Origin of the sequence: Saccharopolyspora oryzae (assembly GCF_027853915.1) — a bacterium.
Classification (GTDB): Bacteria; Actinomycetota; Actinomycetes; order Mycobacteriales; family Pseudonocardiaceae; genus Saccharopolyspora; species Saccharopolyspora oryzae.
On sequence record NZ_JAQGLA010000007.1, the window covers coordinates 114,438 to 170,778 of the forward strand.

Here is a 56,341-nt window from a genome sequence, read left to right on the forward strand (position 1 = left end):
GCCGCGGACGCATCCACGCCAGGATCGGAGAGCGGAGATCGATCCGCCCGTCGCACAGCCGGACCCAGCAGGACGTCACGCGGCAATGACGCGCGAAAGACGGCGCAGCAACGAATTGAAATGCGAGTGTGAAGATGCAGCCGACGGAGCGGAAACGCGCTCTCCAGGTACCAGAGATGCGGGCTCGCCCGGCATGAGGCCAGCCTCAACGATGACTTGCAGCCCTTCTCCGGCCCGCTGCCCGCGCCTGAGCCGAGCGCCCGTCAGCTCTTCCGCTCGCCCTGCGGGACGGTGGTTTCGGTGCGTTCCGCGCGGCGCATGCGCACGAGCTTCCACAGCACCGCGGCGAGCGCGAGCGCTGCCAGGACGACCAGCACGGCGGCGTTCGAGACCGCTGCGGAGACGTCGCTCAACCACGCTTGCACGGAGAACTGGGTGTCCACATCGGACACGCTGCCGAGGTTCGCGGCGCCTTCGGTGAGCACGAACAGGATTCCGATCGCCACGAACACCAGACCGGAGATGATGTTCGTGGTGTGCAGGCGCAGTCGTCCGATGGAGACCTCGCGGCCGCGCACCCACGACCGCTCTCCGATCCGGAAGCGCTCCCAGAGCAGCGCCAGCAGGAACAGCGGGAAGGCCATGCCGAGGGCGAACACGGCGAGCAGGACCGCCCCGTAGAGCACCTCTCCCCCGGCCGCCGACACGGTCAGCACGCCGCCCAGCAGCGGACCTGCGCAGAAGCCGGCCAGCCCGTAGACCAGGCCGAGCGCGTACACCGACAGCCCGGAGGAGAGCCGGATGCGCCCGGTCATCCGCTGCGCCGCGGAGATCCCGAAGCCCTTGCCGGAGATCTGCAGCAGCCCCAACGCGATCAGCAGCAGCCCGCCGACCAGGGTCACCTCGCTGCGGTACTCGGTCAGCAGCGAGCCGAACAGTCCGGCGGCGGCGCCGAGCGGGACCAGCGTGGTCACCAGCCCCAGGTAGAAGGCGGTGGTCCGGGCGACCAGCTTGCCGAACCCGTCGAAGGCGTAGGCGAAGAACGACGGCAGGAGCAGCGCCGAGCACGGGCTGACCAGCGTGAGCAGCCCGCCGAGGAAGGCGCCCAGGAGCCCGATCTCGGTCATCGAGCGGCCGTCCTGGCCTTCTCGATGGTGTCGATGAACCGGTCCAGGGGTTGGGCGCCGAGCACGGGGTTGCCGTTGATCAGGAACGCTGGAGTGGTCGGCACGCCGAGCCGGGACCCTTCCGCGGCGTCCGCCTGGACGGCGCCCAGCGTGGCGGGGTTGTCCATGTCCGATTCGAACCGCGGGATGTCGGCGATCCCGGCCTGCCCGGCGTAGCCGACGAGCTTCTCGCGCGGCAGCTCCGGGTGCCCGCTCTGCGGGGCGTCGCGGTGGACCACGTCCATGTACTGCCAGAACTTGCCCTGGGCAGCCGCGGCGCGCCCGGCCCTGGCGGTGTCGAACGACTCCGCCCCGAAGATCGGGAAGTCCCGCCACTCGATGCGCAGGACACCGGTGTCGACGTAGCGCTTGACCAGTTCGGGCTTGAGGTCCCGGGTGAACTTCGCGCAGAACGGGCACCGGTAGTCGGAGTAGTCGATCATGACGACCGGCGCGTCCTGCCTGCCGAGCGCCATCGGATCACCGGGCGTCCGCCGCGCCATCGTGGCGAACGGGTTGTCCTGCGCCTTCCCCTGCTGCTCCGGCGCACCTTCGTTCGAACGGCCCATCGGAACGAGCAGGTAGACCAGGCCTCCCACCACCGCGGCGGCGAGCACGCCCGCGATCACGCTCAGCCGTTTCCGCTGCGCACTTGCTCTGCCCACCGATGACCACTCCTTCGCACGCCTGGGCAAGCGCCTCTACCGCGTCGCGCAGTAGATCGAGGCTGGGTCAGCGCACACCAACGACGCCCCCCGTGTTCCCCCCTTGGGACCAGGGTGCCCGCACAACGCCGGTTCAAATCGGCGCACCTCGGGTCGTGAGTGCTTTGGGGCGCTAGGACACCCCGAAACACTCACGACCGGGCAGCGGCTCAGGCGGTGATGAGGATCTTGACCTCGGTGTCGCGTCCGGACCGAGGAGGCGTTCGATTCCGCTGTCGACCACTTCGCGGAGGCGGATGCGGCTCGTGACCAGCGGCGACGGGTCGATCCGACCGTCCGCGACCGCCTCGATGACCGCCTGGAAGTCGTCCCGCGTGTAGGCGAAGCTGCCCGTGCACATCTTCTCGGTCGTCATGAGCCCGCCCGGATCGATGCGGGTCTTCTCCTTCAGCGGTTCGGTGGTTCCGGGACGACCGGGCGCACGGGATCGGTGCCGTCCCAGGTGCGGGCTTGCTCGATGCCGTGGGCGACCATCTCCCGGAGCCCCTCGCCCTGGATGTGCTCGAAGACGACACCGGGCTGCTCCGGGGACTCCAGGTAGGCGATCCGCGTGCCCGATCCCTCCGCTGCGAACAGCACCTCCAGTCCCCGTTCGCGCGCCTGCGCGACCGACGCGTCGAGGTCGTCGGTGATCCAGGCGAGGTGGTGCGGGCCGAGCTTCGGGGCGCCGGATTCGTGCGCGTACGGCGACGGCGTCGAGGACGTGATCTGCATGAGCTCGATCTGGAGCTCGCCCGAGTAGCCCATCGCCACGTCCATGGTGACGGTGACCTGCTGCCCCTGGTAGCGGCCGTCGAGCTCCACCCCGCGGAACACCGTCCACGGACCGATTCCGGTGTGCTGCAGCCAATACCGGATGCTGGCGTCGAGATCAGCGACCACGTATCCGACCTGCATCGCAGGTTCTGGCTGGTGCATCACAGGCTCCGCGCTCTCTCCGCCGCGTGCCGGCCGGCGCGCCGGCCGAAGAACGATCCCCCGCCGAGCTGCGAGCCGCTGGCGTAGCCCTTGCTGTCCTGCGCGATGGTGGAGGCGCACGCACCCGCCGCGTACAACCCGGGCACCTCGCTGCCGTCGGCCCGCAGCACCTGGCCGTCGACCGAGGTGGCCAGACCGCCCAGCGTGAATCCGGCGTACATCGCCTTGCCCAGCGACAGGTCGAACGCACCCCACGGCCCGGTGTCCTGCGGGGCCAGGAACTCCGGCTGCTTGTGGAAGTCCGGATCCTCTCCCGCGGCGGCGTTCTCGTTGTACCGGTCCAGGGTCGCCACGAGCGCACCTGCCGGAATGCCCAGCGCCGCTTCCATCTCCTCGACCGTCTCCCAGCCGTCGATGAACGGCACCAGCGGGTCGCCGCCCGCACCGTCGGGCGCGGTCTCGGGAGGCCGCAGGTGCGCTTCGTCGACGATCAGGAACGCCGCGCTGTCCGGCTGGTCCATCACGAACCCGGAAGTGCGCGAGTGGTAGGAGTCCTCGGCGACGAAGCGCTGGCCGAGCTTGTTCACGATGATCCCGGTCAGCAGGATCGACGGCGGGTACGCGGGAGCGGTGATGAACGCCTGGTCCATGTGCTTGGTGGCCCCGCCGACCGACCGGCCGAGCCGGATGCCGAGCCCGTCGTCGTAGGTATTTCCCAGCACATAAGGTTTTTCGGCCAGCTTCGGCACGTGCTCGGCCACCATGTCGCTGTTCATCACGAAGCCGCCGGCAGCCAGCACGACCGTCTTGGCCCGGATGGTCCCGGTCTCGTCGAAGCGCCGCCAGCGCACGCCGACCACCGCTCCACCGTCGACGACCAGCGCCGTGGCGCCGGTTTCGCAGCGGATCTGCACGCCCAGCTCGTCGGCCCGCTTCACCAGCAGCTCGGTCACCAGGCCTGCCCCACCGGTGTCACCCGGCACCGGCACCTTGTGGCCTCGTGGCGCGGGCACCGCCTGGTCCTTGAACGGCCACACCTTCTCGTTGCCCGTGTACATCAGCCCCTCGGTGCCGGGCTGGATGACCGCCTTCTCCGGGTAGTAGCTGCGCTCGAACTGAAAGCCCAAGCCCTCCAACCAGTTGAAGTGCTCGACGCTGCCGTCGCAGTAGGCCCGGATCTTGTCGTGCTCGGGCTCCCGCGACACCGCGACCAGGTACTTGTACATCTCATCCGGGCTGTCCCAGTGCCCCGTGGCTTCCTGCACGGCGGTGCCGCCGCCGAGGTAGAAGTGCCCGCCCGCCATCGCCGTGGTGCCACCCGGCGCTGCTGCTCGTTCCAGGACCACCACCCGCGCCCCGGCGGCCGCGGCGCTGACCGCGGCGCAGCCGCCCGCGATGCCGAAGCCGACGACCAGCACGTCGACCTCGTCGGACCATTCCGCTACGTCACCGGCATCGACGGTGTCGGGGATCTGTGCAGTCACCGCAACTCCTGGTTCGCATCGCGTCAACGAAGCCGTCGACGCATTGTGCGACCTCTCGGACGGGTCGACAGGCGGCCAGTTCCGCTCATCGGGACCGCAGATTGAGATGAGCCCCGGCCGCCCGGCACTCGCCCCTCTCGGAGTCGCGGACCGTCAGCGCACCGTCGCGGGGCGTGCCCGCAACCGCGTGCCGGGCCGATTGGCCTGGTCAGAACGTTGCGAACTTAATGTTGCTTAACGTTCAGCTGGCGACTTAGGTTCACTGCGGTTTGGAGATCCGGATCACGTCAAGGGAGACTCGGCTGTGGAGATCGCGACCCGTCGCTCCGCACGCCGGCCGGGCACCGTCTCGGCGGCGGCGGTGGCCCGCGCCGCCGGGGTGTCCACGGCAGCGGTGTCCTACGTGATGAACGGAAAGGGCGGGGTAGCGCCGGAAACCCGCCGGCACGTCCTCGCCGTCGCCGAAGAGCTCGGTTTCCGCCCGCCGAACCGGGGAGAACCGGCCGATCCGAACCGCACCCGAGTCATCGGGCTGGTGCAGCCCAACATCATCAACCCGACCTACCCCCGGTTCGCGCAGAGCATCGTCTCCGCAGCCGCCGACGCCGGGTACGAGGTGTTCGTCGCGACCACCCAGGACGACCTCGAGACGCTGGGCAAGGTCTCCAACAGCCTGGTGCACCGCAACGTCGACGGGGTCGTCCTGAGCGCAGCGTTCCGGGAGGACGCCACCGCGTTGCGGACGCTGCGCGCCGCCCGGATCCCCTACGTCTACCTGTCGCGGCGATCCCAGTTCCTGGAGGGCGATTTCGTCGGCATCGACGACGCCGCCGCCGCGACGTCGCTGATGGAGCACGTGCTCGGGCACGGGCACACCGAGATCGCCGTCGTGATCGGACCGCGGTTCTCCTCGGCATCGCTGGCCCGCGAACAGGCCTTCGTGGCGACAGCCCGCGCGCACGGCGTCGACATCACCGGCGACCGCAAGATCAGCACCGAGCTCAACAGCGACGGCGGCCGTCGTGCGGCGGAACGCCTGTTCGGCGGCGACAACCCGCCGAGCGCCATCGTGTGCGGCAGCGACGAGCTCGCGATCGGGATCCTGGAGCACGCCGTGGAGCACGGCATCAGGGTGCCCGAGGACGTCGCGGTGACCGGGAACGACGGCATCCCGCACAGCATGTCCGGGCTGATCGGGCTCACCACCGTGATGCAACCGCACGAGGAGATGGGCCGCGAGGCCTTCGGCATGCTCCTCAAACGCATCGAGAACCCGTCGAACAGCTACCAATCGCTGGTGTGCGCGCACCGCCTGCACATCGGCCGCACCTGCGGTTGCGAACCGACCGCGCAATCCCGCCGCTGAAGCGGATTCCCGAACGACCAACCCGATCCTCCGAGTCACCGGAGCACAACCGAAGGTCACGCCATGCCCGAAAACGCGCCGGAATCGGTGATGCGCTCGCCCGCCGAGCTCAACAGAGTCATCTTCCGCAAGCTGCTCCCGCTGCTCATCGGGGCCTACGTCATCAGCTTCCTGGACCGGACCAACATCGGCATCGCCAAGGAACACCTGCAGGTGGACCTGGGGATCTCGGCCACCGCCTACGGGATCGGCGCCGGGCTGTTCTTCATCACCTACGCGCTGGCGGAGATCCCGTCGAACCTGATCCTGCACCGGGTCGGGGCGCGGTTCTGGATCACCCGGATCATGGTCACCTGGGGGCTGATCTCGGCCGGGATGGCCTTCGTGCAGGGCGAGTGGTCGTTCTACGTGATGCGGCTGCTGCTCGGCGCGGCCGAGGCCGGCCTGTTCCCGGGCGTCATGTACCTGCTGACGCAGTGGTTCACCCGCGCCGACCGCGCCAGGGCCAACGGCCTGTTCCTGCTCGGGGTGTCCGCGGCCAGCATCCTCGGCCCGCCGCTGGGCGGCCTGCTGCTCCAGCTCGGCGGGGTCGGCGGCATGCACGGCTGGCAGTGGATGTTCCTGATCGAGGGCCTGCCGGCCTGCTTCTTCGCCATCGTGGTGTGGAAGAAGCTGCCCGACCGGCCGGAGAAGGCGAAGTTCCTGACCGCGGCCGAGGCCGAGGACCTGCAGCGCCGCATCGCCGCCGAGGACGAGGCGGGCGCTGAGGCCTCCGGCACGCACAGCATGCGCCAGGTGTGGCGGGACAAGCAGATCCTGCTGGTGGTCGCGGTCTACCTGTCGCAGCAGATCGCGGTGTACGCGCTGTCGTACTTCCTGCCGTCGATCATCGGCACCTACGGCCAGCTGTCCTCGCTGCAGATCGGGTTGCTGACCTCGGTCCCGTGGATCTTCGCCGGGCTGGGCGCGTTCCTGGTGCCGCGGCTGGCCACCGACGGCCGCAGCTCCCGCAAGCTGGTCAACATCACGATGGGCGGGATCTGCGTCGGCTTCGCGCTGGGCGCGGTCGCCGGTCCGGTCGTGGGGCTCATCGGGTTCTGCCTCGGCGCGTTCTCGTTCTTCGCGATGCAGCCGATCCTGTTCACCTTCCCCGCGTCGCGGTTGAGCGGGGCGACGCTGGCCGGCGGTATCGCGTTCGTGAACACCATCGGGCTGTTCGGCGGTTTCCTCGGCCCGTACGTGATGGGGGCGATGGAGGATCTGACCGGCAGCAAGCTGTCCGGGCTGTGGTTCGTGGTCGGCGTGTGCGCCATCGGCACCGCGCTGTCGTTCTTCCTCAAGCACGGCGACGCCGAAAAGCGTTCGTGACAACGGAGTTCCAGGAAGGGTGCGAGAAGTGGATTTCTCGGGAAAGCGGGTGCTCGTCACCGCCGGTGCGAACGGCATCGGGCTGGCGATCGCCGGCCGGTTCGCCGGGCTGGGGGCCCGGGTGCTCGTCACCGACATCGACGAGGACTCGGTCCGGGCGGCCGAAGCGCGGGGGCTGGCCGCGCGGGTCTCGGACGCATCGAGCGAAGCGCAGGTCGAGGAGCTGATGGGCGCCGTGCGCGCTGAGCTCGGCGGCCTGGACGTGCTGGTCAACAACGCGGGCATCGCCGGTCCGACCGGGCCGGTGGAGACCCTGGACAGCGCGGCGTGGGCGCAGACCTTCGAGGTCAACGTGCACAGCCAGTTCTACTGCGTCAAGCACGGACTGCCGCTGCTGCGCGAGTCGTCCGAGGCGTCCATCGTGAACCTGTCCTCGGCCGCCGGCCGGCTCGGCATGGCCGGGCGCAGCGCGTACTCGGCGTCGAAGTGGGCGGTGGTCGGCTTCACCAAGACCCTGGCCATCGAACTCGGCCCGGAGGGGATCCGGGCGAACGCGATCTGCCCCGGCGCGGTCGACGGCCCCCGCATCCGCGCGGTCATCGAGGCCAAGGCCGAGATGCTGGGCAAGCCGGTCGAGGAGATCGCAGCCACCTACCAGGACCAGTCGTCCATGCGCCGGCTGGTCACCGCCGACGACATCGCGGACATGGCCGCTTTCCTGGCCGGCCCGATGGCCCGCAACGTCAACGGCCAGGCGATGGCCGTCGACGGCAACACCGAGAAGCTCTACTGACGATCCACTGTGGAGGTTTGACCCGGATGGCTACCACTCGCAAGGTCATCATCACGTGCGCGGTGACGGGCGCGATCCACACCCCGTCGATGTCGGAACACCTGCCGGTCTCCCCCACCGAGATCGCCGAAGCGGCGCTGGGCGCGGCCGAAGCGGGCGCGGCGATCGTGCACATGCACGCCCGCGATCCCGAGGACGGCAGGCCGTCGCAGGATCCGGCCCACTTCGAACCGATCCTGGCGCAGTTGAAGGCCCACACGGACGCGGTCGTCAACATCACCACCGGCGGCTCGCCGCACATGACGGTGCAGGAGCGGATGCGGCCCGCCGCGGAGTTCAAACCCGAGCTGGCGTCGCTGAACATGGGCTCGATGAACTTCGGCCTGTACCCGATGCTGGACCGCTTCAAGGAGTTCCGCCACGACTGGGAGCGCGAGGCCCTGGAGAAGAGCCGCGACCTGGTCTTCAAGAACACCTTCGCCGACATCGAAGCGATCCTGGCCATCGGCGCGGACAACGACACCCGCTTCGAGTTCGAGTGCTACGACATCTCGCACCTCAACAACCTCGCCCACTTCGCCTCGCGGGGCCTGGTCCGGGGCCCGCTGTTCGTGCAGTCGGTGTTCGGCCTGCTGGGCGGCATCGGCGGACACCCCGAGGACCTGATGCACATGCGCCGCACGGCCGACCGCCTCCTCGGCGACGCCTACCAGTGGTCGATCCTGGGCGCGGGCCGCAACCAGATCCCGCTGGCCACCATCGGCGCGGCCCAGGGCTCCCACGTCCGCGTCGGCCTGGAGGACTCGCTCTGGATCGGCCCGGGAGAACTGGCCAAGACCAATGCCGACCAGGTGACCCGCATCCGAACGGTCCTGGAAGCCCTCAACCTCGAGGTCGCCACCCCCGACGAAGCCCGCGAAATCCTCCACCTCAAGGGCAAGGACAAAGTCGGCTTCTGAGTCGTGCTGCGGGCCGGAGCCGGGCGCAGGCTCCGGCCCGCGGCGACCGCGCGGGGATCAGCTGCGTCGAGCTACTGCGCTTCGGCGGGCTTGACGACCAGGTAACCGTGGCTGCGCGATGCGGGCAGGACGTCGCTGTTGGCCTGGACCAGGTATTCCACCAGCGGCGTTGAGACGTGGTAGCAGGCCGACGACGACCGCACGTCGAAGAGGTTGGGGCTGTCCAGGAAGAACGGGAGTTCGGCCAAGAGGTAGTCCATGCCCGCTCGCACCCCCTCCGGCGTGCAGCGGCCGTCAGCGCACTTCCCCGCCAGGTAGCGGCGGACCATGTCTTCGCAGACCGAGGCGAACTGCGGGTTCCGGGCCAGCTCCTCCTCGGTCCGGCGCCGGACCGCTTGGTAGGCGTCCTCCTGGAGGAACTCGGACAGGGGGCGCACTCGCACGCGGTCAGCGGTGGAGCCGAGGCTCTCCACGACGCGCCGGAGCTTGCGCCGCATGTCCCGCAGCCTGGACTTGACCAGCCGCGACGCCTCGTGGGCGGTCAAACCGCTGCTGATCAGCGTTCCCTCGATGCAGGTGTCGACGTACATCACGTCGATCTGGTCGAAGAAGTGGCCCGCCCACCGGGCCAGGGAGGTCAGGCGTTCCTGGGAGAAGTAGCTGTTGCCGGTGCTGACCCCGATCAGGACGTGCTCGCCCCGCTCCCAGATCTCGCGGCACCGGGCGCTGATGGGCTCGACTTCGAAACCGTGCACAGGGCCCGTCTGCAGGTTGGTCTTCATCGCCTCTCCGTCCTGTCGTGTCACCGCGCACGAGTCCTCACGGGGCGTGCTCGACGGGCGGTGCAGCTGCCTGGAGCGCTTCAACCACCTCTTGGCACAGGTCATCCAGCAGCGCTGCGAAGTCGTGCTGCGCAGGAGGACCGTCGAAGAGCGCGGCCAGCCGGGCGCGCACGGAAGCCAGCGAGGGGCCGTCCCCGCCGCAGCAGTCCAGCAGCTCCAGGGAGCGCCGCGCTCCTTCGAGGAGGCGGTACACGGCGTACTCGGGCGTCTCCTCGACCTGGCGCCGACCGCTGCTCAGCAAGTAGGCCGCGAGCAGCACCACTTCCTCACGCAGGTGCACCGGTTCCGGACGCTGTTCGGCCCCAGGTTTCATCTCTCACGACCTCTCCTCTGTTCCGGCGTTGCGAGCGCCGCGGTTCCTGAGCCGGGTGCCCCACCGGGACCACCAGGACGGGAGCCAGGTGGTCCGGCAGGTGCAGCAGAGCACGGACGGGTTTCGCCAGGAAGCTGCTGACCGGGCACCCGCCGAGCCCGAGCGCGTGCGCGGCGAGCAGGAAGTTCTCGACCGCCATCGCGACGCAGAGCACTCCGACGTCCGGCATGCGGGCGTCGTCCGGCGCCCGTCCGGAGTCGAAGCACGCGACCAGGATCAGCGGGGGAACGCCGATGATCCCCGGAGCGAACGCCCGGATGCGGCGCACCAGCACCGGGTTCCGGACCACGACGAAGCCCCACGCCTGCTTGTTGGACGCGGTGGGGGCCGCGAGCATCGCGTCGACCATCCGGTCCACCGACTCGTCGTCGATCGTTTCAGCGGTGTAGGCGCGAACTGCGCGGCGGGTCCGGATGGTCTCGAAGACGTCCAGCCGCCCCTGCGACGGGATTGCGCGGTGTGGCAGGACGTCCGACATGTGGCCGGCGCTCACGGGCCGCCCCTCCTTCACGTGTTGATGGGGAGTTCGGACTGGTGGCTGGGCACGTCCTCGGCACGCGGCCGACTCCGCCGCACGATCGGAGTTCGGCGCGCGCTCGAGGTCCTGAGGTGGACGAGTGGAAGTGGTCGTTGCGCTCCCGGTGTTCGACCGGGTTCCCGGGCACCGCTACCGCGGGTGCGAGTTCCGTTGGCACGCTGCGGAAACCGCCGGGTCAGACGTGAAACTACCTGGAGCGTGAGGGACGACGTTGCACCATTCGAAGGTGGCACACGCGGGATGGCGCTGCGCGGCGAAGGCTTCAGCGTCACCCGATTGACTCCGCAAACAGATAGAACCTTTCAAGTTTCCCACCATTCCCGGACCAGCCAAGCCGATCTGGTCCACATTGGATGGTCAAGACCGGGACCGTCCGACCGAGTTCGGCTCTCACCCGTACCGGTCGTCCTGCACGCGCACCGGAGCGGAATGGGGCCCCGCGACTGCTAGCCTCCGGTCGATCCCGCCCTCTTCCGCGAAACCCCGTTCGCCCGGCAGGCGAGAAGGAGAACCACCATGTCGACGAACGCGGATATCGTCCGGTTCTCGTACTCGGCATTCCGCCACGGGGACATCGATGCGGCGTTCAACGCGTTCGCCCCGGACATCGAATGGACCTCCCCTACCGGAATGTCCGATTTCGGCCTCGGTGGCACCGTCCGCGGCCACGACGACGTCCGGACGTTCCTGGCCCGCGCTAACAGCACCTTCAGCGAGGTGCACGTCGAGCCGCACGAGTTCGTCGAATCCGATGACCGGATCGCGGTGTTCGGCGAGCACCGCCTGCGGGGAACTCGCGGCGGCCGGTCCTGCACCGTCCCGTTCGCCCATTCCTGGCGCCTCGACGACGGCAAGGCCACCCACTTCCAAGACCTGCACGACGTTTCCGAGGTTCGCCGGATCCTGCGCCACGACGACGAACCGCCGAACTCGCCGGAAGGGATCATCCAGCTCGGCCTCGGCTTCTGGCGCTCCAAGGCGGTGCTCGCCGCGGTGCGGCTCGGCGTGTTCACCGCGCTGGCCGGTCGGCCCCTCGAACTCGCCGAACTGCGTGCCGGCACCGGCGTCCACGAGCGCGGCGCACGCGACTTCTTCGACTCGCTGGTAGCGCTCGGCTTGCTCCACCGGGACGGCTCGGTGTACCGCAACGCCCCGGCCGCTGAGGAGTTCCTCGACTCCGGCAAGCCCCACCAGTACGTCGGCGGGGTGCTCGAAGAAGCGGAGTCCCAGTGGTACCCGGCGTGGGCGCACCTCGTCGAAGCACTCACCGACGGCGTTCCGCAGTGGGTCGTGACCGGTGAGCAGGAGAACGCCTTCGACGAGATCTACCTGGAGCCGGACCAGCTGCGCAGGTTCGAACGAGCGATGATCGGGGGCCTCGTGCCGGTCATGCGCACGCTCCCCGAAAGGTTTCCCTGGCAGCAGCACCGCACGGTTGCCGACATCGGCTGCTGCGGCGGAGCACTGCTGGCCAGTGTGCTCGTGCGCCATCCCCACCTGACCGCCACCGGCTTCGACCTCCCCGCGCTGGCGCCGCTGTTCGCCGATACCGCCGCGCGCCACGGGCTGGAAGACCGGATGCGGTTCACCGCGGGGAGCTTCCTCACCGATCCGCTCCCGGCAGCGGACGTCCACGTGTTCGGCCACGTCCTGCACAACTGGGACCTCGACACCAAGCGGATGCTGCTGCGCAAGTCCTTCGAAGCGCTACCTCCTGGCGGAACCGCGGTGATCTACGAGACGCTGATCGACGACGAGCGGCGCCACCACGTCTTCGGCCTGATGATGAGCCTGCACATGCACGTCCTCAGCCCGGGCGGCTACGACTACACCGGTGCGGACTGCCAGGAATGGCTCGGCGGAGCCGGGTTCCGGACGTCTCGCGTCGAGCACCTCACCGGACACGAGTTCGTGGTCATCGGCGTCAAGTGACCGGCTCCCCGGGGCGGCGGGACCGTCACGGGTGGTCCGCGTGGTCGTCCGGTGCCGCGGTGCCGAGGACGTAGGTCATCCAGAACAGGGGCCCCGGGCTGAAGCCGAACCGGCGCACGGATCCGAGCGCGAACCCGGCCCCCTCGATCTCGCTCGCGGTGTCGCGGTGGAGCTCGCAGCCGCCGCACAACCGCCGCCAGATCGGCGCGATCCCCTCCTGGAACGCTCCGACCAGCCGGCGACTCGACCGGACGTGTTCGAGGAAGTGCACCTTCCCCTGCGGTCGCAGCACCCGCCGGATCTCGCGCAGAGCACTCGCCGGGTCGGGGACCGAGCACAGCACCTGGCACAGGACGACACCGTCGAAGCTGCTGCTCTCACCCGGCAGGGCATCGGCGTGCCCGGGAACGACTCGAACGGGGACCGGCGCCGAGGCCGCGTTGCGCTCCGAGTGCACGCGGAGCTCGTCATTGGGTTCCACCGCGACCACTTCGGTGACCGACGCCGGGTAGTGCTGGAAGTTGCGCCCGTTTCCCGAACCTATCTCGAGGACCCTTCCGGTGGTCCCGGAAACCAGCCTCCGCCGGTGTTCCACAGCACCGCGGCGATCCGCGATCTCGCTGACGCGGACCCAGAAGCGACCGAAGCGGGGGTGCTGGAACCGACGCAGTTCCGGGGGCCGATCACCGCTTGCCGAGGATGCGCTCATTCTTTTGTTGTACTGCCTCGACATCGCACCTGCGCCCCCAGCAGGGCAGAAGCCAACCTGGCCGTGGCCCCGATTCACACGACTGCGTGCACCCAGCACCTGGCGGTGGTCAGAGGGACATCAGGTCTTGGCCGACGATGACTTTTCCGGTGTAGTCGCGCTGGGCTTCTTCTCGCCAGATGTCGTCGGGGACTTCGGGGTGGCTCGGCACGAAGTGGCTCAGCACCAGGGTCGGGACTCCGGCGCTCTCGGCGATGGCGCCGACTTCGGAGACCGAGGTGTGCGAGTCGAGCAGGTGCCGGCGCAGCCGCGCCCCGTTGGTGCGGGCGAGCAGCGGTTCGATGCTCGGGACGTGCATGACTTCGTGGACGAGGACGTCGGCACCGGTGGCGAGGTCGACGAGCTGCTGGCAGGGGGCCGTGTCGCCGGAGATGACGATCGAGCGGTCCTCGGTGTCGATCCGGTAGGCCAGCGCGTCCATCGGCGGGTGGTGCACCCGCGTCGCCGAGATGCGCACGCGGTCGTCCTCGTACACCGGGCCCGGGCCGTGCACGTCTTCGGGGACGATCAGCTCGGCGAAGTCCGGGCGTCCTTCGTCGGCGATCCTGGTGGTGACGTCGGTGTCGGCGTAGCGGGCGAAGGCGGCCATCATCTCGGTCAGCGGCGGCGGACCGTACAGGCGGACCGGTTGGCGCAGGTCCGCGCACCAGGCCAGGTGCACGACCGTGCCCAGGTCGACGTTGTGGTCGGAGTGGTGGTGCGTCACGCACGCGGCGGTCAGCGAGCGCAGCGGGATGTCGGCGGCCACGAGCTGGCGGGCGACTCCGTTCCCCGCGTCGATCAGGTACGTGCGGTCGCCGACCACGATCGCCTGGGCCGGTGCGCTGCGGTTGCGCTTGGGCGTCGGACCGCCGGCCGTTCCCAGCAGGACGAGCTCGGTGCTGTGCAAGGTGTGAACCCCTGATTCCGTTGCTAGCGAACGTGTTTGAGGAATTCCTTCACCCGCGGGTGACCAGGTGATTCCAGGACCCGCTCCGACGGTCCGGTTTCGACGACCTCACCGCCGTCGAGCACCGCGGTCAGGTGCGCGACGTCCCGCGCGAAGCCGATCTCGTGGGTGACCACGACCATGGTCATGCCATCGGCAGCGAGATCGCGCATCACGGCGAGCACTTCGCCCACCAGCGCGGGGTCGAGCGCTGAGGTGGGTTCGTCGAAGAGCATCAGCTTCGGGTCGGTGGCCAGGGCGCGGGCGATCGCCACCCGCTGCTGCTGCCCGCCGGACAACGCGCTCGGGTAGACGTCGATCTTGTCCCGCAAGCCGACGCGGTCGAGCAGTTCGAGCGCCCGCTGCCGGGCCGCGGACTTGCTGAGCTTGCGCAGCGTCGTCGGGGCGAGCGCGATGTTCTGCGCGACGGTCAGGTGCGGGAACAGGTTGAACTGCTGGAAGACCATGCCGATGCGTTGACGTTGGTGGACGATCCGCCGCCCCGGCAGCTCGTGCAGCACGCCGTTGCGCTCGACGTGGCCGATCAGTTCGCCGTCGAGCCGGATCCGGCCGCCGTCCACGCGTTCCAAGTGGTTGATGCAGCGCAGGAAGGTGCTCTTGCCGGAGCCGGAAGGCCCCAGCAGGCACATGACCTTGCCCCGCGGCACCGAGAGCGACACTCCATTGAGGACGTTCAGCTCGCCGAACCGCTTGTGCAGGTCGACCGCTTCGAGCATGGGAGATTCCGAGCTCATGAGTGCACCTTCCGCGCGCTGCGCGCCAGCCGTCGTTCCAGGACCGTCTGCGCGATGGTCGCCAGTCCGGTGATCAGCAGGTACCACAGCGAGGCGATGACCAGCAGTTCCAGGATGCGCAGGTTCGAGGCGGCGATGTTCTGCGCCTCGGTGAGCAGGTCTCCCCCGGCGATGACCGAGACCAGCGAGGTCATCTTCAGCATCGTCACGAACTGGCTGCCGGTCGGTGGCACCACCACCTTGAGCGCTTGGGGCGCGATGACCTTGCGGAAGGTCTGGAAACCGTTGAGCCCCAACGCGGTCGAGGCCTCGGTCTGCCCCCTGTCGATCGAGCCGACACCCGCGCGCACGATCTCGGCCATGTAGGCCGCTTCGTTCAGCGACAGGGCGAGCACCGACGCGACGAACGGTGTGATCAGGGCGTTGGTCTCCCAGCTGGTGAGGACTTCACCGGTGAACGGCCACACCAGGTCCACCCGGTCGTAGAACAGCGCGATGTTGCCCCAGAAGAGGATCTGCACCAGCAACGGCACCCCGCGCACCACGGTGACGTACCCGACGGAGATGGCCCGCAGCACCGGGTTCCGCGACAGCCGCATGAGCGCCAGGGCGGTGCCGAGCACGACCCCGATCGCCATCGACACGATCGCCAGCAGGACGGTGCTGCGCAGCCCGGCCAGGATGGTGTCGGCGGTCAGGAACCGCGCGATGGTGGCGTGGTCCAGCGCCGGGTTCTGGTACAGCGACACCAGCACGAACCCGACCGCGACCGCCACCGCGATGCCGGACAGCCACCGGCCCGGGTGCCGCTTGCGCGCGACCGGGTCGGCGATCGCCCGATCGCCCCGGTGCTTCGCGGTCAACGTCGCCGTTCCGCCGCTCATCGGATGACCTCCTGGCCGTTGACCACGGGTTTCTGCAGCGCGAGATCGCCGAGGCCGTACTGGTCGACCAGGCGCGCGAGGGAACCGTCGGAGAACATCCCGCCGAGGGCCGCGATGAGCGCATCGCGGAGTTCGGTCTTGTCCTTCGCGGTGATGATGCCGATGGGCTGGCGCTGGTGCTGGCCCGAACCGGCGGTGTCGAAGAGCTGCCCGCCTTCCGCGGTGTCGGCGATGTAGCGCAGCACCGGGGTGTTGCCCAGGAACGCGGCCACCCGCCCGCTCTGCACCTGCAGCCGCGCGTCGGCCGGGTTGTTGAGCTGCTGCACGTCCAGCGGTGGCTTCCCGGATGCGGCGCACTTGCCCGAAGTCTCCTCGGCCAGCGCGAGTTGCACCCCGCCGCGCACGACCGCGACCGCACGACCGCACAAATCACCGACGTCGCCGAGCCCCAGCGGGTTTCCCTGCGGGACCAGCATCGTGGTGGCCTGGTCGAGGTAGTCGACGAAGTCGACGAGCCGGCGGCGTTCTTCGGTGTCACCGATGAGGTCCATCGCCACGTCGGCCTTGCCGGACTGCACCGCCGGGATCAGCCCGGCGAACGGGTACTGCTCGAACCGGACCTGCACGCCCAGCCTGCGGCCGAGCTCCTCGGCTATGTCCTTGTTCAGCCCGCGGACCGTCCTGCCGTCGCTGTCGAGGTAGCCGAGCGGCGGACTGGCCAGCTGACCGGCCACGACGATCACACCGCGCTGGCGGATCTCGTCCGGCAACCGAGCAGGTCCGCTCGGCACCGACACGCCCTGCTGGTCCTTGCCTCCCGCTGCGCGCGGCACGAGACACCCGCTGAGCAGCGCGGCGCACGCTGCGAGCACGGCGAGGACCACGACCGGGCGGGTCGATCGGTGGCGGGAATTCGGCGACCAAGCGCCCATGTGGGTCCCCTCGTCCGCTGAGATTTTCGGAGAGCGAAAAGGCTTGCGCTGGACGAATTCACCCTGCGTGCTGCACAGTGCACTGTCAAGGCGGTGCCCGCGAGATGGGACGGTCTTGCCCCGGAACACGGAGCGGAGCACGAGATGAGCCAACGAGGAACGAACCACGACGCCGGCGACGGGCTTTTCGTGCGTTCGCTGGAACGCGGCCTCGCGGTCCTCCGCGCCTTCGACGGGCGACCTCCCCAGCTGTCGCTGTCCGAGGTCGCCGCCCGCGCAGGCATGTCACCCGCTGCGGCGCGGCGCTACCTGCACACCTTCGTCGAGCTCGGCTACCTGGCCGTGCGCGGACGGTCCTTCGTCGCGCAGCCCAAGCTGGTCGAACTCGCCTACCCGTACTACGCGACGGCAGCGTTCACCCGCCCCGTGGAGACCGAGCTGGAGAAGCTCGCGGCCGAGCTCCATGAATCGTGCGCGTTGACCGTCCGCAATGGACACCACGTCACGAACGTGCTGTCCGCCAACGCGCACCGGGAACTGGCCGTGCAGGTCCAGCTCGGCCGAAGCCTGCCCGCGTACTGCACCGCCATGGGTCGAGTGCTGCTTTCCGCTCTCCCACCGGAGGAGGTCCGCACGATCCTGGAGGCGACCGACCGCGTCCACCACACGGCGAACACCGTGACCGACCTGGACGAACTCCTCGCCACCGTCGAACGTGCCCGCAACGACGGCTATGCGCTGGGCGACGAGGAGTTCCAGGTCGGGATCAGATCGGTCGCCGTCGGCGTTCGCGACGCCTCCGGGACGGTGGCCGCGGCGCTCAGCGTCAGCGCAGTCGCCTCGCGGGTTTCCACGGCCACCCTCGTCGACACCCTGCTCCCGAAGCTGCGGGACGCCGCGTCCAGCGTGGAAGTCCACCTCGCCACCGGAACCGACCGGTGAGCGGCTACCTGGTCTCCCCGGCGAGGTCGACGGTTCGGCCTTCGCGGGTGGCCAGCACGCAGGCCGCGGAGATCAGGAACGACAGCGCCCACACCAGGGCGATCAGCCACAGGTCGCCACCAGCCGCGAGCACCAGGCCGGAGGCGATCACCGGGGTGAACCCGGCGCCGAGGGTCGAGGCGGTCTGGTAGGCCAACGACGCACCGGTGTAGCGCATCCGGGTCGGGAACAGCTCGGCGACGAACGCGCCGAACGGTCCGAAGATCACGCCCTGGACGATGCCGTTGGCCAAGAAGAGGCCGATCGCGAACCCCCACAGCGTGCCCGTCTGCAGCAGCAAGACGATCGGGTAGGCCAGCACCGCACCGGCGAGCATGCCGACCAGCATCACCGGCTTGCGGCCGAACCGGTCGGACAGGCGCGCGGCGAACCAGATCCCGACGACGGTCAGCGCAGCCCCGACCGCCTTGACGTTGAGCACGCCGGTCCGGTCGACCCCCAGGTCGATCGCGTAGGCCACCGCCCACACCGTCATCAGCCCTTGCACGGTGTAAGAGCTCATGCCGGCGACGACGCCGAGCACCAGGTTGCGCGGGTACTGCGTGACGACCTCCAGCAGCGGGATCTTCCGGCGTTCGGCCTTGGACTCCAGCTCCAGGAACAGCGGCGTCTCGGACACCTTCAACCGGATCAGCAGGCCGATGGCGATCAGCGCGGTGCTGAGCAGGAACGGCACCCGCCAGCCCCAGCTGAGGAACTCCGCGTCCGGCAGCGTCGAGTACGCCGTCTCCACCAGGGTCGCGAGCACGGCACCGGCGGGACCGCCCATGTTGGCGAAGCTCGCCGCGAACCCCCGTCGCGTCGACGGGGCGTGTTCGAGCGCCACCAGCATCGCGCCACCCCATTCGCCACCGACGGCCAAGCCCTGCACCAGCCGCAGCACGACCAGCAGGGTGGGAGCCGCGACGCCGATCTGGGCGCCGGTCGGCAGCACGCCGATCGCGGTGGTGGCCGCACCCATCAGCACCATCGACACGATCAGCACGCCCTTGCGGCCGAGGCGGTCGCCGAAGTGGCCGAAGATCGCACCGCCGAGCGGCCGCGCGAGGTAGCCGACCGCCAGCGTGCTGAACGAGGCGAACAGGCCCACCGCGGGCGGCATCCCGGCGAAGAACAGCTTGCCGAACACCAGGCTGGCGGCGGTCGCGTACAGGATGAAGTCGTAGAACTCGATGGCGCTGCCGATGAAGCTCGACGCCAGGATGCGCCGCATCTCCCGGGTGCCGAGGCTGTCCGATGTGGACTCCCGGCCGGTCGGGGCGGCGGTCTGCGGATTCACGATGCGGACACCTTCCTGTGCGGGGCGACGGTGGCCGGCGCGCCGAACGGGAGCACGTCGAGGTCGTCGGGGACGATGAAGGTGCCGTGGCACCGCGCGGCCGCGGAATCCCACACCGACCGCGGGGCGGTGCCGGGCACCAGGTGGTGCAGGGCCAATGCCCCGGCGCCTGCGGCGTTGGCGATGTCCACCGCCTGCTCCGGGCTGGTGTGCGACTTGGTGTGGTGGTCGATCGAGGCCTGCGCGGTCGGGCCACCTCCCGCGTAGGTGCGGTGCACCCAGTCGAAGTCGATCGCCTCGTGCAGCAGCAGATCGGTGCCGCGGGCGAGGCGGACCAGGTTCTCGCACGGCGCGGTGTCGCCGGAGATGGTGGCGGAGCCGTGCGCGGTGTCGAAGCGGAATGCGAACGCCGGCGCGATCGGCGGGTGGCGCACGAGGGTGGCCGTGACGGTGACCAGGTCGTCCGCGTAGATCTCGAACGGCTGCATGCCGTCCGGCGTCGGGTTGTCGTTCGGGTGGTAACCGGCGCTCTCCGGAATGCGGATGTCCTCGGCCAGGAAGTGGTCGAGCGGACTGGGCCGCAGCGCGTCGAGCACGCGGTCGTTCAGGTCGGTGGCGTGGGCGGCCATCAGGCGGTGGAACATCGCCGCCGTGCCCGGCGTCGGCTGCTCGGGGAACACCGGGGACGGCGGCACCACCGCTCGGGGCGCGACGGGCGGCAGCGCGGCGCGGTCGCCCGGTCCGATGATCCGGATCGGGTCCTGCCCCTCGGCCAGCGCGAACATGCCGAAGATGGCCAGGCTCGCCAGGTCGACGGTGTGGTCGGAGTGCAGGTGCGTGAGGAACACCGCGCGCAGCGAGCTGATCGGGATGCCGGCGAGGTTCAGCTGCCGCCCGACGCCGTGGCCGGCGTCGACGAGGTAGGCGCGGTCACCGACGAGGACTGCCGTGGCGATGCCGGAGCGCTTGCCCGCGTCCACGCCCGACCACCAGCGCGGACCTCCTGCGGTGCCGAGGGTGACGACCCTCGGGCGCGGATCGGAGGAGCTGCGGAGGTCGCGGATTGTGGTGTCGGTCATGCCGAAGATTGGAAGCCACGCCACCGATCGGCACAAATACCGAATTTCGCGCCTGACGATAGAAGGAGTCTATGGCTCTTGGTCGAGCAGGAGCTCCTGGAACGCTTTCGCGGCCGGGGACAGCTTGCCCGGACGGCGGAAGAGGTCGATCCGGCGGTTCAGCACCGGATCCATCGAGCACAGCACTGCCCCTTCGAGCTCGGCCAGTCGCGCGAGGGGACGCGGCAGCGCGGCGCATCCGGCGCCGGCGACCACCAGGTGCAGGGCGGACTCGCGGTGGCCGACTTCCACCACGATGTTGGGCTCGACGCCTCGGCGTTCGCCTTCGACCCGCAGGAGGTCCCGCACCAGGGTGCCCGCCAGCCCGGTCACGACATCCCTGGTGAGCAGGTCGTCGACGGTGATGCGCCCGTCCGGCGGCGGGGTGCTGCCCGGCGGCAGGGCGACGACGAGTTCCTGCTCGGCGATCGGGACGCTCTCCAGGTCCTCGCTCGGACCCGGCACCGCGTCGGCGAAGCCGAGTTCGGCTTCCCCGGTGCGCACGGCCGCGCGCACGTCCTCTTCGGACTCCGGCTGGTACAGCCGCACCTGGACCTTCGGATGGCGGGCGCGGAACCGGCCGATCGCGGCGGCCAGCGGATCCAGCGCGAGCGTGGGCAGCGTGACCAGGTCCAACCTGCCCGCCATCAGCCCGGTCACCTCGCGCACCGCGGCCCGCCCGGTCTCCATCTCCCGCAACGCGCGGCGGGCGAAGTCGATCAGCGCGGCACCGGCGGCGGTGAGCCGCACGCGGCGGGGCAGCCGGTGGAAGAGTTCCGCACCCAGTTCCCGTTCGAGGACCTTGATCGAGTGGGAGAGGGAGGGTTGGGCCACGTGCAGCGCCGCGGCGGCTGCGGTGAACCCGCCGTGGTCCACCACTGCGAGGAAGTACTCGAGCTGACGTCGTTCCACGCCCCCACGCTAGTCATCGCCCGCTGGACGTTCGCGGTCACGGCTGGTCAGTACGCGGGATCCGTGAGGCTCGGGCGTCCGCTGCAGATCGGTGTCGGGTCAGCGGTGGCGCACGGGAGGAGAACCGCCGCTGCCGCGACGAGCGCGATCACCGGGAGGGCCAGAGCCGCGGCGATTCGCCAGGAGGCCGAGCGAGCTGCTGCGCGGGGTTGGACGAGGCGCCTGACCCGCTCCGGGACGCCGGAACCGACCGCGGCGAGCGCGGCTTTCGGCACGCGGGTGGTCGAATTCCGGTTGCTCGTGGCCATCACCGCCAACGCTCGGGCCACCGCTCGGTTCCCGTGCCGACGGCCCGCCTGGTCGTCGGCGATCCACTCGACGAGGCGGGCGGTCTCCTGCGAAGCCGCCTTCAGCAGCGGCACGAAGGGGAACGCGCGCGCGAGGATCGCCGTCCAGCCCAGCACGAAGTGGTGCTTGCCGCGCAGGTGGGCGATCTCGTGCGCGAGGACGGCGGCGCGCTCCGCCGGTACCAGCCGACGCAGGGCGCCCGTGGTGAGCACGACGGTCGGGTCCTGCCCGGGAACGCAATAAGCGGCGGCCTGTTCGGCTTCCACGACGGCGACCGGAACTCCGTCGTGGACCGCCGAGTCCGAAGTGGACCGCAGGGTCTGCCGGTGCAGCTTGCGGTGCTGGCGGGTCTGCCGGGCGTGGCGCGCGGCGACGGTGAACAGCCTCGCCAGCACAACGGCCGAGCCGAGCAGCGCGATCGCCGCGGGCGCGTCGGCGAGGCTGTGCACTCCGACGATCGTCAGCAGTGCGCGCAAGCAGGCGTGCAGCAGTCCGGCGAGGCCGAGACCTCCGGAGAGCTGCGCCATCGCGGCGAGGCCGGCGCTGACGACCGACACGATCCAGGAGGTGGCCAGCGCCGTCCAGAGGACGAGTCCGAGCCGGGGCGCCGAGGACTGCCAGCGCCGACAGGACCGCATCAGGCGGGGTCCCCACGCGGCCAGCGCCGCGGTGTAGGCGAACAGGCCGATGAGCAGCGGCGTCATCGTTCCTCCGGGGTTTCGCCGAGCAGTTCCCGCAGCATCTCGGCTTCCTCGTCGGTGATCTCGTCGACGAACTTGAGGAACGTCGCGCGCGGGCTGTTGCTGGCCGCGAGCGCTTCCCTCATCAGCAGCGCGGCGTGCTCGCTGGCCTGCAGGCGGGGGCGGTAGAACCAGACCCGGCCGATCCGGTCGCGGTCGACCCACTGCTTGCGGTGGAGGTTCTCCAGCACGGTGGCCACCGTGGTGTAGGCGAGACCGCGGTCGCGGAGGCCGTCGAGCACCTCCCGCACGCTCATCGGATCCGCCGCTTCCCACAGCAGGTTCATCACGGCCGACTCCAGCGGCCCCAGGCTGCGCATCGGAATTCTCCCTTCCGATCGGGCAGGGTAGGTCATGGTCTTCCCGCCGCGGGTACTCGGCAGCCCCGCGCCGAACGGAGCCTGGCGCGCAAAGCGAAACCCAGCAGTACGAGCGAGCCGATCGCCAGCACCGGTTGCAGCGGACCGAACCAGGTGACCGCCCCGCTGGTGCCCAAGGCGAGCACGACCAGCTTGTTGCAGGTCGGACAGCCGACGGCGAGGAACGACAGCACCGCACCGACGACGGTGCGGCGTTGGTCCCGGGAGCGCTCCGCCGCGAGCTGCGCGCTGGGCGCGAGGTAGCTCGCGACGAGCAGCCCGGACAGCACCGCGGAGGCGATCCACACCGGATAGCTCCACCACGGCGCCTCGATCATCCGCGTGAACAGCGGATTCGGGATGAGGCCGGTCACCGCGCCGGCCACCAGCACAATGCCCGCCGCGACGAGAGCGGCGACCAGCCACTGCCGCGCCGTCCAGTCCCGCATCAGGTCCTCCGTCCGACTCGCCCGGGGTGCCCGGAACGCCCCGATGCACCGACTCTACTATGCGGGATAAGAACACTACTAAGTTCGATAGAAAAGGTGCGTGATGACCTCCAAGGGCTCGCCGGCGTTCCGGTGGGGGATCGTGGCGGTGGTCGTGGCCGCCGTCGCCGCGTTGGCGTGGGGCGCGTTCAGCGGCGGCGGGCCATCCCCCGAATCGGCCCAGCAACCCGGTGCGACGCAGCAGAACGACATGTCCGCGGCACTCAAGGTCCTGCAGCGCCGCCAGCCCGACGACCCGTTCGCGATGGGCCGGGTCGACGCACCGGTGGTGATGATCAAGTACGAGGACTTCCGCTGCCCGTTCTGCTCGAAGTTCGCCGCCGACGTCGAACCGGAGCTGATCAAGCGGTACGTCGAGACCGGCGTGCTGCGCATCGAGTGGCGCGACTTCCCCATCTTCGGCGACGAATCCGTGGAGGTCGCCAAAGCCGCCCGGGCCGCGGGACGCCAGGGCATGTTCTGGCAGTTCCACTACGCCGCGTACGAGCGCGGCAACGGCGGGGAGAGGCCGTCCTTCCCGGAGGAGACCATCCAGCAGGTGGCCCGCGAAGCAGGCGTGCCGGACCTGGCGAAGTTCAACGCCGACCGCAACGACCCGGCGATCCTGGAGGCGATCCAGCTCGACGCCGCCGAAGGACAAGCGCTCGGCGCGTCCAGCACCCCGACCTTCATCATCAACGGCCAAGCCGTCCTCGGCGCCCAACCGCTGGACCAGTTCGTCGCGGTGATCGAGGAAGAACGGGCCAAGGCATGACGATCGGCTACTTCGGCGCGTTCCTCGGCGGCGTGCTGTCGCTGCTGAGCCCCTGTTCCGCGCTGCTCGTCCCCGCGTTCTTCGCCTACGCCTTCGCCGACCGGGTGCGCCTGCTGCTGCGCACCGGCATCTTCTACCTCGGCCTGGCCACCACCCTGGTACCGATGGGCGTGGCCGCCGGCTCGATCGGCGCGGTGCTCAACCAGCACCGCGACCTCGTCGTGCTGATCGGCGGCTGGCTCATGATCCTGCTGGGCGCGGCCCAGATCTTCGGGTTCGGCTTCGGTTCCACGGCGGCGCAACGGCTCAGCGGGCGGATCAAGATCTCCTCCGCGCTGTCGGTGTACCTGCTGGGAACCGTGTACGGGCTGGCCGGGTTCTGCGCCGGTCCCCTGCTCGGCAGCGTGCTGACGATGGCGATGACCGGCTCCAGCCCCGCCTACGGCGGGATCCTGCTGGCCATCTACGCGCTGGGCATGGCGCTGCCGCTGTTCGTCATCGCCGCCCTGTGGGACCGCTTCGACCTCGGCCGGCGCCGGTGGCTGCGCGGCCGGGAGCTGCGGCTCGGCCCCCTCCGCGTGCACAGCACGACGCTGATCTCCGGGCTGGTCTTCATCGCGCTCGGCGCGCTGTTCCTCACCACCGACGGCACCGGATCGCTCGGCGGCATCGTCGGCATCGACGCGCAGTTCGCCGTGCAGGCCTGGGTCCAGCACGCGGCGGCGCTGGTCTCCGACCAGCTGATCCTGGTGGTGCTCATCGTGCTGCTGCTGGCGGGCCTGACCTGGTACCTGCTCGCCACCCGCCGCAAACCCGAGCCGGACCCGACCCCGGAGACCTCCGACAGCCCGAAGGAATAGCGCGAGGCAGCTCTTCGGAACGCGGGGTAGCGTTCCACTGTGCAGAACAAACCGACCTACAGCATCGAGTCGGTCGACCACGCGCTCCGGTTGGCGGTCCTGTTGCAGCAGGAAGGACCGCTGGGGGTCAGCGATGCCGCGGCGCGGCTGGGTGTCGCCCGGTCGACGGCGCACCGGCTGCTGGCGATGCTCGTGTACCGCTCCTTCGCCGAGCAGCGCGATGACCGCCGGTACGCAGCCGGGCCCGTCCTGCGGTCGTGGAGCGGCGGGGACTCCGTCACCCACCTCCGGGAGATCGCCCTGCCGCACTTGCGGGCGCTGGTCCGGCGGACCGGGGAGACGGCCAACCTGATGGTGCTGCGCGGCACGCAGGTCCAGATGGTCGCGACCGCGGAATGCGATCAGGCCCTGCGCGTCGGGGACCGGGAGGGGCGGATGCTCCCCGCTCACCTCGCCTCCGGCGGGCGCGCCCTCCTCGCCCGGCTGGACCGGGCCGAGATCGACGCCCGGTACGGCGACGAGGACCGGACCGGCGTTGCCCGCGAGGTCGTCGAGCGCACGATCCGCCAGACGCGCCGGCGCGGGTTCGCGATCAACGACCAGTCGACCGAAGCCGGACTCACGGCGATCGGCCAGGCGGTGGGCGATCCCGCGCAGGGCCTCCCGGCTGCGCTCTCGGTGGCGATGCCCACCGCGCGCTACCACCGGCGCATGCTGCCCGATCTCGCCGCCGCGCTGGACGAAGCCGCCCGCGCGGTGGCGCAGGACCTCCACGACGATTCTTGAGAGCAGAACAATCTGTCCCTCCTCGCGCACCCGCCGCACGATGGACGAACAGACCCCCGCAGTCAGCGGTAACCACCACCGCCCTGGGATGTCCGACGTCCAGAGGAGCCCGAACAGTGCAGTTCTACCTCGACGGCTACGAGCCCGGAGACCCGTTCGTCAAGCACCCGCACCCGTCGCTGGCCGAGCGCGGTGCGGAGCTGCCGGACACCGCCGATGTCGTGATCATCGGATGCGGTCCGGCCGGGCTGGTCCTGGCCGCCCAGCTGGCCGAGTTCCCCGAGATCCGCACCGTGATCGTCGACCGGCGGGACGGGCCGCTGGAGGTCGGCCAGGCCGACGGCGTCGCGTGCCGGACGGTGGAGATGTTCGAGGCGTTCGGCCTGGCCGACCAGCTCGTCCACGAGGGCTACCAGGTCAACGAGGTGACCTTCTGGCGGCCCGACCCGCAGGACACCTCCTCGATCGTGCGCACCGGCCGCATCGACGACGTCGAGGAAGGCCTGTCCGAGATGCCGCACATGATCGTCAACCAGGCGCGGATGCTGGCCTACCTGCGCGACCACATGCGCCGCTCCGCCACCCGGGCCGAGCCCTTCTACGGGCTGCACGCCACCGACGTGCGCGTCGACCCCGACACCAGCGCCGAGCACCCGGTCGAGGTGACCCTGCAGCACGTCGAGGGCTTCGAGCCGACCGGGAAGACCTCGACGATCCGCGCCCGGTACGTCGTCGGCTGCGACGGCTCGCGCAGCGGCACCCGGGAAGCCATCGGACGCCGGCTGGAAGGCGACGCGACGAACCAGTCGTGGGGTGTGCTGGACGTCCTCGCCGTCACCGACTTCCCCGACATCCGGCTCAAGTCCGCCATCCACTCCGAGCAGGGCAGCATCCTGATCATCCCGCGCGAGGGCGGGTACCTGGTCCGGCTCTACATCGAGCTCGACAACGACCGCGACGCGGAGATGCTCCGCAACCGCACCGCCACCCCGGAGAAGCTCGCCGCGGTGGCCAACCGCATCCTGCACCCCTACTCGATCGACGTGAAGCACGTCGGCTGGTGGGCGGTCTACGAGATCGGTCAGCGCCTCTGCGACCGCTTCGACGACGTCCCCGACGACGAATCCCGCCTGCCCCGGGCCTTCATCGCCGGCGACGCCTGCCACACCCACAGCGCGAAGGCCGGTCAGGGCATGAACGTCTCGATGGCCGACGCGTGGAACCTGGGGTGGAAGCTCGGCACCGTGCTCCGCGGCACGTCCCGCCCCGAAGTCCTGCGCACCTACTCGGCCGAGCGGCAGAAGGTCGCGCAGCAGCTCATCGACTTCGACCGCGAGTTCGCCGCGATGTTCAGCGCCCGCCCGGACGGCGACGCGGATCCCGAGCGGTTCCAGCACTACTTCCGCGAGCAGGGCCGGTTCACCGCTGGTGTCTCGGTCCGCTACGAGCCCTCCGCGCTGACCGCCCGTCCGGTCCACCAGCACCTGGCCGAGGGCTTCCCGATCGGGATGCGCTTCCACTCCGCACCCGTCGTCCGGCTCGCCGACGCCAAGCCGATGCACCTAGGCCACGCCGCGCGGGCCGACGGCGCGTGGCGCCTCTACGCGTTCGCCGACAGCGCCCACCCGACCGAACCCGGTTCCCGGCTCAGGGCACTCGCCGACTTCCTGGTCTCCCCGGAATCGCCGATCGCCCGGTTCACCCCGTCCGGCGCCGACCCGGACTCGGTGATCGACGTCCGGTCCGTGCTCCAGCAGGGACATCGCGCTGTCTCCGTGGACGACCTGCCGCCGGTGCTGCTCCCCCGCAAGGGCAAGTTCGGGCTCGTCGACTACGAGAAGGCCTTCTGCCCCGACCCGAACGCGGACATCTTCGACCTGCGCGGACTGGACCGGGAACAGGGCTGCCTCGTGGTCGTCCGGCCGGACCAGTACGTCGCGAACGTCCTCCCGCTCGACGCCCACGACGAACTCGTCGAATTCTTCCGCGGAGTGCTCGTGGAGGCATAGGTCGGCGGACGTCATCGCTGTGCGATCAGTGGTGGTACGGGGTGGACTCCCGACGCAGAGGTTCCGCTGGCGACGGGGTTGGGTTTGGGTTCAAAGCGGTAGGGGTCGGCTTGGGGTGTGTAGCAGTTTCAATCGAAATTGTCGGCGTTTTCGACGGAGCGTGCGGTGGGGTTCGGAGACAATTTCAATCGAAACTGCAGAGGTTCACCGCTGGGCGCTCCGCCGTCCGTCCTGTATCACCGGTGCACGAGCCGGTGGTGACGTGCCATCAGCTCGCGGACGCGGCAGAAGTGCACGGGTCACAGCCGGATTCGTTGGAGTTCGGTGCCGATGACGACCTCGCCGTCGTAGTTCTGGCTTGCCCAGTCGTGCCACTGTTCGCGGTTGAGCGGTGTGGTGACGAAGTCGATGAGGTGGCTGAGCACCAGCTTGGGCACTCCGGCGCGCTGGGCGATCGTGCCGACCTTCTGGACCTCGACGTGGGACTGGAGCATGTGGTCGATCGCCACCGGCGGGAGATTCACCTTGCCGCGCAAGTTGATCGCCTCGTGTACGAGGATGCCGGAGCCGCGGGCGAGCTTCACGAGGTTGTCCGTGCAGGTGGTGTCCCCGGAGAACGTCACTGATCCGTGCGCGGTGTCGAAGCGGAACGCGAACGACGGGAACACCGGACCGTGCGGCACGAGGACCGCCGAGACCTTCACCCGGTCGTCCTCCATCACCGGGAACGGATCCATCGCGGGACTGGTGTTCTCGAAGCTCGCGCCGACGTCGGGAAGGTCGATCTCGTGCACCTTCGCCAAGCTGCGGACGTCGCGGATGCCGGTGTCCCGCATGAACGAGTTGGTGCTGTAGGCAAAGGCCTCGTGGCACTTCTGGGTCAGGCCCGCGATTCCCGGAGTCGGATCCTCCGGTGCGACGGTCGCGACTTCACCGCCGCCGAACTTCGGCCCCAGCCCGCCGGCCGGGCCCGGGCCGTAGACGTCGACGGGACCGGCCAGCACGTCCTTGAACTGGATGTTCGGACCGGCGCCTGCCAAGAGAAAGTAGTTGTAGTAGTCCGCGACGTGGTCGGCGTGCAGGTGGGTGATGAAGATCGAGCGCAGCGAGTCGAACCGCAGCCCCGAGCGTGCGTACTGGGTCGTCGAGCTGCGCCCGCAGTCGATGACGTAGGTGGCGCCGTCGACGACGAGGGCGCTCGAAATCCCGGCGGCCGTCGGCTCGACCGGTGGACCGGCTTCCGTCCCGAGCAGCACCAGTTCCAACGGGCCGAATTCCCCTGTTGCTGCGGCGGTTTCACCCGTAGCGGCGGGCTGAGCACCCGAGCAGGCGGAGACGCCTGCCATCACCGCTCCGAGCCCCAAGGCCCCGAGCACACCTCGGCGCGACAAGCCTTGCCCGGTCGATGAATCGGAACAGCACGGATCGAGCTTCACGGGACGTCTTCCTCTCCGATCGCACCGCAACGGGCAGTTCGGCGCAGGTTCGACACCGCCCGGTGGCACGGGTCGTGCCACCGGGCGGTGGAGGGGCGGGTCAGTTGTTGGCGATGAAGTCCGCGACCAGGCGGTTGAACTCGTCGGGGTGCTCGATCATCGCCCAGTGGCCGCAGCGGTTGAGCAGCACCAGGCGCGAGTTCGGGATGAGCGAGAGCAGCATCAGGGAGTGCTCGTAGGGCACCACCCGGTCGTCGCGACCGTGGATGAGCAGGGTCGGGACATCGACCTTCGGGAGGTCTTCGAGGCGGACCCACCGGGGGATCGGCGCGCCCTTCGGCAGACCCGCCAGGTAGTTCTCGAGGTGGTCCGGGCGGGCCATCGCGGCGTCCGACCGGGCCGCGAGCAGTTCCGGGGTGGCGAACTGCTTGTCGTGGACCATGATGCTGATCAGCTTGCCCATGGTCTCCGGTGTCGGGTTCTGGTAGGCCTCGATGAGCACCTTGAGGCCCTCGCTCGGCCCGTCGCCGGCGGCGAACAGCTTGGGGCCGGGCGTCGGCGGTCCCATCGTGACGAGGTGCGAGATCCGGTCCGGGTGCTCGGTCGCCAACCGCATGGAGGTCGCGCCGCCCATCGAATTCCCGACGAACGCGGCCTTTTCGATGCCGAGGGCGTCGAGGAGCTGGATGGCCGTCTCCACGTGGTCGAGCCGGTCGACGGTGACGGCGTCCGACTCGCCCCAGCCGGGCATGTCCACCGCGTACACGTGGAACTGCTGGGCGAGCGCCTCGATGTTGCCGGAGAAGTTGCTCCAGCCGGTGGCGCCGGGGCCGCTGCCGTGCAGCAGGACCACGGGGTGACCTTCCCCGGCCTCCTGGTAGTGCAGGGTCCAGTCCTCGGTCTTGACGGTGCGGCTGGTCTCGGCCTGGGTGAGCGACATGCGCGTCTTTTTCCTTCCGCGGAGCGGTGTTTCAGGGTCTGCTCTTGGTCCTGGTTCTTGATCTCTGCATTTGAAGCGGCGCCAGCCGCTTAGCCCACCTGTGGCGCTTGCACCGCCGCGGGTTCTCAGCGTTCGCCTGGCGAGGACGGCCCGACTGCCGTGTATTGGCATACATAAAGTCGGGCACCCGGAGTCCAGGCGGGCGCTGAGGTTCCGCCACCAGCACCGCTCCGCAGGACGAGAGCTTCAGACAAGCACTCAGGGCTTGAGCAGGTCGGCGACGACCTGCGGGGCGCGGTGGCCCCAGGTGTCGAGCTTGTCGAGGTGCTTGATCTGCCACGTGGAGTCGTCGATGGTCAGGCCGCCCCAGCCGTACTCGATGTTGAAGCCCGACGGCGTGCGGACGTAGAAGCTGAACATCTCGTCGTTCGGGTGCATGCCGAGCGTCATCTCGAACGGCTGCTTGGCGTCCATGCAGCGGTCGTAGGCCAGTCCGACGTCGTTGATGCTGCCGACCTCGATCATGAAGTGGTGGATCCGCTTGGGGAACGGCATGTCCGCCCACGCGACGGAGTGGTGCCGCTCGTTGCAGCGGGTGAAGACCGCGTCGGCGAAGACGCCCGGCGCGACTTCCTCCTTGACGTAGTCGGTCACCTTGAACCCGAGGATTCCGTACCAGTCGAGGATCTCCTGGCGGTCGACGCGTTCCATGAGGAACTCGTGCCCGGCGCCACCGGCACCGGTGACGAAGTTCGAGAACAGCACGTCGGACTGGAAGGGCGTGTCGGCGTCGGCCAACCCGACGAACAGCTCGACGCGGTTGCCCACGGGGTCGGCCGTCACGACCACGCGCTCGACCTTGCGAGCGGCGGCGAGGTCAGCGCCTCCTTCCGCCACCTCGGCGCCGGCCGCGCGCAGGTTCGCCACCACGGCGCCGAGGTCGGCCTCGGTCGCGCATTCGAAACCGGTGAACGCCAGGTCGTCCGCGTCGCCGCGCACGACGATCCAGCGGTGCGCCTTGGCGTCCATCCGCAGCGCCAGGGAGTCCTCGGTGCGTTCGGCGAGCTGCATGCCCATCAGGTCGACGCCGAAGTGCTGCCAGGCGTCGAGGTCGCTCGCTTCGATGCCGATGTAGGCGAGTTCGGTCACGCTGGTCATCAACGGTTCTCCTCGTTCTTTCCGGATCGGGCGGGGATGCCGAGGCCGCTGGGGTCAGCGGCGGCGACGAACTTGTCGGGGCGGATCGCGACGGCGCGGACGCCGTACGAGCGCAGCCAGGGGCCGAGCACCTCGTCGAGGTCGACGAGCTCGTCGGGGCCCCGGGTGTGCCGGTCCTGCGGGCGAACGGCGATGTAGCGCGCGCCGAGCGCGTCCCAACCGGCCTTCTCCTCCGGGCTGAGCAGCGCCGCGGGATCGACGTCGTCGCCGAGCAGCGCGAAGTCGTCGCCCAGGAGCTCGTCGAGGCGTGCGATCACCCCGCGGGTGTCGCCGACGACGGGCTGCGGCACCATCCGGCCCACGATGCTGTTCTCGCCGACGGGTCCGCGCAGCCAGCCCGCCACCAGGAACGGCGGGGCGATCAGCGGCGGCTCCGGCGGGTTCTCGGGGTCGGCTGGCGGCGCGGTGAGGGCGGCCTGCTCCTCTTCGGACAGCTCCTGCTTGATGATGCGTCCGAGCTCGACGGCGAGCTGCGTGTACATCGCGGCGTTGGGGCGGCGCTCCGCTTCGTAGGTGTCTAGGAAGTCCTCGTCGAAGTCCCCCTTGATGACCCGCGCGAGCTTCCACCCGATGTCGTGGGCGTCGCGCATGCCGGTCTGCATCCCCGCCCCCGCCCACGGGGGCATCAGGTGCGCCGCGTCGCCGACGAGGAAGGTCCGGCCCACTCGCCAGGTCTCGGCCATGCGGGTGTGGTGGCGGTAGAAGGCGTGCTGGTGGATCTCGACGTCGTCCTCGGTGACGCCGAGGGCGTTGAGCAGCGGCCAAACCTGGTCGTGCGTCTGGAAATCGGCCTCGGTCTCACCGGGGTTGAGCGGCAGTTCCCACCGGTGGTTGCCCCGGGAGAGCGCGATGTCGACGACGGGGCGCTGCTTGTCGGACCAGAAGGTGAGCAGGTTCCGGTCGGGCCACCACCGCTTGACGCGGCAGTCGATGACGATCCACTGGACGTCGATGGTGTCGCCGAGCAGCTGCACGCCGAGCTGCCTGCGGGTGGGGCTGCTGCCGCCGTCGCACCCGAGCACGTAGCGCACCCGCGTGGTACTGGTTTCGCCGGTCGCAACGTCTTTCGCGGTGACCGCGGCTCCGCTGCCGTCCTGCTCGACGGCGACCACCTCAGCGCCGTACCGCACGTCGAGGACCTGGTCGTACTGCGCCGCGCACTCGCGGAGCTGCTCCTCCATGACGGGTTGGTAGATGTTGAAGAACCGCGGCTTGATGCCCAGCGTCGACGGCGGGTGGTCGATGCGGAGCAGCTCTTCCCCGTCGTAGGTCCGCCAGCGCAACGCGCGCTGGGGATCCATGTCCTTCTTCACCGCCTCGTCGACGCCGAGGTTCTGGAAGATCCGCATCGTCCAGTCGTTGACGGTGACGGCCCGGGCCCGCTGGTAGATGTCCGGGGCCTTCTCGAACGCGACGGCGGAGATGCCGTGCTTGGCCAGGGTGAGCGCTGCGATCACGCCGCTCGGGCCGTACCCGACTATCGCGACGTCGGCGTCGTAGTTCTCGGTCATGCGCTGAACTCCGTTGTCCTGCTGAACCTGGGACGGATTTCGGATGCTTTCCACGGGCGGGAGGAAGAGATCTGGTGGCGCCCGGAAGACATGTATTGAACGGAACGTTCGGTCCAATAGTGGCCACGGTAACAGCCGCCGGAGCGGTGTCAAGGGGTTCTCGCGAGCGGACCGGGCCCGCGGCCCGGGAACTACACTCGCGGCATGGACAACGCCGTACCCACTGGAAACCGACGCGGTCGACGATCACGGCAGGAGATCCTCGACGTCGCGGCGCGGGTGATGTCCGCGCGCGGGTACGCGGGAACGTCGATGTCGGTGCTGGTCAAGGAGACCGGCCTGCCGAGGAGCGCCTTCTACCACCACTTCGAGTCGAAGGCCGACCTGCTGTCGAAGGTGATGGCGCGCGGCGCCCGGGAGTTCTTCGACGCGATGCGCGCCGCGCACCAGAACCCGCCCGCGGACGGCTCTCCGCGCGAACGGCTGACGTGGCACCTGCAGAAGACCGGCGAGGCCTTCGTCAGCCACGAGGACTTCCTGCGCCTGCTGCTGGTGCTGGTGATGAGCAACGAGGCGGCCGAAGCCGCTGAAGCGATGCGAACGGTCGTCGAGGTCCGCAGCGAAGGCCGCGACCTGATGCACGAGATGATCCGCTCGTCGTTCGCGGTCGAGGGCGACGACGTGGCGACCGCCATCGCCGACGAACTCGCGCACTTCGGAATGGCAGGGTTCGACGGCGCTTTCGTGTCGCTGCAGTCGAACGACGGCAAGCCGATCGCCGAACTCATGGCGCAGCTGGCCGACGCGATGGCCGCCCTCGGCGAATCCCGGATCCGCAGCATCCGGGCGCAGTCCGATTAGCCTCGCGCCCGTTCAGGTACGCGAAGTACGGTGGGTGTCAGTCGTTTTCGCGCTCCTCCGCGAGCGTCAGGGCGATGTCGACGATCATGTCCTCCTGCCCGCCGACCAGTCCCCTGCGCCCGGATTCGAGCAGGAGCGTCCGGACGTCGATCCCGTAGCGAGCCGATGCCGCTTCGGCGTGGCGCAGGAAGCTCGAGTACACCCCGGCGTAGCCGAGCGTCAGGGTCTCGCGGTCGACCCGCACCGGTCTGTCCTGCAGCGGGCGGACGATGTCGTCCGCGGCGTCCTGCAAGGCGAACAGGTCGCACCCGTGGTCCCACCCGTAGATGTCGGCGACCGCGATGAACGCCTCGAGCGGGCAGTTCCCGGCACCGGCACCGTGGCCGGCCAGGGACGCATCGACCCGCGTCACCCCGTTCTCCACCGCTACGACGGAATTGGCCACCGACAACGACAAGTTCTCGTGCGCGTGGATGCCGATCTCGGTGCCCGGGTCGAGGACGTCCCGGTAGGCGCGCATCCGCTCCGCCACACCGGCCATGGTGAGCCGCCCGCCGGAGTCGGTGATGTAGACGCAGTGCGCGCCGTAGGACTCCATCAGCTTGGCCTGCTCCGCCAACTCGTCGGCGGGCGCCAGGTGGCTCATCATCAGGAATCCCGAGACGTCCATGCCGATTTCGCGCGCCGTCGCGATGTGCTGCGCGGCGACGTCGGCTTCGGTGCAGTGCGTGGCGACCCGGACCGATCGCACGCCGAGTTCGTGCGCCCGCTTCAGCTCGCGCACCGTGCCGACACCGGGCAGCAGCAACGTCGTGAGGCGGGCGCGCTCGATCACCTCGGCGGCGGCCTCGATCCACGCCCAGTCGGTGTGCGAGCCGGGACCGTAGTTGAGCGACCCGCCGGCCAGGCCGTCGCCGTGCGCGACCTCGATCGCCCCGACCCCGGCCGCGTCGAGCGCGGCGACGATGCGCTTGACGTCGGACGGGTCGATCCGGTGCCGCACCGCGTGCATGCCGTCCCGGAGGGTCACGTCCTGGACGAAGATGCTGCGCTGGTTCATCGGGCGGCTCCGATCCGCTGGGCGATCCGCTCGGCGATCTGCAGTCCGGCGGAGGTCATGATGTCGAGATTTCCCGCGTACGCGGGCAAGTAGTGCGCGGCGCCCTCGACTTCGAGGAACACCGAGACCTGGTGGGTGGGGCGCGACGAGTCCGCCAGCAGCGTCCCGACCGGCTGCTCGGCCGGGATCTCGGCGATCTGCACCTGCTGCTTGAGCCGGTAGCCGGGCACGTACGCCGCCACGTCGGCGGCCATCTTCTCGACCGACCGCCGGATCTCCTCGTGCGTCGCCGAATCCGGGGCGGAGACCAGGCAGAACACCGTGTCCCGCATGATCAGCGGCGGCTCGGCGGGGTTGAGCACGATGATCGCCTTGCCGCGGCGCGCACCACCGACCGACACGATCGCTTCGGACGTGGTCTCGGTGAACTCGTCGATGTTGGCGCGGGTGCCCGGACCTGCCGACTTCGACGCGATCGAGGCGACGATCTCCGCGTACGCCACCGGCACCACCCGCGAGACGGCCGCGACCACCGGGATCGTGGCCTGGCCCCCGCAGGTCACCATGTTCACGTTGGGCGCGTCCAAGTGCTCGTCGGCGTTGACCGCGGGCACGACGTACGGTCCGATGGCCGCCGGTGTCAGGTCGATCATCCGCTTGCCCAGCGGCATCAGGCGGGCGTTGTTCGCCGCGTGCGCCTTCGCGGACGTCGCGTCGAAGACGATCTCGATGTCGTCGAAGCCGGGCATCGCGACGAGCCCCTCTACACCGTCCGCGGTGGTGGGCACGCCCAGCCGGGCTGCTCTCGCCAGCCCGTCGGACGCCGGGTCGATGCCGACCAGGGCGCCCATCTCGAGGCGTTCCGAACCGCGCAGCACCTTGATCATGAGATCGGTGCCGATGTTGCCCGATCCGATGATCGCGACCTTGGTCATTCGTCGACTCCTCACTGGAAACGGGCGGTCACGGCGCCGAGCCCGGACAGGGTGGCGGTGACGGCGTTGCCGGCCGCGACAGGTTTCATCGGGCCGAGTGCGCCGGAGAGCACGACCTGCCCGGCTCGCAGCGGCTGGCCGAGGTCGCGGGCCGTCCGAGCCAGCCAGCCCACCGCCGCGACGGGGTCGCCCAGGCAAGCGGTGCCGACGCCGGTGGACACCTGGTGTCCGTCGACGGCCATCTCCATGACGACCTCCGCGGGCTCGACCTCGTCGAGCGTGCGGCGCTGCGTGCCGAGGACGTACAGCCCCGCGGAAGCGTTGTCCGCCACCGTGTCACCGAAGCTGATGTCCCAGGCCGCGATGCGGCTGTCGCAGATCTCCAGCGCTGCCACGGCGTACTCGATCGCACCGCGGACCTGAGCCGCGTCGAGCGGACCGTCGACCAGGTCGGCGCCCAGCACGAACGCCACCTCCGCCTCGACCCTCGGCTGCAGCAGGCGCCCGACCGGGATGGCCTCCCCGTCGCCGTACTGCATGTCGTCGAACAGCAGACCGAGGTCCGGCTGGTCGACTCCGAGCTGCTGCTGGACCGCTTCCGAGGTCAGGCCGATCTTGCGGCCCACCACCGTCGCCCCCGCCGCCTCCCGGAGCTCGGCCAGGCGGCGCTGCACGGCGTACGCGGCCTCGAGGTCGTCACGGCCGATCAGGTCCCGCACCGGCGCGCAGGGCACGCCGGTCGCAGCGGCGGACGCGAGCCGGTCAGCGGCGGCGGCGATGGTGGAAGTCGTGGACTGACTGCTCATGGCGCCCACTGTCCAGACCGGGCGCGGCCCCGACCAGGCATTCGTCTCGCTCAGCGATACGCTCGGGCGATGACGGGCGCAGACCTCGACACCGTGCTCGGCAAGGCCGTGACGATCCTGCGTGCCTACCGGCCGGAGGACCACGTGCTCGCCCTCGCCGAACTGGTCCGCCGGACCGGCCTGCACAAGGCGACCGTGCACCGCCTCGCGCGCGATCTCGTCGCGAACCGGCTGCTCGACCGCGTCGACGGCGGGTACCGGCTCAGCGGCGGGCTGTTCGAACTCGGCATGCTCGCCTCCCTCGAACGCAGCCTGCTCGAGGTCGCGATGCCGTTCCTGCAGGACCTGTACGAGCGCACCCACGAGACGGTGCACCTCGGCGTCCGCGAAGGCCACGACGTCGTGTACGTCGCGAAGATCGGCGGGCACCGCCAGGCCGACGCCCCGTCCCGGACCGGCGGCCGAAACCCGTTGCACTGCACGGCGATCGGCAAGGTCCTCCTCGCCCACGCCCCCGCGGAGGTGCAACGCGAGGTGCTGGCCGCGCCCATGGTCCGGCGAACCGCGCACACCGTGGTGGCCCCCGGCATCCTGCACAACCAGCTGGTGCGGGCAGCCGAAACCGGAGTCGCGTTCGAGCACGAGGAATCCGCGCTGGGCATCGCGTGCGTGGCCGCTGCCGTCTTCGGAACGGGCGATGAACCCGTCGCCGCGATCAGCGTGACCGGACCGACCGGCCGCTTCCGCCCGGAAGCCCAGACCGCCACCGTGCTGGCGACCGCGGAGGCGCTGCGCAGCACCATCGCCCGCCGGGAGCAGCTCCGGTAGCACCGGCCGCTGACCTGCGCGATCAGCAGCGGGCGGGGTGGCGTGGGATCCTCCGGGCGGGCGCGGGGAAGGCGAGGTGCGGCCATGGGGGAACTACCGGCGGGCACTGCCCGGGCGTCGACCGATCGCGTCGTCTTCGGCGTCACCGCGCTGCTGGTCCTGTTCTTCCTCGGGTGGGGCATCGCCTCGCCGACGACGCTCGGCGCGTTCGCCGAAGCCGGGTTGCGGTGGGCCGTGGACGACATCGGCTGGGGGTACTCGCTGGCCGCGACGGGGTTCGTGGTCTTCGTCGGGTGGCTCGCGCTGAGCCGCTACGGATCGATCCCGCTGGGCGGGGACGACGAGGAACCGGAGTTCCACACGCTGTCGTGGATCGCGATGATGTTCATCGCGGGCATGGGGATCGGCCTCATGTTCTTCGGCGTCGCCGAACCGCTCGCGCACTACGTCCAGCCACCACCGGAAACGGTGGATCCGATGACCGCCGCCGCGGTGCGGACGTCGTTCGCGACGACGCTGTTCCACTGGGCGCTGCACCCGTGGGCGATCTACGCGGTGGTCGGGTTGACGATCGCCTACGGCACCTTCCGCCGGGGCCGGCGCCAGATGATCAGTTCCGCGTTCGCTCCCCTGCTCGGGCAGCGGCGCGGGGTCAAGCCGCTGGGGAAGGTCGTCGACGTCCTCGCGCTGCTCGCGACGCTGTTCGGTTCGGCGGCTTCGCTGGGCATCGGCACGCTGCAGATCAGCAGCGGGATGCGCAGCGCGGGCTGGATCGCCGCCGTCAGCATCCCGGTGCTGGTGGTGATCATCGGCGTGCTGACGATCTGCTTCGTCGCCTCCGCGGTCTCCGGGGTTTCCCGGGGAATCCAGTGGCTGTCCGGCACCAACGTCGTCCTCGCGGCGCTGCTGGCGCTGTTCGTGCTGGTCACCGGTCCGACGGTGTTCATCCTCAGCCTGATCCCGACGTCGATCGGCAACTACGTCGGCGACTTCGCGAGCATGGCAGCGCGCACCGGGGCCACCGGGAGCGCAGCCCTCGACGAGTGGCTCTCGCACTGGACGATCTTCTACTGGGCGTGGTGGATCTCCTGGGCGCCGTTCGTCGGCACGTTCCTGGCCCGGATCAGCCGGGGCCGCACGATCCGGCAGTTCGTCGGCGGGGTGCTGCTGGTGCCCAGCGCGGTCAGCGTGGTCTGGTTCGCGATCTTCGGCGGCAGCGCGATCGACCTGCAGCGCGGTGGCGTCGACGTGGCCGGTTCCGGCGGCGAGGAAGTGCAGATCTTCACCGTCATCCGCGCGCTGCCGATCCCGACTGCCCTCACCGTGCTGGTCATCGTCCTGGTGGCGATCTTCTTCATCACCGGCGCGGATTCGGCGTCGCTGGTGATGGGCAAGTTCTCGCAGCGCGGCACGATCTCACCCCGGAAGTGGATGATCGTGTTCTGGGGCGTGGCCACCGGATCCGTCGCGGCGATCATGCTGATGTCCGGCGGCGACCACGCCCTGGAGGGGATCCAGAACCTGACGTTCCTCGCCTCCGTGCCGTTCGCGCTGGTCATGGTGCTGATGTGCGTGTCGCTGACCAAGGACCTGCGCGGCGATGAACTGATCCACCGCCGAAGACGAGCCGAGCAGGTCCTCTCGAAGCTCGCCGACGAAGAGCCCCGGGACGAGACCGGCTGACGTCGTCAAGACCTCGACTCGGTCCGGTGCCAAGCGCTCCAAGCGAGGTGGGCGAACGGGATGATCACCAGCAGGTCGACGAGGTAGGCGACCCACTCCAGCCGGAGCACCCGCCCGAGCGGAAACGCAACGGCCGCAAGGCAGATCAACGCGGCCACCCACCACGGCGACATCCGGGTCCAGAGCAGGAGAACGCCGAAGACCAGCAGGGACAACGGGAAGGCCGGCCCCGGCAACCACAGCACCAGGAGGCTCTGCGGCGGGTAGTCGTCGAACCGGGCCAAAGCCACCTGGTCGTGCAACCCGAATACGCCTTCGAAGAACCCCTGCAATCCGAACGCGATGCTGCCGAACATCCCGATCAGCAGCAGCAACAACCAGATCCCGGCCACCACCGGAATCCGTTCGCGCAACCGTTCGTACTGCCCGATCAACCCGTAAACCCAGGGAACCATGGACAGCGCGATCAACATCCCGCCGTTCACGCCGTAATGCCCATCAACCCAGAAGAAGGGCGAAGCAGCGAAGATGACCGGCCCGAGCACGAGCCCCACCGCCTGCAACCGCCGCACCACCATCGGCGCAGGTTAGGACCCCCCACAAGGCCCCGCAACAACACCTGTCACACCACCGCAGCGGCCCGTCCACAACCCGGTCCGGTCCCGACGCGAAACCACAGTTTCAATTGAAACTGCAAAACCCACCCACGACGGATCACAGTTTCAATCGAAACTGTGGTTCGCCGGAATGCCCGCCGGGTCGGGGTGTCCGGCTCGATGTGCGCCGCGAACTCTGGTGTGCTGGCCAGGTCTCGACGAGGAGGGGCGCAGGAGCATGGCAGAGGACACCGCGAGCGTGGCACCGCTGGGGAGGCGGTACGAGGTTTCGGGTGGGGCGATGTTGTTGGACCGGGCCGGGAGCGGTGGGCCGACGGTGGTGTTCTTGGCCGGTGGTGGGATGTTCGGGCTTTACTACTGGAACGTGCACGCCCTCGTCGCGGAGTTCAGCACGAGCGTCATCTACGACCGGCTCGGCATGGGCTGGAGCGATGTGGTGGACCTCCCGCGCAGCGGCACTCAGGTCACCGATGACCTGCACGAGCTGCTGCGGGCTGCGGCTGTGCCCGGACCGTACGTGCTGGTCGGGCATTCGCTCGGCGGCTTGTACGCACGGCTCCACGCGAAGCGCTTCCCCGACGAGGTCACCGGGTTGGTTCTGCTCGACCCGACGCACGAGGACGTCGTCGACTACCTGCCGGAGCAGGCCGCTCAGCGGCTCCGGAGCGCGAACACCGACGCTCCGCTCCCGCCCGAGCAGGTGGAAACGATGCGGGCCGCGTACCGGCGGACGTTCGGCCGTGCGCTGGCCGACTGGCCCGCCGAGATCCGCGAACCACTGCTGGACCAGGGGTTCAGCAGCGTCGGGTACCAGCAGTCCTTGCAGGAACCGAGGAACCTCCCGCGCCTGTTCGACGAGGTCCGCGACGCCGGTCCTGATCCCGACCTGCCGATGATCATCGTGTCCGCGATAGGCACCGACGCGTTCGCCGACGAACTGGTCCCGCCCGAAGCCCGCGAATCAGCAGCCGAATCCGGCCGAGCCAAGCATCGGCTTTACACCGACATCGCTGCGGCACTCCCCCAAGCCGAAGTACGTCGTGTCGACGACGCCGGCCACTCCGGCATCGCCTGGCTCCGCCCGGACGCCGTGGTCCAGGCGATCCGAGACGCGTTTCCGCGCTGACCACCGCGGAAAGCGGTTCGGGCGTGGCGCTGGGTGCGCCACGCCCGAACCGTTTCTAGGTTGCTGGGACTGGTTTGCCCCGGGGTAGTTCGATCGCGAGGTAGGCGATCAGGCCTGCTGCTAGGCCCACTACCGCGTCCGAGAGGGACGGGACCAGGAGGTGGACCAGCAGGGCCACCGCTGCTCCGACTGCCCAGGCCACGAGCGCCGTGGGGCGGAACTTCTGCTCCTGGCGGTTGGCGAGGCGGTTTCGGAGGATGATCTGGTCCGCGATGAGGACCGCACCGAGCGGTGGGACCAGGACCCCGAGGATCGACAGCCAGTTCACGAAGTAGTTCCAGGCGCCGAGCAGCGCCACGAGCACTCCGATCACGCCGAGGACCAGGGTCAGGAGCCGCATCTTCGAGCGGGTCAGGTGCGACCAGCCCAATGCCCCGTTGTAGAGGCAGTGGGTGCAGACCGAACCCAGGTTGACCACCACGAAGACCACGACCAGGACGTCCAGCAGCGGGCTTCCCGCGCCGGTGAGGATCGGGGTGAAGTCACCACCCGCGGACTCCGCGGACGCGATGGCACCGGCGGCGACGAGGACCGCGCCGCTGAGCTGGGCGACGAGGCTCGCTACCGGGAACGCCGTCACCGTCGCCCACACCGCTTGGCGGCCGTTCTCCGACCAGCGGGTGAAGTCGGCCGTCATTGTGCCCGAGTCGGCGAAGGTCGCCATGATCGTGGTGACCGCGACGCCGAACGTCATGGCACCGCCGCCGACGCCCTGGAAGTCCGCGATCCGGCCGAAATCGCTGTGCTGCGCCGCGATGACCACGGCAGTGCCCGCCGCCGCGATGAACAGCGGCGCCGCGATCGCGCCGAGCCAGGACAACGCCTTGATGCCGAGGTAGGTCACGGCGATGAAGACGATGCCCGCCGCACCGGCCACCAGGGTTTCGTTCCAGCCGAACGCCTTGTTCAGGCTCGCGCCGGTCGCTCCCGTGTTGAACGCGAACCAGCCCACGACCACTGTGGACAGGAAGCCCGAGGCGATCGCGTAGCCCGCGGTGCCGAACGTTTCCGTCGCCTGCAACGAGAAGCTCTTGCCGGTCTGCCCCGCGCGGTAGCTGAGCAGGCTGACGTAGGCGAACATGATGAGGTTCGCCACGAGGATCGCGGCCAGTCCTCGCCCGAAACCGAGCATGGCGACCACGAGGCCACCGGGCACGGCGTTGGTGAGGATCATCGGGAAGCCGAACCAGACGGCCGACACCGTCAGCAGCGACTTCCGGTGCGTCGGCGGCACCGGGCTGTGCTCGAACTCCGACTCGAGTTCGAGACCGGCGTGCTCTTCCTGCGCCTCCCCCGCTGTCATGCCCGCGGTTCCGCGCTGGGGGCGAGCTTCTCGGCGAGGGCGATGACGGCCTTCTCGAAGACCTCCGCCGGCGGGTGCGTGATACCGGCACCGATCATGCCGATGCCCGCTTCCCTGTGCGCGATGGCGGTGTTGATGACCGGCAAGATCCCGGTGTCGAGGACCTTGCGCACGTCGATCGCGGTCGGCAGGCCCTGGAAGCCCAGCGACGGGATCGTCAGGTTCGGGTTCTCCGCCGTGGTGATCTGCGCCATGTCCCGGGTGTAGGCGACGGCCTCCTCGACGGTGCCGCCGACCAGGGCGACGATCGCCGGGGCGGCGGCCATCGCGAAACCACCGAAACCGAAGGTCTCGCTGATCGCGGAGTCACCGATGTCGAGACCGGAGTCCTCGGGCTTGTAGCCGGCGAACATCGGGCCGACGACCTTCTGCGCCGGGCCGGTCAGCCAGTGGTTGCCGCCCAGTCCGCTCACCCGGATGCCGAACTCGACGCCGTTGCGGGCCATCGTGGTGACCACTGTGGAGTTCTCGATGCCGTGCGCGGCGTCCAAACCGGCCTTGGCCATCGCCAACCACACCGGGCCGGAGAAGTAGTCGGAGCTCGCGATGAAGTCGAAGACCTCCTTCTTCTGCTCCGTGGTGAAGCTGGTGCGCAGCAGCGACGGCGCCAGCGCTTGGAAGAACAGCAGCGTGCCGGCGTTGTTGCGGTTGTGCGCCTCGTCGCCCATGTGCAGGGCCTGCGCGAGCAGCAGGCGCAGGTCGATCGGGCCGCCGATCTCCATGGCCTCCTTGAGCATGGGGCCGAGCACGTCGCGCATCCAGATCAGCCGCTCGACGACGCTCTCGTCGTTGGCGCCCATCCGCAGGATCTTGGCCATCTGCTCCGACAGGTTGGTGTAGGAGTAGTTGCCGTGCGTCTCGTTGTGCAGGACGTGCATGTACATCGACGCCGAGGTGACACCGGCCATCGAGCCGACGCAGTCGTGCTCGTGGCACGGCGAGAAGGTGATCTTCCCGGACGCGGCGACCTCCGCGGCCTCGTCCAGGTCCTTCGCCAGGCCCTCGAATACCAGCGCTCCGGTCACGGCGCCCTTCATCGGGCCGGACATCCGCTCGAACTCGATCGGCGGACCGGCGTGGATGATGGTGGTCGGCGTCATGCCGGGCACGACGTCGATGGCCCGGCCGAAACCGACCAGCATCGGTTTGGCCTTCATGACCCGGTCGGCCGCTTCGGCGTTCGCCGCCTCGATCTTCGCCTTGATCTCGGGGCGCTCGAGCACGTCGAGGGCGGCGATCACCTCGGGCTTGCCGTTGCCGGGCGGCGTCCAGTCGAGCGTCGTGACGGTGCCGCCTTGCGCGGCGATGTCGTCCTCGAACATCTGCAGGCCGACGTTGATGACGTTGAGGTCGCTGCTGAACAGCTGGGTGGTGGGGGTGCTCATGCGCGGGAGTCCTTCCGGGTGATGGCGCGGGCGAACCGGCCGGTTTCGGTGCTGCTGCGGGTGACGGTGACCCCGGCAGCTTCGAGGGCCGCGACCTGCTCGTTCAGCGACGGCGCGTCGATGTCGGTGCCGAGCACGTAGCCGACGATCTCCAGGTGGCGTCCGGCGTCGGCGGCGATGCGCTTCGCCTCGGCGATGGCCGGGAGGGTGACGCCGACCGGGTCCTCGTGGGAGCCGAAGCCGAGCACGAAGTCCATGACGATCGCGGCGACGGTCGGGTCCGCGGCCTCCTGGACCAGGCGCTCCAGGCGCAGCGACGGGTCGATCATCGGGTGCGGGCGGCCGTTGGTGAACTCGTCGTCGCCGAAGTCCAGGAACGTGTGCCCGGTGCTGGTGTCCTTGGCGCGCAGGACGAAATCCGCGTCCTTCTGGATGTTGCTGAAGACCTCTTCGCCGTCGTCGAGCAGCGCGTACATCGACTCGTCGCACAGCGTGCCGCCGCAGAACAGGCCGCGCACGAACCGCTGCTCCGAGCCGAGCTTGCCGCGCACCTCGGCCACGCGGTCGTGGTCGAGCTCGGGCACCGCGGCGTCCGGGACCGCGGTGAGGCGGACGGCCTGCAGCGCGGCGTCCTGGCTGCTCGACGCGAAGTGGCCGCCGGCCGCGGTCACGGCCGCCTCGGAACCGTTGATGAAGTACACGACGACGGGCTTGCCCGCCGCGGCGATCTCCGCGAGGACCTTCTCCTCCACCTCGGGCGCCGGGGGCTTGGACACCAGCACGATGGCTTCGGTCTTCGGGTCCTGCGCGAGGGCACGGATGCCGTCGATCATCATGATGCCGCCGACCTCGGCGGACAGGTCGCGACCGCCGGTGCCGAGGAGCTGCGAGATCCCGCCGCCCAGTGCGTGGATCCGGACGCTCACCTCCTGCGAGCCGGTGCCGGAGGCGGCGACGATGCCGATCGTGCCGGGGCGGACAGCGTTGGCGAAGCAGAGCCCGACGTTGTTGATGATGGCCGTGCCGCAGTCGGGGCCCATCATCAGCAGGCCCTTGTCGTGGGCCAGGTTCTTCAGCTCGATCTCGTCGGCGACGTCGACGTTGTCGCTGAACATGATCACGTGCAGGTCGTTCTCGAGCGCCTTGCGCGCCTCGCGGGCGGCGAACGCGCCGTTGACCGCGATGACCGCGAGGTTCGCGCCCGGCTCGCCCTGCGCGGCCGAGGAGATCGTGCGGTAGCTGACCTTCGCCTCGCCGCCGGCCGGGGCCTTGCGGGCGAGCAGTCCTTCGATCTGGGCGATCACGTCGTCGGTGTCCACGCCGTCGCCGGTGACCGCGACGATCATGAGGTCGCCGTTGCCCGCGGCCGCGAGCTCGGGGGTGAGCAGGTCGAGGTTGTCCAGCACCCCCTTGTTCATCTCGGTCGCCATCGCCACGAAGGCCTGGTCCACGCCGTCGATCTGGTTCGCCTTGGTCGAGATCGACATCAGGGACACCGAATCGAAGTAGGTGTTCTCCTTGATCACTGCGGTGGCAGTCACATGAAACCTCTCAGTTCTTCTTCCAGTCGGAACCCGGCCAGCAGGCCGGACAGGATGTCGGTTCCGGACGTGTGGCCGATGCCCACCACCGGGCCGGCGTGGAGCCGGAGCTGCCGCGCCAGGAGCTCGTCGCCGACCGGGGCCGGATCGAGCAGCACGCGCAGCAGGTCGAGCAGGCCTTGACGGGCGCGTCCGCGGAGTGCGGCGCGGAGGGTGGCGCGGCTCAGCGGGGTCGTCCGCTCCGGGCCGTCGTCGAGGGCCTGCCCGATGAGCGGGTTGATCCACGACAAGGTGCTGTGCGGTTGTGCGGCGAGCAGCGCGATTCCGGTGAGGAAGTCGTCGCCGGCCGGGGTCAGCCCGGGTCCGAGCCCGAGCAGGCTCGTCGCGGCAGCGACCACGGCTGGGCCGTCCTCGCCGCGGACCGCGGTGACCAGCGCTGCGCACCCGCGTGCCAGTTGCTCCTGGATCTGGGCTTCGAAGACCGTGGCCGCCGCACCGGAGGTCCGCACTCCCCCGTCGACGCCGTGCACGTCGAGGAACGCGGCGAGCGCCCCGGCCCGCCTGCCCGGTTCGCCGTGCCCGAGTTCGACGGGAATGGCTTTTGTATACCATTTGCGAGCTCCGTCGATTCGGACGATCCGCGACGAACCGCCCACGAACGCGATCGACGCGGCGGACAGCCGGACGCGATCACCCGCCGCGAGCCGCCACTCCGCCCAGCCCTCGACGTCGACCCGAACACTCCACGGCGCATCGTCCATTTCAGCCGAACACAGTGCTATGAGCCGATCTTTGTCGGAAATCACGTTCACCACGCGATCGAAGACCGAATGAACGCGACCGATCCCGGGGTGCGCGAGGAGGTAGCCGGCCGCCTCCTCGTCGATCGAGAGAGCGCGCCCGGCGGCGGAGAGCGCGTGCATCCGAACCACCCCTGCTTGCCACTTCGAGACGTCGACGTCCCATAAAATGGTATACCATTACTCAGTGTCTGCGACAGCAAGTCGCATCAGGGACCAGCGGAGGAGAAGCACGCATGCGAGTTGTTGTGGCACTGGGCGGGAACGCCCTGGCCAGGCGCGGGGAACCGATGACCGCCGACCGGCTGCGGGCCAACGTGAAGTCGACCTGCCAGGCGCTGGCCGGGCTGGCGCGCGAGCACGAGGTCGTCATCACCCACGGCAACGGGCCGCAGGTCGGACTACTCGCCCTGCAGAACCTCGCTTACCAGGACGTCGCCGCCTACCCCCTGGACATCCTCGGCGCCGAGACCCAGGGCATGATCGGCTACGTCGTCCAGCAGGAGCTCACCAACGCCCTCGGCGGCGAGCGCGAGGTCGCGGCGGTGCTCACCACGACCGTCGTGGACGAGGACGACCCGGCCTTCGACCGGCCGACGAAGCTGATCGGCCCGACCTACTCCGCGCAGGACGCGGCCGAGGCGGCGGCCGAGTACCGCTGGACGATCGCCCGCGACGGCGCCAACTTCCGCCGCGTCGTCCCCTCGCCGAACCCGGTCCGCGTGGTGCAGGCGCCGATGGTCCGGCTGCTGCTGGAGAACAACCGGCTCGTCGTGTGCGTCGGTGGCGGCGGCGTCCCCGTCAAGACCGATTCGAAGGGGCGCGAGGCGGGCATGCAGGCGGTCGTCGACAAGGACCTCGCGAGCGCCGCGCTGGCCGCCGAGCTCGAAGCGGACACGCTGATCATGCTCACCGACGGCGACTACGTCAGCGAGAACTGGGGAACCCCGCAGCAGCGCGACATCCTGACCGCCTCGGCGGACGCGATCTCCGAACTCGCCTTCGCCGAAGGCTCCATGAAGCCGAAGGTCGACGCCGCGATCCGCGTGGCCCGAGCCGGCGGCCGGGCCCTCATCGGCCCGCTCGACCGCCTCGACGACCTGCTGGCCCGCAAGGTCGGCACCGAGATCCGCGGCGAGCTCGACGAAGGCATCATCTTCGCCTGATCCACCGCACCGCCCGCCCGGCCATCACCGCCGCCGGGCGGGCGGAACTGCTTCAGAGCCCGGACAAACTTCCGAACTCGGACGAAACCACTTCGCGCGCAACGCTTTCCGGCCCACGGCTTCACCGCGAGTAGTCGACCGGGCACCGTCGGAGACCTCGTGGCGGTTCCGCTCCGCATCCGTTCGAATACTGGGAATAACATTCCCAGTCACTGGGAGAAATAACTGGGCAGCCGCACACCGCCGACGTACTGTCCCCGCCGTGACCAGCCCGGAAACGAACCGGAAGGCCGGTAGACGAGCTGCGCAGATCCTGGCGGTGTTCGCCGAGCAGGAGAGCGTGACCGCGGAGGAGATCTCCGCCCGCACCGGCATTCCCTCCAGCGCCGTGTACCGGCACCTGACGGCGTTCGTCGAGATCGGCCTGGTGCACCAGGGACGCACCCGCGGCCGCTACTGCGCTGGATCGCTGACGGTGCAGCTGGCCGAGAACTACCGGCGCGAAGTGCTCAGCCAAGGCGGCGTGCGACTCCGGCTCCGGCGGTTGGCCACCGACACCGACGAACTCGCCGCGTTCCTCATCGCCCGCGACAACGACGTGCTCTGCATCGAAGCCGCCGAGGGAACGCGGGTCATCCGGTGCAGCTTCTCCCCCGGGCTGAGCAAACCGCTCACCTTCGGTGCGAGCGCACAAGCCCTGCTGGCGCACCTCCCCGCGGACCGGGTCGAGCGTGCCGCCGCAGCGCACGGGCTGAGCACCGCGCAGGTCGAGAAGTTGGAGGTCGACCTGCGCCGCGTGCGGGACCAGGGCTTCGCGATCAGCGTCGGTCAGGTCGATCCCGGGGTGTGGGGCGTCAGCGTGCCCGTGCTGGGCCGCAAGCACGACCTCGTCGGCGTGGTCAGCACGATGGCCCCGGATTTCCGCGTCCGAGCGCGACGCGAATCCCTCATCACGCTCACCCACGCCGCAGCGCAGGACATCAGCAGACTGGAGGCGTACGCGTGAGCACAGCCGCTCCCGAGTGGACCGGGCGCACGGACGGACCCGGGCCGGAACATCGCAGGTGGCACAACGCGATCGGCGAATCCCCCGGTACCGCCGGCGTTTCGCTGATCGGTTTCCCCAGCGACATCGGAGTCCGCCGCAACGGTGGCCGTCCGGGCGCGCAGGCGGGCCCTGGCGCGATCCGCGCCGCGCTGGGTTCGTTCGCGATCCCGCCGGAGGTCGTCGTGCACGACGCCGGCGATGTTGCCGTCACCGGTGATGCCCTCGAAGCGGCGCAGGACGACCTCGCCGGAGCTGTCGCGGCACAACTGGGCGCCGGAAACCTCCCGTTCGTGCTCGGCGGCGGGCACGAAACGGCCTACGGCTCCTACCTCGGGCTCGCGCGCAGCGGCCTGCTGGACGGGCGGCGCCTGGGCGTGCTCAACCTCGACGCGCACTTCGACCTGCGGGAAGCCGAGCGCCCGTCGTCCGGCACCCCGTTCCGGCAGATCGCCGCCGCCGAAGCCGAGCGCGGCGCCGAGTTCACCTACGCGGCGATCGGGATCAGCCAGCCGGGCAACACCGCCGCGCTGTTCACCACGGCGGCCGAGCTCGGCGTCCGCCACCTGCTGGACCTCGACTGCCAGGAGCGGCACGTCGAGGACGTCCTCGAGTTCGTCCGGGCCTTCACCGCGGACGTCGACGCGCTGTACCTGTCGATCGATCTCGACGTGCTCCCCGCCGCGCAGGCGCCCGGAGTCAGCGCCCCTTCGACCCTCGGCGTACCCGCCGCTGTCGTCGTCGAAGTGTGCCGGCTGGTCGGCGACGACCCGAAGCTCGTGCTGGCCGACATCACCGAGCTGAACCCCACCTACGACATCGACCACCGCACCGCTCGGATCGCGGCCCGCCTCGTGCACACGATCACGATGGGCGCTGCCGACCGATCTGTCCCGGAAGGACACTGAGATGCCCCGTCAGCGGACCTGGGCGCGGTTAGCGACCGCACTCCTCACCTGTCTGCTCGTGCTCGTGCCCACGGGCGCGGCGACCGCGCAAGAACCTCCTCCCACCGACAAGCTCGCGGCACTGCGGTCCGGCCAGGTCCCGCTGCGGGTCGGCACCGACGCGACCTTCCCGCCGTTCGAGTTCACCGACGCCGGCGGCAACCAGCTCGGTTTCGACGTCGACCTGGTCCGGGCGCTGGCCGCCCGGGCCGGGATCAAGAACGTCGAGTTCGTCCAGATGCCGTTCGGCAACATCGTTCCCGCGCTGCAGGCCAACCAGATCGACGTGGGCGCCTCGGCGATCTACATCAGCGCCGAACGCGCCAAAGCCGTTGATTTCACCGACGTCTACTACCCCGGCGGCCTCGCCATCTTCGCCAACGAGAAGGACAACTCGATCGGCTCGCTGAAGGACCTGGCGGGCAAGCGGGTCGCTGTCCAGGTGGGCACGAAGTCCGTCGAGTGGCTCAAGCAGCACCAGCCCGCCGCGCAGCTGATCACGGTGCAGACCAACGAGCAGATGTTCTCGTCGGCGCGGCTGGGGCAGGCCGACGCCGTGGTGACCGGCGCCCCGGGCGGCAAGTACTTCATCGCCCAGCAGGGCGGTCTCAAGCAGGTCGGCGACCGGCTGACCGAGGAGAACTACGGCTACGCCTTCCAGAAGGCCGATCCGGCCCTGCGGGACGCGTTCAACACCGCGCTCAAGCAGATGCGCGACGACGGCTCCTACCAGCAGACCACCGACAAGTGGTTCGGCGCGGAGGCCACCGCCGCCAAGCCGGCCGAACACCCGCTGTTCAACGTCACCACCATCGTCGAGTCCTCGGGCCAGATCTGGCAGGGCCTGCTGGTCAGCCTCCAGGTCATCCTGAGCGCCCTGGTGCTGAGCCTGCTGCTCGGCACCATCGGCGGTTTCGCCAAGCTCAGCCGGATCGCACCGCTGCGGTGGCTGGGCACCGCCTACGTCTCGGTGATCCGCGGAACTCCGTTCGTGGTCCAGCTGTTCTTCATCTACTTCGGACTCCCGCAGCTCGGTCTGCAGCTTCCCCCGATGGCCGCCGGGATCATCGCCCTCGGGCTCTACAGCGGCTCGTACGTGACCGAGATCTTCCGCGGTGCCGTGCAGTCCGTCGATCGCGGTCAGCTGGAAGCGTCGCGGTCGTGCGGGATGTCGCACGCCGCGGCGATGCGCCACGTGATCATCCCGCAGGCGTTCCTGCGCATGCTCCCGCCGCTGGGCAACGAGTTCGTGTCGATGACGAAGAACTCGGCGCTGGTGTCGTTCGTGACCATCCACGAGCTGTTCCTGGTGGGGCAGACCATCATCTCCCGCACGTTCGACGCGTTGACGGTCTACCTGTTCATCGGCCTCATCTACTACCTGATCACCAACCTCATCGGTTTCGCGACGAGCACCATCGAGAAGAAGATGGCGGTGTACATCTGATGGCACTACTCGAAGTCAAGGACCTGACCAAGAGCTACGGCGAGGTCGAGGTGCTGCGCGGGATCGACTTCACCATCGAGCCCGGCCAGGTGGTCGCGGTGATCGGCCCCAGCGGCGGCGGCAAGTCCACCTTCCTGCGCTGCCTGAACCTGCTGGAAACCCCGACCGCCGGCAGCGTGCGCTTCGACGGCGAGGAGCTGACCGGCCGCGGTGTCGACCTCAACCGGCTGCGGTCCCGGATGGGCATGGTGTTCCAGCACTTCAACCTGTTCCCCAACATGACCGTGCTGCGCAACGTCGTGCTGCCCCAGATGAACGTGCTCAAGAGGTCCAAGGCCGAGGCCGAGGCGAAGGCCCGCCGCCTGCTGGAGCGCGTCGGCATGCTCGAACGCGCCGACGCCCACCCGAACAGGCTGTCCGGCGGGCAGAAGCAGCGCGTCGCGATCGTCCGCGCCGCGGCGATGGACCCGAAGCTGATGCTCTTCGACGAACCGACGTCCGCGCTGGACCCGGAGGTCGTCCAGGACGTCCTGGACATCATGTCCGAGCTCGCCGACGACGGCATGACCATGGTCGTCGTCACCCACGAGATGGGCTTCGCCCGCAAGGTCGCCGACCGCGTCGTGTTCGTCGACGGCGGCAACATCGTCGCCGACCTCCCACCGGACGAGTTCTTCTCCGACGACAACACCAATCCCCGGATCCGCACCTTCCTGGACAAGGTCCTCTGACCGGTTCCGCCCGTCCGGCGACCACCACCGCCGGACGGGCGGAGCCCGCATCACGAGCTCCTGCGCCGCGCATCGAAGATCTGCAGTTTCAATTGAAACTGCGGTCCACTGTGGGTGAGATCTGCAGTTTCAATTGAAACTGCGGCCCCGGAGAAGGTCTCGCGGCACGGCCCAGCCGGTCCGAAGCGGAACCGACCGGGCCGTGCGGTGATCAGTCGCGTTGCTTCACCGAAGTGGTTGCTGTTCCCCAGCATTCGAGGTCGGTCAGGCCGATCGATGCCGGGTCGAAGGTCGGGTCCTGGCCGCGACGTCGTTGGGCGTCGAAGTCGCGCAGGGCCCGGAGGGCCGGTTTGGCCAGCAGCAGCAGGCACAGCATGTTGACCCACGCCAGCGCCGCGTAGCCGACGTCGCCGATCGCCCAGATCAGGTCGGCGGACTGCACCGCTCCCCAGAACGTCATGCCCAGCAGGACGGTCTTGAGGATCGCGGTGGCCGTCGTCGGGGTGCGGCCGAGCACGTAGGTCAGGTTCGTCTCGCTGATGTAGTAGAAGGCCACCAGCGTCGAGAACGCGAACAGCGCGATCGCCACCGCGACGAACGGGCCGCCCGCGCCGAAGAACACCGAGTCCATCGCCGCCTGGGTGTAGGCCGGGCCCGCTTCGACGCCCGGCAGGTTCGTCGCCAGCGCAGGACCACCGGCCGGCTCGACGTTGTAGGCGCCGGTCACGATGATCATCAGCCCGGTCGCCATGCAGATGAACAGGGTGTCGATGTAGATCGAGAAGCACTGCACGAGGCCTTGCTTGGCCGGGTGGGAGACCTGGGCCGCGGCCGAACCGTAGGTGCCCTCGCCGACCCCGGCGACGTTGGAGAACAGGGCGCGGCGCACGCCCCACGCGATCGCCGAGCCCAGGATGCCGCCGAACACCGAATTGGCGCCGAAAGCGCTGGAGAGCACGAGCCCGGCAGCGGCGGGCAGCGCGCTGATGTTGAAGGCCAGCACGACCAGCGCGCCGAGGATGTAGGCACCGGCCATGAACGGCACGATGACCTCGACAAACTTCACGATGCGCTGCCGCCCGCCGATGACGATGAACGCCAGCGCCGCGGTGATCACCAGGCCGGTGATCCACGGGTCGACGCCCAGGGCGGAGTCGAAGCTGCTGGAGATGGCGTTGGACTGGACGCCGGGCGCCAGCACCGCGTAGAGCAGCGCGGCGACGGATGCGGCCACGACGGCGACCTTGCGCAGGCCGAGGCCTTTCTCGATGTAGTAGGGAATTCCGCCCCGGAACTGCCCGTCGATCCGGCGCTTGTAGATCTGGGCGAGGGTGGACTCCACGAACGCCGTCGCCCCGCCGAGGAAGGCCATCGCGGCCATCCAGAACAGCGCCCCCGGCCCGCCCGCGGCGATCGCGGTCGCCACGCCGGCGATGTTGCCGACGCCGACCCGGCTCGACAGCGTCAGCGACAGCGCCTGGAACGGGGAGATCCCCTCCTCGGACTTCTCCCCCTTCAGCAGCTGCCGGAGCATCTCGGGGAGCAGGCGGATCTGCATGCACCGGGTCAGGACCGTCAGCAGCAGCCCGAAGCCCAGCACCAGGACGATCAGCGGTGTCCAGAGCCAGTCGTTGATCTGCGTCAACACATCCATCCGCGTGGTCCTCCTCGTTGAGCCGGCGAATGAGCGGTGTGACATATAACATTGCACAGAATCCGGCGTCTAGTCCCACCAGCGAAAACGATGCGCAACGGAGGCACCGAACATCGCGCACGAGCCGGAGAGCGGACGCGGAGGGACAAGTCGGGCGGCCCGGATCGGGGTCTTGTCAGCGCTCAGTGCAATGTCACATACTACGGCCGTTCGCATCTCCCCCTGAACGAAGCGGAGGCTCGATGACCGAGCAGCTCAAGCCCTGGCACGGCATCCACGTCGCCTCGGCCCTGCAGTTCGACGACGACCTTGCGGTCGACTACGACGGCTTCGCCGAGCACGTCCAGTGGCTCGCCGCGAACGGGATGCACGGCATCACGCCGAACGGCTCGCTGGGCGAGTACCAGACGCTGACCGCCGAAGAACGCGCCCGCGTGGTGACCACCGCGATCGAAGCCGCACCCGAGGGCTTCCACGTGATGCCCGGTGTCGCCGCCTACGGCGCGCTCGAAACCCGCCGCTGGGTGGAGCACGCCGCCGAGGCGGGTGCGCACTCGGTGCTGATGCTGCCCCCGAACGTCTACCGGGCCGACCGCGAAGCGATCGTGGAGCACTACCGGATCGCGGCCGAGGTCGGACTTCCGATCGTGGCCTACAACAACCCGTACGACACCAAGATCGACCTCTCCCCCGCGCTGCTGGCCGAGCTGCACGCCGAGGGCTACATCGTCGGGGTCAAGGAGTTCACCGGCGACGTGCGGCGGGCCTACGAGATCAAGGAGCTCGCGCCCGAGCTCGACCTGCTGATCGGCACCGACGACGTCCTGCTCGAACTGGGCCTGGCCGGTGCGGTGGGCTGGATCGCCGGCTACCCCAACGCCCTGCCCGCGGCCAGCCTCGAGCTCTACGAGCTGGCCACCTCCGGCAACCCGGCCGACATCGCCAAGGCGCTGCCGATCTACCGCGACCTGCACCCGCTGCTGCGCTGGGACTCCAAGACCGAGTTCGTGCAGGCGATCAAGCTGTCGATGGACGTGGTCGGCCGCAAGGGCGGCAAGTGCCGTCCGCCGCGCTCGCCGCTGGCCACGGAGAGCGCCGACAAGATCATCGCCGACACCAAGGACGTCCTGGCCAAGGGCTACAAGTGAGCTGGCGGGGTGGGGCGGTGACGTCCCACCCCGGCTCCTCCCACGACCACCGCGCACCAGACGGGAAGGCACCACCGATGACGACCACCGAGCCGCGCGCGCTCACCGCCCCGGCAGAACCGACCACCGCCGGGGAAGTCGACCGGATCGTCGCAGCATCCGCCGAAGCCGGGCGCGTCTGGGCGAGCACCAGTCGCACCGACCGCGCCCGCGTGCTCGACGCCGTCGCCGACGCGCTCGACGCCGCAGCACCGGTGCTGATCCCGACCGCACAGCGCGAAACCCGCCTGGCCGAAGGCAGGTTGACCGGTGAGCTCAAGCGCACCACGTTCCAGCTCCGGCTGTTCGCCGAGACGATCCGCGAGGGCGGCTACCTCGACGCACGGATCGACCACGCCGACCCGGAGTGGCCGATGGGCGCACCGCGTCCGGACCTGCGCCGCTCCCAGGTCCCGGTCGGCCCGGTCGTGGTCTTCGCGGCCAGCAACTTCCCGTTCGCCTTCAGCGTCGCCGGGGGTGACACCGCGTCCGCGCTCGCCGCGGGCTGCCCGGTCGTCCTGAAAACCCACCCCGGACACCCGGATCTGTCCGCGACCACCGGTGCCGTGGTGCGCGATGCGCTGGTGCACGCGGGTGCACCGGACGGGCTGTTCGACCTCGTCTGGGGCGAAGAAGCCGGCCGGGCCGCCCTGTCGCACCCGCTGGTCAAGGCGGGCGCCTTCACCGGTTCCCTCGCGGGCGGGCGGGCCCTGTTCGACGTCGCCAGCTCGCGCCCCGAGCCGATCCCGTTCTTCGGCGAATTGGGCAGCGTCAACCCGGTTTTCGTGACCCGCGCCGCCGACGAGGCCCGGGGCGCCGACATCGCCGCGGAGTTCGTCGGCTCCTTCACCCTCGGGGCCGGGCAGTTCTGCACCAAACCCGGGCTGCTGCTCGTTCCCACCTCGGCCGCGGTCACCGAAACCTTGCGCGGCACCGAGTTGTCGCAGTCCGCACCGATGCTCAACGACCGCATCGTCGCCGGCTACCACAAGACCCTCGAAGCGTTGAGCGCCAAACTCGGTGTCGAGGTCTTGCGCAGCGGCCCGAGCCCGGACGGCGAGGCGCCGACTCCGACGCTGCTCACCACCGACGTCGCCACCCTGCTCGCCGACCTCGACGGTCTGCTCACCGAGTGCTTCGGCCCGGCCGCGCTGGTGGTGACCTACGACGACGAGCAGGAACTCGTCCAGGTCGCCGAGGCCATCGACGGTCAGCTCACCGCAACCCTGATCGCCGAGGACACCGACGCCGTCGCCGCCGACCTCACCCGGGTCCTGGTCGACAAGGCCGGACGTCTGCTGTGGAACCAGTGGCCCACCGGGGTTTCGGTGACCTACGCCCAGCAGCACGGCGGCCCCTACCCCGCCACCACCGCCCCGGCGACGACCTCGGTCGGAACCGCCGCGATCGCCCGGTTCCTGCGGCCGGTGGCGTTCCAGAACTTCCCGCAACACCTGCTGCCTGATGAACTGTCCGACACTTTAACCACACCTCGAACTCGTTTTGCGTAGCGGTGCCGGTAGCGGAACCTCAGACGCCGCCTGGACTGCGGGTGCCCAACTTTATGTATGCCAATACACGGCAGTTGGGCCGTCCTCGCCAGGCGACGCCTGAGAACCCGCGGCGGTGCAAGCTGCGAGGGTGGGCTATTCGCCTAACGGCGAATACAAGCAAAAGAACACAAACCAGGATCAAAGACAGCCATCCAGAACCGGCGCAGCCGCGTTCGCAGCCGAAAGGAACGGTCGATGAGGACCAGCCGCGTCCTGCACGCCGTGGATTCCCACACCGAGGGCATGCCCACCCGCGTCATCACCGGCGGCGTCGGGGTCATCCCCGGGTCGACGATGGCCGAACGGCGGCAGTGGTTCATCGACAACAACGATGACCTGCGCACGCTGCTGATGTGCGAGCCGCGCGGCCACTCCTCCATGTCCGGGTCGATCCTGCAGCCGCCGACCCGCCCGGACGCGGACTGGGGCGTGCTGTTCATCGAGGTCTCCGGCCTGCTGCCGATGTGCGGGCACGGCACCATCGGCACCGCCACCGTGCTGGTCGAGACCGGGATGGTGCCGGTGACCGAACCGGTCACCCAGGTCCGCCTGGACACCCCGGCCGGGCTCGTGGTCGCCGACGTCGAGGTCCGCGACGGGCACGCCGAATCGGTGACGATCAAGAACGTGCCCTCCTTCAGCCACGCGCTCGACCAGCAGGTCGAGGTGCCCGGCTTCGGCGCGGTCGGCTACGACATCGCCTTCGGCGGCAACTTCTACGCCATCGTCGACCTGGACTCCCTGGGGCTGCCGTTCGAGCGCTCGGCCAAGCAGCAGCTCCTCGACGCCGGTCTGTCCATCATGGCCGCGATCAACGAGCAGGCCCGGCCGGTGCACCCCGAGCGCCCCGACATCGCCGGCTGCCACCACGTCTACCTCAAAGCGCCGGGCTCGACCGCGAAGCACTCGCGGCACGCGATGGCCATCCACCCGGGCTGGTTCGACCGCTCGCCGTGCGGCACCGGCACCAGCGCCCGGATGGCCCAGCTGCACGCCCGCGGCGAACTCGCCCTCGACACCGACTTCACCAACG

Annotated in this window: 54 protein-coding genes (1 of these 54 running past the window's edge); 22 read left to right on the forward strand and 32 right to left on the reverse strand. The window is 69.5% G+C overall.

The features are described from left to right. Positions 1-263 precede the first annotated feature (263 nt). The 5 genes from OU415_RS07260 to OU415_RS07280 form a co-directional block, all read right to left on the reverse strand. A complete protein-coding gene (locus OU415_RS07260) occupies positions 264-1,127 on the reverse strand; it encodes a cytochrome c biogenesis CcdA family protein (RefSeq protein WP_270947805.1) in 864 nt (287 codons plus the stop codon). After that, a complete protein-coding gene (locus tag OU415_RS07265; RefSeq protein WP_270947806.1) occupies positions 1,124-1,831 on the reverse strand; it encodes a DsbA family protein in 708 nt (235 codons plus the stop codon). Before OU415_RS07265 ends, OU415_RS07260 begins: the two co-directional genes overlap by 4 nt. A 172-nt stretch (positions 1,832-2,003) precedes the next feature. After that, positions 2,004-2,246, reverse strand: coding sequence for a hypothetical protein (locus OU415_RS07270; protein ID WP_270947807.1), 243 nt, complete (start codon positions 2,244-2,246; stop codon positions 2,004-2,006). 32 nt (positions 2,247-2,278) lie between these two features. Then, positions 2,279-2,809 carry a VOC family protein gene (locus OU415_RS07275; protein WP_270947808.1) on the reverse strand — a complete coding sequence of 177 codons (531 nt, stop codon included), beginning with the start codon at positions 2,807-2,809 and terminating at the stop codon, positions 2,279-2,281. Beyond that, entirely contained in the window at positions 2,809-4,293 is a 1,485-nt protein-coding gene (locus OU415_RS07280) for an FAD-binding protein (RefSeq protein WP_270947809.1), read from the reverse strand. Before OU415_RS07280 ends, OU415_RS07275 begins: the two co-directional genes overlap by 1 nt. Positions 4,294-4,597: 304 nt before the next feature. On the opposite strand from OU415_RS07280, the gene OU415_RS07285 reads away from it, so the two are divergent. The 4 genes from OU415_RS07285 (at position 4,598) to OU415_RS07300 (ending at position 8,779) form a co-directional block, all read left to right on the forward strand. Beyond that, positions 4,598-5,659 (forward strand): LacI family DNA-binding transcriptional regulator, encoded by a 1,062-nt coding sequence (locus tag OU415_RS07285; RefSeq protein ID WP_270947810.1) that lies wholly within the window; start codon positions 4,598-4,600, stop codon positions 5,657-5,659. A 63-nt stretch (positions 5,660-5,722) separates the two neighbouring features. Beyond that, on the forward strand, positions 5,723-7,027 hold the full coding sequence (locus tag OU415_RS07290; RefSeq protein ID WP_270947811.1) for an MFS transporter: 1,305 nt from the start codon (positions 5,723-5,725) through the stop codon (positions 7,025-7,027). A 28-nt stretch (positions 7,028-7,055) separates the two neighbouring features. Next, positions 7,056-7,820 (forward strand): SDR family oxidoreductase, encoded by a 765-nt coding sequence (locus tag OU415_RS07295; protein ID WP_270947812.1) that lies wholly within the window; start codon positions 7,056-7,058, stop codon positions 7,818-7,820. 26 nt (positions 7,821-7,846) lie between these two features. Next, positions 7,847-8,779: a BKACE family enzyme gene (locus OU415_RS07300; RefSeq protein ID WP_270947813.1), complete on the forward strand. Its 933-nt coding sequence runs from the start codon at positions 7,847-7,849 to the stop codon at positions 8,777-8,779. A 71-nt stretch (positions 8,780-8,850) separates the two neighbouring features. On the opposite strand, the gene OU415_RS07305 is transcribed toward OU415_RS07300, so the two are convergent. The 3 genes from OU415_RS07305 to OU415_RS07315 are packed head-to-tail and all read right to left on the reverse strand — an operon-like array spanning position 8,851 to position 10,487. Further along, positions 8,851-9,561: a tRNA-dependent cyclodipeptide synthase gene (locus tag OU415_RS07305; protein ID WP_270947814.1), complete on the reverse strand. Its 711-nt coding sequence runs from the start codon at positions 9,559-9,561 to the stop codon at positions 8,851-8,853. A gap of 37 nt (positions 9,562-9,598) precedes the next feature. Then, positions 9,599-9,901: a DUF6092 family protein gene (locus OU415_RS07310; protein WP_270947815.1), complete on the reverse strand. Its 303-nt coding sequence runs from the start codon at positions 9,899-9,901 to the stop codon at positions 9,599-9,601. Then, on the reverse strand, positions 9,888-10,487 hold the full coding sequence (locus OU415_RS07315) for a nitroreductase family protein (protein WP_270947816.1): 600 nt from the start codon (positions 10,485-10,487) through the stop codon (positions 9,888-9,890). The genes OU415_RS07310 and OU415_RS07315 overlap by 14 nt, the downstream gene beginning before the upstream one ends. A gap of 561 nt (positions 10,488-11,048) precedes the next feature. Between OU415_RS07315 and OU415_RS07320 the strand changes: the two genes are divergently transcribed. Continuing rightward, positions 11,049-12,464: a methyltransferase gene (locus tag OU415_RS07320; RefSeq protein ID WP_270947817.1), complete on the forward strand. Its 1,416-nt coding sequence runs from the start codon at positions 11,049-11,051 to the stop codon at positions 12,462-12,464. A 25-nt stretch (positions 12,465-12,489) separates the two neighbouring features. Here the strand turns inward: OU415_RS07320 and OU415_RS07325 are convergent, their stop codons facing one another. The 5 genes from OU415_RS07325 to OU415_RS07345 form a co-directional block, all read right to left on the reverse strand. Further along, complete coding sequence (locus OU415_RS07325) at positions 12,490-13,197, reverse strand: class I SAM-dependent methyltransferase (protein WP_333777250.1); 708 nt, start codon at positions 13,195-13,197, stop codon at positions 12,490-12,492. A gap of 85 nt (positions 13,198-13,282) precedes the next feature. After that, a complete protein-coding gene (locus tag OU415_RS07330; protein WP_270947819.1) occupies positions 13,283-14,122 on the reverse strand; it encodes an MBL fold metallo-hydrolase in 840 nt (279 codons plus the stop codon). Positions 14,123-14,145: 23 nt separating this feature from the next. Continuing rightward, entirely contained in the window at positions 14,146-14,916 is a 771-nt protein-coding gene (locus OU415_RS07335) for an amino acid ABC transporter ATP-binding protein (protein ID WP_270947820.1), read from the reverse strand. Further along, the gene (locus tag OU415_RS07340; protein WP_270947821.1) at positions 14,913-15,800 is read right to left on the reverse strand and encodes an amino acid ABC transporter permease; all 888 of its coding nucleotides are present in this window, start codon (positions 15,798-15,800) and stop codon (positions 14,913-14,915) included. The genes OU415_RS07335 and OU415_RS07340 overlap by 4 nt, the downstream gene beginning before the upstream one ends. Further along, positions 15,797-16,732: an ABC transporter substrate-binding protein gene (locus tag OU415_RS07345; protein WP_270947822.1), complete on the reverse strand. Its 936-nt coding sequence runs from the start codon at positions 16,730-16,732 to the stop codon at positions 15,797-15,799. The genes OU415_RS07340 and OU415_RS07345 overlap by 4 nt, the downstream gene beginning before the upstream one ends. 144 nt (positions 16,733-16,876) lie before the next feature. Here OU415_RS07345 and OU415_RS07350 point away from each other — a divergent pair, with 144 nt between their 5' ends. After that, positions 16,877-17,674 (forward strand): IclR family transcriptional regulator domain-containing protein, encoded by a 798-nt coding sequence (locus tag OU415_RS07350; RefSeq protein ID WP_270947823.1) that lies wholly within the window; start codon positions 16,877-16,879, stop codon positions 17,672-17,674. Positions 17,675-17,678: 4 nt separating this feature from the next. Here the strand turns inward: OU415_RS07350 and OU415_RS07355 are convergent, their stop codons facing one another. The 6 genes from OU415_RS07355 to OU415_RS07380 all read right to left on the reverse strand — a co-directional run bounded on the left by OU415_RS07355 (position 17,679) and on the right by OU415_RS07380 (position 22,939). After that, on the reverse strand, positions 17,679-19,013 hold the full coding sequence (locus OU415_RS07355) for an MFS transporter (protein WP_270947824.1): 1,335 nt from the start codon (positions 19,011-19,013) through the stop codon (positions 17,679-17,681). Next, positions 19,010-20,092, reverse strand: coding sequence for an MBL fold metallo-hydrolase (locus OU415_RS07360; RefSeq protein ID WP_270947825.1), 1,083 nt, complete (start codon positions 20,090-20,092; stop codon positions 19,010-19,012). The genes OU415_RS07355 and OU415_RS07360 overlap by 4 nt, the downstream gene beginning before the upstream one ends. A gap of 69 nt (positions 20,093-20,161) precedes the next feature. After that, positions 20,162-21,043 carry a LysR family transcriptional regulator gene (locus tag OU415_RS07365; protein ID WP_270947826.1) on the reverse strand — a complete coding sequence of 294 codons (882 nt, stop codon included), beginning with the start codon at positions 21,041-21,043 and terminating at the stop codon, positions 20,162-20,164. 47 nt (positions 21,044-21,090) lie between these two features. Continuing rightward, on the reverse strand, positions 21,091-22,095 hold the full coding sequence (locus OU415_RS07370) for a M56 family metallopeptidase (protein WP_270947827.1): 1,005 nt from the start codon (positions 22,093-22,095) through the stop codon (positions 21,091-21,093). Further along, positions 22,092-22,451: a BlaI/MecI/CopY family transcriptional regulator gene (locus OU415_RS07375; protein WP_270947828.1), complete on the reverse strand. Its 360-nt coding sequence runs from the start codon at positions 22,449-22,451 to the stop codon at positions 22,092-22,094. Before OU415_RS07375 ends, OU415_RS07370 begins: the two co-directional genes overlap by 4 nt. A 32-nt stretch (positions 22,452-22,483) precedes the next feature. Further along, complete coding sequence (locus tag OU415_RS07380) at positions 22,484-22,939, reverse strand: hypothetical protein (protein WP_270947829.1); 456 nt, start codon at positions 22,937-22,939, stop codon at positions 22,484-22,486. A 103-nt stretch (positions 22,940-23,042) separates the two neighbouring features. Between OU415_RS07380 and OU415_RS07385 the strand changes: the two genes are divergently transcribed. From OU415_RS07385 to OU415_RS07400, 4 genes are all read left to right on the forward strand, one after another. Then, positions 23,043-23,753, forward strand: coding sequence for a DsbA family protein (locus tag OU415_RS07385; RefSeq protein WP_270947830.1), 711 nt, complete (start codon positions 23,043-23,045; stop codon positions 23,751-23,753). Then, positions 23,750-24,613, forward strand: coding sequence for a cytochrome c biogenesis CcdA family protein (locus OU415_RS07390; protein WP_270947831.1), 864 nt, complete (start codon positions 23,750-23,752; stop codon positions 24,611-24,613). Before OU415_RS07385 ends, OU415_RS07390 begins: the two co-directional genes overlap by 4 nt. A gap of 39 nt (positions 24,614-24,652) precedes the next feature. Continuing rightward, positions 24,653-25,399, forward strand: a complete 747-nt coding sequence (locus OU415_RS07395) for an IclR family transcriptional regulator (protein ID WP_270947832.1) — start codon at positions 24,653-24,655, stop codon at positions 25,397-25,399. Positions 25,400-25,515: 116 nt separating this feature from the next. Further along, the gene (locus tag OU415_RS07400) at positions 25,516-27,408 is read left to right on the forward strand and encodes an FAD-dependent monooxygenase (protein WP_270947833.1); all 1,893 of its coding nucleotides are present in this window, start codon (positions 25,516-25,518) and stop codon (positions 27,406-27,408) included. A gap of 299 nt (positions 27,409-27,707) precedes the next feature. Here OU415_RS07400 and OU415_RS07405 read toward each other — a convergent pair whose 3' ends face one another. The 4 genes from OU415_RS07405 to OU415_RS07420 form a co-directional block, all read right to left on the reverse strand. Further along, a complete protein-coding gene (locus OU415_RS07405) occupies positions 27,708-28,754 on the reverse strand; it encodes an MBL fold metallo-hydrolase (protein WP_270947834.1) in 1,047 nt (348 codons plus the stop codon). A 190-nt stretch (positions 28,755-28,944) separates the two neighbouring features. After that, on the reverse strand, positions 28,945-29,784 hold the full coding sequence (locus tag OU415_RS07410) for an alpha/beta fold hydrolase (RefSeq protein WP_270947835.1): 840 nt from the start codon (positions 29,782-29,784) through the stop codon (positions 28,945-28,947). 258 nt (positions 29,785-30,042) lie between these two features. Then, positions 30,043-30,942, reverse strand: coding sequence for a VOC family protein (locus OU415_RS07415; RefSeq protein WP_270947836.1), 900 nt, complete (start codon positions 30,940-30,942; stop codon positions 30,043-30,045). Further along, entirely contained in the window at positions 30,942-32,513 is a 1,572-nt protein-coding gene (locus OU415_RS07420) for a bifunctional 3-(3-hydroxy-phenyl)propionate/3-hydroxycinnamic acid hydroxylase (RefSeq protein WP_270947837.1), read from the reverse strand. Before OU415_RS07420 ends, OU415_RS07415 begins: the two co-directional genes overlap by 1 nt. A gap of 204 nt (positions 32,514-32,717) precedes the next feature. Between OU415_RS07420 and OU415_RS07425 the strand changes: the two genes are divergently transcribed. After that, positions 32,718-33,374, forward strand: coding sequence for a TetR/AcrR family transcriptional regulator (locus tag OU415_RS07425; RefSeq protein ID WP_270947838.1), 657 nt, complete (start codon positions 32,718-32,720; stop codon positions 33,372-33,374). A 37-nt stretch (positions 33,375-33,411) separates the two neighbouring features. Here the strand turns inward: OU415_RS07425 and dmpG are convergent, their stop codons facing one another. Genes dmpG through OU415_RS07440 form a run of 3 tightly spaced genes read right to left on the reverse strand, consistent with a single transcriptional unit; the run spans position 33,412 to position 36,175 of the window. Beyond that, complete coding sequence (gene dmpG, locus OU415_RS07430) at positions 33,412-34,434, reverse strand: 4-hydroxy-2-oxovalerate aldolase (protein WP_270947839.1); 1,023 nt, start codon at positions 34,432-34,434, stop codon at positions 33,412-33,414. Beyond that, the gene (locus OU415_RS07435) at positions 34,431-35,369 is read right to left on the reverse strand and encodes an acetaldehyde dehydrogenase (acetylating) (RefSeq protein WP_270947840.1); all 939 of its coding nucleotides are present in this window, start codon (positions 35,367-35,369) and stop codon (positions 34,431-34,433) included. The genes dmpG and OU415_RS07435 overlap by 4 nt, the downstream gene beginning before the upstream one ends. Positions 35,370-35,380: 11 nt before the next feature. Continuing rightward, positions 35,381-36,175 carry a 2-keto-4-pentenoate hydratase gene (locus OU415_RS07440; protein ID WP_270947841.1) on the reverse strand — a complete coding sequence of 265 codons (795 nt, stop codon included), beginning with the start codon at positions 36,173-36,175 and terminating at the stop codon, positions 35,381-35,383. Positions 36,176-36,244: 69 nt separating this feature from the next. On the opposite strand from OU415_RS07440, the gene OU415_RS07445 reads away from it, so the two are divergent. Together OU415_RS07445 and OU415_RS07450 are read left to right on the forward strand one after the other, a co-directional pair. Further along, positions 36,245-37,003, forward strand: coding sequence for an IclR family transcriptional regulator (locus OU415_RS07445; protein WP_270947842.1), 759 nt, complete (start codon positions 36,245-36,247; stop codon positions 37,001-37,003). An 84-nt stretch (positions 37,004-37,087) separates the two neighbouring features. Continuing rightward, entirely contained in the window at positions 37,088-38,686 is a 1,599-nt protein-coding gene (locus tag OU415_RS07450; RefSeq protein ID WP_270947843.1) for a BCCT family transporter, read from the forward strand. Between the two features lie 5 nt (positions 38,687-38,691). Here OU415_RS07450 and OU415_RS07455 read toward each other — a convergent pair whose 3' ends face one another. Further along, entirely contained in the window at positions 38,692-39,264 is a 573-nt protein-coding gene (locus tag OU415_RS07455; RefSeq protein WP_270947844.1) for a hypothetical protein, read from the reverse strand. Between the two features lie 256 nt (positions 39,265-39,520). Between OU415_RS07455 and OU415_RS07460 the strand changes: the two genes are divergently transcribed. After that, complete coding sequence (locus OU415_RS07460; RefSeq protein WP_270947845.1) at positions 39,521-40,429, forward strand: alpha/beta fold hydrolase; 909 nt, start codon at positions 39,521-39,523, stop codon at positions 40,427-40,429. Positions 40,430-40,484: 55 nt separating this feature from the next. On the opposite strand, the gene OU415_RS07465 is transcribed toward OU415_RS07460, so the two are convergent. The 4 genes from OU415_RS07465 to OU415_RS07480 are packed head-to-tail and all read right to left on the reverse strand — an operon-like array spanning position 40,485 to position 45,539. After that, a complete protein-coding gene (locus OU415_RS07465; RefSeq protein ID WP_270947846.1) occupies positions 40,485-41,792 on the reverse strand; it encodes a cytosine permease in 1,308 nt (435 codons plus the stop codon). After that, a complete protein-coding gene (locus OU415_RS07470; RefSeq protein WP_270947847.1) occupies positions 41,789-43,237 on the reverse strand; it encodes a YlbE family protein in 1,449 nt (482 codons plus the stop codon). Before OU415_RS07470 ends, OU415_RS07465 begins: the two co-directional genes overlap by 4 nt. Beyond that, positions 43,234-44,778 carry an acyl-CoA synthetase FdrA gene (fdrA, locus tag OU415_RS07475; RefSeq protein ID WP_270947848.1) on the reverse strand — a complete coding sequence of 515 codons (1,545 nt, stop codon included), beginning with the start codon at positions 44,776-44,778 and terminating at the stop codon, positions 43,234-43,236. The genes OU415_RS07470 and fdrA overlap by 4 nt, the downstream gene beginning before the upstream one ends. Then, positions 44,775-45,539, reverse strand: coding sequence for an oxamate carbamoyltransferase subunit AllH family protein (locus OU415_RS07480; RefSeq protein WP_270947849.1), 765 nt, complete (start codon positions 45,537-45,539; stop codon positions 44,775-44,777). The genes fdrA and OU415_RS07480 overlap by 4 nt, the downstream gene beginning before the upstream one ends. 275 nt (positions 45,540-45,814) lie before the next feature. Here OU415_RS07480 and OU415_RS07485 point away from each other — a divergent pair, with 275 nt between their 5' ends. The 5 genes from OU415_RS07485 to OU415_RS07505 all read left to right on the forward strand — a co-directional run bounded on the left by OU415_RS07485 (position 45,815) and on the right by OU415_RS07505 (position 50,914). Beyond that, positions 45,815-46,744 (forward strand): carbamate kinase, encoded by a 930-nt coding sequence (locus OU415_RS07485; protein ID WP_270947850.1) that lies wholly within the window; start codon positions 45,815-45,817, stop codon positions 46,742-46,744. 262 nt (positions 46,745-47,006) lie between these two features. Continuing rightward, positions 47,007-47,750 (forward strand): IclR family transcriptional regulator, encoded by a 744-nt coding sequence (locus OU415_RS07490; protein ID WP_270947851.1) that lies wholly within the window; start codon positions 47,007-47,009, stop codon positions 47,748-47,750. Beyond that, positions 47,747-48,697, forward strand: coding sequence for a formimidoylglutamase (gene hutG, locus OU415_RS07495; protein ID WP_270947852.1), 951 nt, complete (start codon positions 47,747-47,749; stop codon positions 48,695-48,697). Before OU415_RS07490 ends, hutG begins: the two co-directional genes overlap by 4 nt. Before the next feature lies 1 nt (position 48,698). Then, positions 48,699-50,183 carry an ABC transporter substrate-binding protein/permease gene (locus OU415_RS07500; protein ID WP_270947853.1) on the forward strand — a complete coding sequence of 495 codons (1,485 nt, stop codon included), beginning with the start codon at positions 48,699-48,701 and terminating at the stop codon, positions 50,181-50,183. Beyond that, positions 50,183-50,914 carry an amino acid ABC transporter ATP-binding protein gene (locus tag OU415_RS07505; protein ID WP_270947854.1) on the forward strand — a complete coding sequence of 244 codons (732 nt, stop codon included), beginning with the start codon at positions 50,183-50,185 and terminating at the stop codon, positions 50,912-50,914. Before OU415_RS07500 ends, OU415_RS07505 begins: the two co-directional genes overlap by 1 nt. Positions 50,915-51,125: 211 nt before the next feature. On the opposite strand, the gene OU415_RS07510 is transcribed toward OU415_RS07505, so the two are convergent. Next, on the reverse strand, positions 51,126-52,568 hold the full coding sequence (locus tag OU415_RS07510; protein WP_270947855.1) for an alanine/glycine:cation symporter family protein: 1,443 nt from the start codon (positions 52,566-52,568) through the stop codon (positions 51,126-51,128). Between the two features lie 242 nt (positions 52,569-52,810). On the opposite strand from OU415_RS07510, the gene OU415_RS07515 reads away from it, so the two are divergent. From OU415_RS07515 to OU415_RS07525, 3 genes are all read left to right on the forward strand, one after another. Beyond that, complete coding sequence (locus OU415_RS07515) at positions 52,811-53,716, forward strand: dihydrodipicolinate synthase family protein (protein WP_270947856.1); 906 nt, start codon at positions 52,811-52,813, stop codon at positions 53,714-53,716. Between the two features lie 77 nt (positions 53,717-53,793). Then, positions 53,794-55,266, forward strand: a complete 1,473-nt coding sequence (locus tag OU415_RS07520) for an aldehyde dehydrogenase (NADP(+)) (protein ID WP_270947857.1) — start codon at positions 53,794-53,796, stop codon at positions 55,264-55,266. A 237-nt stretch (positions 55,267-55,503) separates the two neighbouring features. Continuing rightward, positions 55,504-56,341, forward strand: partial view of a proline racemase family protein gene (locus tag OU415_RS07525; protein WP_270947858.1) — the 5' portion only. The gene runs 164 nt beyond the window's last position; 838 of the gene's 1,002 nt are visible here — the first part of the coding sequence; it begins with the start codon at positions 55,504-55,506; its stop codon lies off the right edge, out of view.

Bases quoted from the DNA above. Each gene is read 5' to 3' on its own strand.
- OU415_RS07405 (WP_270947834.1), bottom strand. From the start codon at position 28,754: ATGGCAGGCGTCTCCGCCTGCTCGGGTGCTCAGCCCGCCGCTACGGGT.
- OU415_RS07345 (WP_270947822.1), bottom strand. From the start codon at position 16,732: ATGGGCGCTTGGTCGCCGAATTCCCGCCACCGATCGACCCGCCCGGTC.
- OU415_RS07440 (WP_270947841.1), bottom strand. From the start codon at position 36,175: ATGAGCAGTCAGTCCACGACTTCCACCATCGCCGCCGCCGCTGACCGG.
- OU415_RS07505 (WP_270947854.1), top strand. From the start codon at position 50,183: ATGGCACTACTCGAAGTCAAGGACCTGACCAAGAGCTACGGCGAGGTC.
- OU415_RS07425 (WP_270947838.1), top strand. From the start codon at position 32,718: ATGGACAACGCCGTACCCACTGGAAACCGACGCGGTCGACGATCACGG.
- OU415_RS07515 (WP_270947856.1), top strand. From the start codon at position 52,811: ATGACCGAGCAGCTCAAGCCCTGGCACGGCATCCACGTCGCCTCGGCC.
- OU415_RS07305 (WP_270947814.1), bottom strand. From the start codon at position 9,561: ATGAAGACCAACCTGCAGACGGGCCCTGTGCACGGTTTCGAAGTCGAG.
- OU415_RS07420 (WP_270947837.1), bottom strand. From the start codon at position 32,513: ATGACCGAGAACTACGACGCCGACGTCGCGATAGTCGGGTACGGCCCG.
- OU415_RS07455 (WP_270947844.1), bottom strand. From the start codon at position 39,264: ATGGTGGTGCGGCGGTTGCAGGCGGTGGGGCTCGTGCTCGGGCCGGTC.
- OU415_RS07385 (WP_270947830.1), top strand. From the start codon at position 23,043: ATGACCTCCAAGGGCTCGCCGGCGTTCCGGTGGGGGATCGTGGCGGTG.
- OU415_RS07380 (WP_270947829.1), bottom strand. From the start codon at position 22,939: ATGCGGGACTGGACGGCGCGGCAGTGGCTGGTCGCCGCTCTCGTCGCG.
- OU415_RS07275 (WP_270947808.1), bottom strand. From the start codon at position 2,809: ATGCACCAGCCAGAACCTGCGATGCAGGTCGGATACGTGGTCGCTGAT.
- OU415_RS07460 (WP_270947845.1), top strand. From the start codon at position 39,521: ATGGCAGAGGACACCGCGAGCGTGGCACCGCTGGGGAGGCGGTACGAG.
- OU415_RS07375 (WP_270947828.1), bottom strand. From the start codon at position 22,451: ATGCGCAGCCTGGGGCCGCTGGAGTCGGCCGTGATGAACCTGCTGTGG.
- OU415_RS07445 (WP_270947842.1), top strand. From the start codon at position 36,245: ATGACGGGCGCAGACCTCGACACCGTGCTCGGCAAGGCCGTGACGATC.
- OU415_RS07370 (WP_270947827.1), bottom strand. From the start codon at position 22,095: ATGACGCCGCTGCTCATCGGCCTGTTCGCCTACACCGCGGCGCTGGCC.
- OU415_RS07390 (WP_270947831.1), top strand. From the start codon at position 23,750: ATGACGATCGGCTACTTCGGCGCGTTCCTCGGCGGCGTGCTGTCGCTG.
- OU415_RS07335 (WP_270947820.1), bottom strand. From the start codon at position 14,916: ATGAGCTCGGAATCTCCCATGCTCGAAGCGGTCGACCTGCACAAGCGG.
- OU415_RS07300 (WP_270947813.1), top strand. From the start codon at position 7,847: ATGGCTACCACTCGCAAGGTCATCATCACGTGCGCGGTGACGGGCGCG.
- OU415_RS07465 (WP_270947846.1), bottom strand. From the start codon at position 41,792: ATGACAGCGGGGGAGGCGCAGGAAGAGCACGCCGGTCTCGAACTCGAG.
- OU415_RS07485 (WP_270947850.1), top strand. From the start codon at position 45,815: ATGCGAGTTGTTGTGGCACTGGGCGGGAACGCCCTGGCCAGGCGCGGG.
- OU415_RS07360 (WP_270947825.1), bottom strand. From the start codon at position 20,092: ATGACCGACACCACAATCCGCGACCTCCGCAGCTCCTCCGATCCGCGC.
- OU415_RS07450 (WP_270947843.1), top strand. From the start codon at position 37,088: ATGGGGGAACTACCGGCGGGCACTGCCCGGGCGTCGACCGATCGCGTC.
- OU415_RS07520 (WP_270947857.1), top strand. From the start codon at position 53,794: ATGACGACCACCGAGCCGCGCGCGCTCACCGCCCCGGCAGAACCGACC.
- OU415_RS07320 (WP_270947817.1), top strand. From the start codon at position 11,049: ATGTCGACGAACGCGGATATCGTCCGGTTCTCGTACTCGGCATTCCGC.
- OU415_RS07435 (WP_270947840.1), bottom strand. From the start codon at position 35,369: ATGACCAAGGTCGCGATCATCGGATCGGGCAACATCGGCACCGATCTC.
- OU415_RS07500 (WP_270947853.1), top strand. From the start codon at position 48,699: ATGCCCCGTCAGCGGACCTGGGCGCGGTTAGCGACCGCACTCCTCACC.
- OU415_RS07350 (WP_270947823.1), top strand. From the start codon at position 16,877: ATGAGCCAACGAGGAACGAACCACGACGCCGGCGACGGGCTTTTCGTG.
- OU415_RS07480 (WP_270947849.1), bottom strand. From the start codon at position 45,539: ATGGACGATGCGCCGTGGAGTGTTCGGGTCGACGTCGAGGGCTGGGCG.
- OU415_RS07340 (WP_270947821.1), bottom strand. From the start codon at position 15,800: ATGAGCGGCGGAACGGCGACGTTGACCGCGAAGCACCGGGGCGATCGG.
- OU415_RS07325 (WP_333777250.1), bottom strand. From the start codon at position 13,197: ATGTCGAGGCAGTACAACAAAAGAATGAGCGCATCCTCGGCAAGCGGT.
- OU415_RS07260 (WP_270947805.1), bottom strand. From the start codon at position 1,127: ATGACCGAGATCGGGCTCCTGGGCGCCTTCCTCGGCGGGCTGCTCACG.
- OU415_RS07290 (WP_270947811.1), top strand. From the start codon at position 5,723: ATGCCCGAAAACGCGCCGGAATCGGTGATGCGCTCGCCCGCCGAGCTC.
- OU415_RS07470 (WP_270947847.1), bottom strand. From the start codon at position 43,237: ATGAGCACCCCCACCACCCAGCTGTTCAGCAGCGACCTCAACGTCATC.
- OU415_RS07415 (WP_270947836.1), bottom strand. From the start codon at position 30,942: ATGACCAGCGTGACCGAACTCGCCTACATCGGCATCGAAGCGAGCGAC.
- dmpG (WP_270947839.1), bottom strand. From the start codon at position 34,434: ATGAACCAGCGCAGCATCTTCGTCCAGGACGTGACCCTCCGGGACGGC.
- OU415_RS07270 (WP_270947807.1), bottom strand. From the start codon at position 2,246: ATGACGACCGAGAAGATGTGCACGGGCAGCTTCGCCTACACGCGGGAC.
- OU415_RS07410 (WP_270947835.1), bottom strand. From the start codon at position 29,784: ATGTCGCTCACCCAGGCCGAGACCAGCCGCACCGTCAAGACCGAGGAC.
- OU415_RS07510 (WP_270947855.1), bottom strand. From the start codon at position 52,568: ATGGATGTGTTGACGCAGATCAACGACTGGCTCTGGACACCGCTGATC.